The organism is Falsiroseomonas selenitidurans (assembly GCF_012103215.1).
Lineage (GTDB): Bacteria > Pseudomonadota > Alphaproteobacteria > Acetobacterales > Acetobacteraceae > Falsiroseomonas > Falsiroseomonas selenitidurans.
Map to the genome: position 1 here is coordinate 55,845 of NZ_JAAVNE010000008.1, position 55,053 is coordinate 110,897.

The window sequence follows — 55,053 nt, forward strand, 5'->3', positions numbered from 1 at the left end:
TGGCGCTGAATTCGGACTACCTGTTCCGGCTGGAGCTGGATGTGGCGGCGCCACAGGTGATCGGCGCCGGGCCCATCGGCGACCGCCGCATCGGGGTCATCACCGGCGGGCGCTTCCTCGGCCCGGGCCTGGCCGGCAAGGTGCTGCCGGGCGGCGCGGACTGGCTGCTGACGGCCTCCGATGGCGGCACGCGGCTGGATGTGCGGCTGGTGCTGCAGGCGGCGGATGGGCAGGTGATCGGCCTGACCTACCAGGGCATCCGCCACGCCCCGCCCGAGATCGCCGCCCGCATCGCGGCGGGGGAGGAGGTGGAGCCGGGCAGCTACTACATGCGCGTCGCCATGCGCTTCGAAACCGGCCCCGGCCCGCATGAATGGCTGAACCGGGTGCTGGCGGTCGCCGTCGGCCATCGCTTCCCGAAGGGGCCGGTCTACGACGTCTACGCGGTGCTGTAGGCGGTCAGAGACCGTTCGAGACCAGCAGCGGGTCGGTTCGGCGGCGCTCAGACGGTCTCTCAATCCTCGAAGAAGGGCGTCTCCCGCGCCGGATCGCCGCGCAGCAGCAGGTCCAGGGCGAAGCGCGGCGCGCCATCCGGGCCGGCGCCGTCCTCGGCGGCGACCAGCAGCGGGCGCAGCGCGGCGGGCAGGGCGGCGAGCACCGGATCGACGGCATGGGCCTCGGCGAAGCCGGGCAGGAACACCGTGGTCGCGAGCCGCCCCATGATGCCGCTGCCGATGATCGCGAGGTTGATGTGCGGCGCGCGCGGCCCGGCGGCGTCGCGATAGCCACCGGGGATCACGGTGCGGAAGGCGAAGCGGCCCTCCGCATCGGTCCAGGCCCGACCCCAGAAATGGAAGCCGGGGTCGGCCAGCCGCCAATCCGGGTCGCGCGGATGGCGGAAGCGGCCGGCGGCATCGGCCTGCCAGGCCTCCAGCACCGCATTCACGCAGGGCCCGCCGCCTTCCTGCAGCACCCGGCCGGTGAGCCACATCGGCGCGCCCTGCGCCGTCGGCGGCGCGTCCGGCGTCAGGCGCGTCAGGTCGTTGTCGCCGTCCCGGAAGAAGGTCTGCGGGAAGAAGGGGCCGATGGTCGCCCAGGCGGTGGGCAGCAGCGGGGCGTTCGGGCGGGGCGTCATGGCGCCACCGTCACAGCGGCGGGGTGGCGTGGCGGCCACGCAGCACCAAGTCGTGGGTGAAGCCCTGCCAGTCGCCCTCCACCGCCTCTGGTGACACGAAGCCGGCGATGCAGCGGGCGCGGGCGGCGGCATCGGGCACCGAATTCAGGATGCGGTCGATCGCGTTCAGCGGGTCGCCCGGGAAATACATCTGCGTCACCAGCCGCATCAGCGATCCCGGCCCGAGCACGGAGATATGGATGTGCGGCGGCCGCCACCAGCGCCCGCTGTTCGGCACGGGATAGGCGCCGGGCTTGATGGTGAAGAAGGCGAACCGCCCCGCCGAGTCACTCCGGGTGCGGCCATTGCCGATGAAATCGGGGTCGAGCGGTGCGTCGCGGGTGTCGATCGGGTGGAAGTAGCGGCCGCCGGCATTGGCCTGCCACAGCTCCACGATCGCGCCCGCCACCGGCCGCCCATCCTCGTCCAGCACCCGGCCGCCGACATGGATGAGCTGCCCCTGCGCCATCCGCCCCGGCGCCAGCACCGCGAGGTTGTCATCCCCCGGCCGCAGCTTGCCGGACAGGTCCAGCGGACCTGTCAGCTCCGTCCGGGTCAGCACGCGGCGGAAGGGCGGGCGGGACGGGTTTCGGGTGACGGTGTTGGGGTAGCCCGGGATCGGCACCACCGGCTGGGTGGCCGGGTCCACCGGGTCGAAGCGGTCGGGGATCATCATGCCGTCCTCCGCGGGCCGATGGCGGCCGCCAATTGGCCGACCAGCGCATGCGGATCGGCTTCCAGCGCCGTCACGCCCACCGCGGCGAGGTCGGCGGCGGCCTGCGCCATGGAATAGCCGGCCAGCGCCGCATGGCCCGCCGCCAGGCCGACGAACAGCGGCTTCGGGCAGGGCTTTGCGCGCAGTTGCGCCGCCAGCGCTTCCACCCGGCCCCTCAGGGGGCGGGAGGCGAGGGTGGTGTAGAACAGCACCGCCTCGATCCCCGGCCGCTCCGCCATCTCGAAGGCCAGGGCGAAGCGCTGCGGCGCGGTTTCCGCCGGGCCGCCCAGGGCATTGTCCATGAAGCAGGCGGCGGGGCAGCCGGCATCGCCCAGCAGGTCCAGCATCATCATGCCGAGCCCGGCGCCGGCGGTGACCATGGCGACGCGGCCGCCCGGGATCTCCACCATCTGGTAGCCTTCCGCCCGCGCCCGGCGTTCCAGCGGCGTCATCCCCGCTTCCTCCAGCGCCGCGGACAGCGCCGTGGCCGCGGGGTCGTGGCGGAAGCCGGCCGCGTCGTCCCGCACCGCCTTGCAGTCGCAGGCGACAAGCCCGCCATCGGCCAGCAGGGCGAGGGGGTTGATCTCCAGGCTTTCGAGATCCTCCGCCACCATCACCCGGGCCAGGCGCAGCACCAGCCGGGCCAGTCGCGCGGCGAGGTCCGGGGCGAAGCGGCCGCGCAGGGCGCGCAGGCTGTCGGGCAGGGCGGCGGGGCTTTCGGGCAGGATGTGCCAGCGCAGCGGCGGCGCGCCGGCCTCCACCTCCACCCCGCCTGCCGCGGCGCACAGCACTTCCAGCGCCTGGGCGGTGCCATCCACGCGCAGCGCCAGGAAGATCTCCTGCACGATGGCCACCGGCCGTTCCAGCAGCAGCGGCGCCGCCGCGTCGCCCAGCTGCGCGCGGATCGCCGGGATGGCGGCGGCGCCGCGCTGCACCAGGCCCCGCTTGCCGCGGCCGCCTTCCAGGATCTGCGCCTTCACCACCGCATCCGCCCAGCCCGGCGGCGGCGCGGCATCCCGCAGCAGCACGCCATCCGGCAGGGCGATGCCATGGCGCCGCAGCGCCGTCTTGCCGTCCCACTCCGCCAGCCGCATCGTGCCCCCCTGTTCCTTTTTCTGCCGCGTCCAGGACGAAGTCGAAGCACCATGAACCCGCTGCACCGGGCGCCGCAACGTGTCGTCGTCGTCAATCCCACCGGCCGCTACGCCCGCGCCCAGGTCGCCGCCATGCGGGCGGCCGGCACCGCGCTGGTGGCCGGCATCGCGCCGGGCCGCGGCGGCACGCAGATGGACGGCCTGCCGCTGTTCGACGACTTCGCCGACCTCGATTCGCCCGCCGATGCCGCGGTGCTCTACACGCCGCCGGAAGGCGTGCTGGATGCGGTGAGGGGGGCCATCGCCGCGCGCATCGGGCTGATCGTCGCGGCGGCCGAATACGTGCCGGTGCATGACAGCCTGAAGGCGGCGGCGGCGGCGCGGGCCGCGGGCGCCTGGCTGGTCGGGCCGAACACGCTGGGCCTGTGCCTGCCGGGCCGCGCCCTGCTGGGTTCCATCGCGCCGGAATTCTGCCGCCCCGGCCGCGTCGCGCTGCTGTGCCGCAGCGGCACGCTGACCCTGGCCCTGGCGCGGCTGCTGACCGAGGCCGGCATCGGCCAGAGCGCCGTCATCCACATGGGCGGCGATTTGGTGATCGGGCGCAACCCGCCGGAATACCTCGCCCTGCTGGCCGAGGACCCGGGCACCGCGGCGGTGCTGTATTGCGGCGAGCTGGGCGGCGACAAGGAATACGCGCTGGCCGATGCGCTGCCCGGCTTCGGCAAGAGGCTGGTCGCGCTGGTGATGGGCCGCCACGCGCCGGACGGCACGCGGATGGGCCATGCCGGCGCCCTGGCGGGGGCGGAGCGGGAGACGGCGCGGGCCAAGCTGGCGGCGCTGGACGCGGCCGGCGCCGTGGCGGTGGAACGGCCGGAACAGGCGGTCGCGGCGCTGCGGGGCTTCTGAGGACAGCAAGGCCCGCCGCCGGCGCGGGGTCCGGACCCCGCCAGCCACGCGCGGGCTTGCATCGCGCCGCAGCACGGCGCGATCCTGCCGCCACGACGAAGCGGCGCGGAAGCCGCTCGCCTGGGGAAGGAAACACGAGCATGCTTCGCAGGACCCTGATGGGCGCCTCAATCGGCGCCTCCCTGGCCGCGCCGGCCCTGCTGGGCCGGGCGGCCCAGGCGCAGACGCGGCTGCGCTGGGCGCATGTCTATGAGACCAACGAGGCCTACCACACCGAGGCCCTGTGGGCGGCGCAGCAGATCGCCGCGCGCACCTCCAACCGCTGGGCGATCGAGGTCTTCCCGGCCAGCGCGCTCGGCAACGAGCCGACCATCAACCAGGGCCTGGCGCTCGGCACGGTGGACATGATCTACACCGGCGTCGCCTTCGCCGGCGCCACCTACAAGCCCATCGCGATCGGCAACGCGCCCTATGTGTTCCGCGACTACGGGCACTTCATGGCCTACCGCAACAGCGACCTGCTGCGGGAGATGATGGACGGCTACAACCGCCAGTCCCGCCACAACGCCCTGGCGCTGACCTATTACGGCCAACGCCATGTCACCGCCAACCGCTCCGTCATGCGGCCGGAGGACATGCGCGGCATGAAGCTGCGCGTGCCGCAGGCGCCCCTGTTCCTGATGTTCACGCGCAGCGTCGGCGCCAACGCCACGCCGATCGCCTTCGCCGAGGTCTACCTGGCGCTGCAGCAGGGCACGGTGGACGGGCAGGAGAATCCGCTGCCGACGATCCAGGCGAAGAAGTTCTACGAGGTGCAGAGCCACATCTCGCTGACCGGCCACATCACCGAAAGCCTGCTGACCATCGTCTCCGGCAACACCTGGCGGCGGCTGAGCGATGCCGACAAGGCGGTGTTCACGGAGGTGCTGAAGGAGGCTTCCAGCCGCGCCACCCAGGCGATCCGCACGGCGGAACTGTCGCTGCCGCCCTGGTTCGCGCAGCAGGGCAAGACGGTGCAGGAGCCGGATCGCGCCGCCTTCCGTGCCGCTGCCGTGCCGCTGCACAATGATGCCGGCGCCGGGGCTGGCTGGACCAGGGACCAGTACGACCGGCTGCAGGCCATCGCCAGCCTGGCCGGCTGACCGGGGATGGCGCGCCCGGAAGCGCCCGGGCGCGCGCCCTCAGGCCACCACCAGCGGGGTGAAGGCCTGGCGCCGGGCAATGGCCGCCAGGTCCCAGGCGATGCCGTTGCCCGGCTCCTCCGGCGGCGTCGCATGGCCGTCCCGCACCACCACGCGGCTTTCGGCGATGTCGTCCAGCTGCGGGATGTGTTCCAGCCAGCCGCCATTGGCCACGGCGCAGACCAGCGGCAGATGGAGTTCCATCAGGAAATGCGGGCAGACCGGCACGTTGAAGGCCTCCGCCATGTGGGCGACCTTCAGCCAGGGCGTGATGCCGCCGATGCGCGCCACATCCACCTGCACCACGGAACACGCGCCGCGCGCCAGGTAGTCCCGGAACTGCGCCGGGTGGTACAGGCTTTCGCCGACCGCGATGGGGATGCGCGTGGCGGCGGCCAGCCGCACATGGCCTTCCACATCCTCGGCCGGCAGCGGTTCCTCGTACCAGGCGAGATCGAGGCCGGCGGCCTCGAAGGCGCCGGCCCGGCGGATCGCCTCGGCGACGGAAAAGCCCTGGTTGGCGTCGGTCATGATCTGGAAGGCGTCGCCGACCGCCTGGCGCACCGCGGACAGCCTTCGCAGATCCTCCGCCAGCAGCGGCCGACCGACCTTGATCTTGCAGCCGGCGAAGCCCTGGCCGCGGGCGGCTTCCGCATCCGCCACCAGCGCCTCCGGCGCCAGGTGCAGCCAGCCGCCTTCGGTGGTGTAGACCGGGATGCGCGGACGGGCGCCGCCAGCCAGGCGATGCAGCGGCAGCCCCGTCCGCCTGCCGCGCAGATCCCACAGCGCGGTGTCGATGGCAGCGAGGGACAGCGCCACCAGCGGGCCCACCGACAGCGCATGCGTCAGCATGAACAAATCCTGCCAGATCCGCGCGATCTCCTCCGCCTCCCGCCCGATCAGGCGCGGCACCAGGTGGTCGCGCAGCAGGGCGACGATGGAACTGCCGCCATGGCCGATGGTGTAGGTGTAGCCGGTGCCGGTCGCGCCATCCGCGTCCGTGATGCGCAGCATCGGCGTTTCCTGCGCCAGGAAGGACTGGATCGCGTCGCTGCGCGGCACCTTCGGCACCAGGTCGACCTGCAGGATCTCCACCCGCCGGATCACCGCCATTGTCTTCATCCTCCCCCGAAGCGGGCGGATGCTACGCGCTTGCCCAGGGAGATGCAGCTTGTCCAGGACCGATGACGACATCTTCGCCACGCTGGTGCAGGAGGAAGCCGGCGGCCCGGAGCCGCCGCCCGACCTGGCGCCGGAGGACTTGCTTTCCGTGCTGCTGTTCTGGGGTCTGGCCGGCATCGTCTTCCTGCAGTTCTTCAGCCGCTACGTGCTGAACGACAGCATCGCCTGGACCGAGGAGATCGCGCGCTACCTGCTGATGGCGCTGGCCTTCAGCGGCAGCGCCATGGCGGCGCGGCGCGGGTCGCACATCGCGGTGGAATTCCTGCCGAACATGCTGCCCGCCGCGGCGCGGCGCTGGATGTTCCTGCTGGCCGGGCTGCTGGCGGTGGCCTTCTATGCCATCGCCGTCCTGCTCTGCTGGCAGGTGGCGGAGATCATGGAGACGCAGCCGATGGTGGTGATCGACTGGCCGCTGTCATGGGTCTACTGGGCGATCCTGGCGGGGCTGGTGATGACCACGCTCCGTGCCGTCCAGGCCACCTGGCGCCGCTTCCGCATCGGCGAGCCCGACCGCGCGGCCGATCCCTCCCTCGGCACGCTGAAGCTCTAGGGCCGCGCCATGACCTCCATCCTGTTCCTGGCCTTCCTGGGCCTGCTGGCGCTCGGCGTGCCGGTGGCCGTCGCGCTCGGCGCCGGGTCGCTGATCTATGTCTGGTTCGACCAGTCCGTCCCGCCGCTGGTGGTGCTGCACCGCATGGCGTCGGGCATCGACAGCTTCCCGCTGCTGGCCGTGCCCTTCTTCGTCATGTCCGGCAGCCTGATGAATTCGGCCGGCATCACGGAACGCATCTTCAGCTTCGCCACCGCGCTGGTCGGCTGGCTGCGCGGCGGGCTGGGCCATGTGAACGTGGTGGGCAGCGTGATCTTCGCCGGCATGTCCGGCACCGCCGTGGCGGATGCCGGCGGGCTCGGCAGCATCGAGATCAAGGCGATGCGCGACCACGGCTATCCGCTGCCGTTTGCCGTTGGCATCACCGGCGCGTCCTCCACCATCGGGCCGATCATCCCGCCCTCCCTGCCCATGGTGATCTATGGCGTGATGGCCAATGCCTCGATCGGGCAGCTCTTCGCCGCCGGGCTGATCCCCGGCCTGCTGATGGCGGTGACGCTGATGGGCACCGTCACGGTCATGGCCTATCGCCGCGGCTGGGATGCGGATGCGCAGTTCCGCTGGGCGCGGCTGGGCCACACCGGCAAGCGAGCCTTCCTCCCGCTGATGACGCCGGTGCTGCTGGTGGGCGGCATGACCACCGGCGCCTTCACGCCGACCGAGGCCGCCATCGCCGCCACCTTCTACGCCCTGTTCCTGGGCTTCGTGGTGTACCGCTCCCTGACGCTGCGTTCGCTGCTGCGGGTGACGCAGGAGACGATCGAGACCACGGCGGTGGTGATGCTGATCGTCGCCGGCGCTTCGATCTTCGGCTGGCTGGTGACGACGACCCGGGTGACGGAGGAAGTGGCGGCGCTGGTGCTGTCCATCACGCAGGAGCCCTGGCTGGTGCTGCTGCTGGTGAACATCCTGCTGCTGGTGGTGGGCTGCTTCCTGGAGACCATTGCCGCCATCACCATCCTGGTGCCGGTGCTGCTGCCGCTGATGCTCAAGATCGGCGTGGATCCGGTGCATTTCGGCGTGCTGATGGTGCTGAACCTGATGATCGGCCTGCTGACGCCGCCGGTCGGGATGGTGCTGTACATCCTGGCACGGGTCTCCGGGTTGAGCTTCGAGCAGACCATGAAGGCCTGCGCGCCCTTCCTCATCCCGCTGTTCCTGTGCCTCGGCCTCGTCACCTGGTGGCCTGAGATGGTGCTGTGGCTGCCGACGCTGATCTACCGCTAGCCGCCGGGTGGGGCAGGGGGCGCGACCCCTGCCCATCGCGCCTCAGCCGGCGCGGATCCCGGCGCGGGAGACCAGTTCCTTCCACTGCGGCACCTCCGCCGCCAGCCGCGTGCGCAGCCGGTCCGGACCGTCCAGCAGCAGGGTCGCGCCGCTTTCCTCCATCCGGGTGGCCAGCGCATTGCCGCGCGCCAGCGGCGCCACCGCCGCGGCCAGGCGCTGTACCACCTCGGGCGGCGTGCTGGCCGGGCCGAACATGGCGTACCAGATGGTCATGGCGTAGCCCGGCACCGCCTCCCCGATCGCGGGGGTGTCGGGCATCACCGGCGTGCGCGCCGCCCCGGTCACCGCGATGGCCTTCAGCCTTCCCTCCCGCACATGGCGCAGCGCCTCGATCGTGCCGGTCACCAGCAAATCCGTATCTCCGGCGTAGAGCGCGGTGACCGCCTGGCCGGCGCCGCGATAGGGCACGTGCAGCAGCTCGATCCCCGCCCGCACGCCCAGCAGCGCGCCGCCCAGATGGGTGGTGGAGCCGACGCCGGAGGTGCCGTAGGTGATCGCCCCCGGCCGCGCCTTGGCGCGCGCGATCAGGTCCGCGAGGTCCTTGATGGGATTGTCCGGCTTGGCCAGCAGCACCATCGGCGCCTCGCTGACCATCGTGATCGGCACCAGGTCGCGGAACGGGTCGTAGCCCGGATTCGCCATCAGCGCCGGCAGGATGGCGACCGAGGAGGTGGTGACCAGCAGCGTGTGCGGGTCGTTCGCCTGCACCACCGCCTGCACGCCCAGCGAACCGCCGGCGCCGGGCTTGGGCTCCACCACCACCGGATGGCCGAGCTTCGGCCCCAGCGCATCGGCGATGAAGCGGGCCGGCACCTCCACCGGGCCGCCGGCCGCGAAGGGCACGATGAAGCGCACGGGCCGGTTCGGCCAGGCGGCCTGTGCACGCGCGGCGACCGGCAGCAGGCCGAGCGCCCCGGCGCCGGCCATGAGGCCACGGCGGGTGATGTTCATGATTTTCGTCTCCATCCCTTACCGTTGACAGCATCAACCAACCTCCCCCACACACGCAAGCACCGATGGGGAGGAGGGGTTTCGCATGCGGTTTCGCGGTCGCCATCCGGCGCTGCCTGGGCCCGGCGCATGAAGCCGCTGGAAGGCCTGCGCATCCTCGACCTGTCGCGCGTGCTGGCCTGCCCCTTCGCCACCATGCTGCTGGCCGAGCTGGGCGCCGAGGTGGTGAAGGTGGAACAGCCCGGCGCCGGCGACGAAACGCGCGGCTTCGAGCCCTTCTTCGATTTCGGCACCAGCGGCTATTTCCTGGCCTGCAACCGCGGCAAGCGGTCCATCACCGTGGACATGCGCAAGCCCGGCGGCCGCCAGGTGATCCGCGACCTGGCGGCGCAGGCCGATGCGCTGGTGGAGAATTTCCCGACCGGCGCCCTGGCGCGCCGCCAGCTGGATTTCGCTTCCCTGCGCGCGGTCAACCCGCGCCTCGTCTACCTGTCCTGCACCGGCTTCGGCCAGACCGGCCCCTATGCGAGGCGCAAGGGCTACGACACGGTGTTCCAGGCCATGGGCGGGCTGATGGGCCTGACCGGCGAACGCGGCGGCGGGCCGGTGAAGCCGGGCCTGCCGGTGGCGGATCTCTCCTCCGGCCTGTGGGTGGCGATCGCCCTGCTGGCCGCGCTGCGCGGGCGGGATTCGACGGGGCAGGGGGCACATGTCGATTTCTCCATGCTGGATGGGCAGGTGGCGCTGCTGACCATCGCCGCCGCGCGGTTGTTCGCGCTCGGCGAGGTGCCGCCGCGGCTTGGCACGGAACATCCCGGGCGGGTGCCGACCGCCAGCTTCCGCTGCGCGGATGGCCGCTTCCTGCACATCACCGCCAGCGACCAGCATTGGGCGCCGCTGTGCCGGGCGCTGGACCTGGGTGACCTCGCCGCGCTCGACAGCAACGCAGCGCGGCTGGAACAGCGCGGGCGGATCATGGAAGCGATGGCGGCCGCCCTCGGCGCGATGACGCGGGCGCAGGCGGTGGCGGCGCTGGATGCGGCGGATGTGCCGAACGGCCCGGTGCTGGCGTTAGACGAGGTGGTGGCGGACCCGCATGTGCAGGCGCGCGGCAGCGTGGTGCCGGTGGCGCATGGCGCGGCCACCCACCCGGCGCTGCGCCTGCCCTTCCGCTTCGACGGCTTCGCCGACCCCGCGCCGCTGCCGGCCCCGGCGCTGGGCGCCGACACTGACGCGGTGCTGGCCGGGCTCGGCTACGACGCGGCGCGCATCGCCGCGCTCAGGGAGGAAGGCGCGATATGACGGAGCCGCTGCTGTACACGCAGGATGATGGCCTGGTGACGCTGACGCTGGACCGGCCGCAGGCGCGCAACGCGCTGAACCTGGCGCTGGCCGAGGCGCTGGCCGCCGCCTGCCGCCGCGCCACCGAGGCGCAGGCCCGATGCGTGCTGATCCGCGCCAACGGCCCGGTCTTCTGCGCCGGCGCCGATCTCAAGGAACGCCAGGGCATGGACGACAATGCGGTGCGCGCGCGCCGCGTGAAGGGATTCTGGGCGTATGAATCCATCGAGCGCCTGCCGATGCCGTCCATCGCGGTGGTCGAGGGACCCGCGGTGGGCTCGGGGGTGGAGATCGCCGCGGCCTGCGACCTGGTCCTCGCCACGCCCGGGGCCAGCTTCAAGACGCCGGAGGCGCTGTGGGGCACCGTCGGCGCGACGCAGCGCCTGCCCCGCATTCTCGGCAAGCGGCTGGCCAAGGACATGATGTTCACCGGCCGCGTGCTGACGGCGGCGGAGGCGCTGGCCGCCGGCCTCGTGGCGCGGCTGGTGGCGCCCGATGCGCTGCAGGCCACGCTGGCGGCGATGGTCGCGCCCATCCTGAAGGCGCCGCCCTCCGCGCTGGCGCTCGCCAAGCGCTGCATCGACGAGGGGCTGGAGCGCGACCCACGCGGTGCCCTGGCAACGGAGCTGATGGCGATCGAGGATAGCCTGGCCGCCGCGGAATGGCGCCAGGCCATGGCGGGCTTCGGCCGATGAACTGGACCACGCGCCTCGGCGACCTGCTCGACGCCAATGCCGCGACCCGCGGCGCTGAGGAGGCGCTGGTGGCGGAGGGCGTGCGGCACAGCCATGCGGCGCTGCGCGCGGCTGCCCGCGGGGTGGCGCGTGGCCTGCTGGCGCTCGGCGTGCGGCGCGGCGATTTCGTCGGGCTGCTCATGGGCAATGACGCGAACTGGGTGGCCGGCTTCTACGGCGCGGCGCTGATCGGCGCGGTGACGGTGCCGGTGAACACCCGCTTCAAGCCGCCCGAGATCGCCTTCGCGCTGGGCCGCGCCCGCTGCCAGGTGGTGCTGCTGGCCGGCCGCTTCCTGAACATCGACTTCGCCGCCGCGGTGGACTCCGTGCGCGGCGACCTGCCGGACCTGCGGCATGTGGTGGTGGCCGGCACGCCGGGCTGGGACGCGTTCCTCGCCCAGGGGGTGGAGGAGGCCGCGCTGGATGCGGCGATGGCCGCGGTGGCGTCGGAGGATGTGCTGCTGGTGCAATACACCTCCGGCACCACGGCACACCCGAAGGGCGTGCTGCTGACGCACCACAACATGCTGCGCAACGCCACGGCCTGCGCCGCGAAGCTGGGCGTGCGGCCGGATGACCGCTACCTGAACTGCCGGCCCTTCTTCCATGTCGCGGGCTCCACGCTCTCGCTGCTGGTCTGCCTGGCCACCGGCGCGGTGATGGTGACGCCCCAGACCTTCGAGGCCGGCGCGGCGCTGGACCTGCTGGAGCGGGAGCGCTGCACCCTGACCTCCGGCAACGACGCCATCTTCCAGTTGCTGATGTCCCACCCGCGCTTCGACCGCGCCCGGCTGCACCTGCGCGGCGGCTGGGCCGCGGCGGGGCCGGAGACGATGCGCCGGATCGTGGAGGAGATGGGCGTGCCCGATTTGTGCTGGGCCTATGGGCTGAGCGAGGCCTCGCCGAATGTCGCGCTGTCGGACCACCGCGAAGCCGTGGCCGACCGCATCGCCGGCGGCGCGGTACCGCATGAGGGACTAGCGGTGCGCATCGCCGACCCCGCCACCAACGCCGCGCTGCCGCCCGGCATGGCGGGCGAGATCCAGGTGCAGGGCTGGTCCATCATGCGCGGCTACCTGCACGATCCGGAAAACTCGGCAAAGGCCTTCACGCCGGATGGCTTCCTGCGCACCGGCGATCTCGGCACGCAGGATGCCGATGGCCGGCTGCGGATGGTCGGCCGAATCAAGGACGTGATCCGCGTCGGTGGCGAGAATGTCGCGCCGGCCGAGGTGGAGGAGGTGCTGTCCGCCCACCCCGCCGTCGCGCTGGCCCAGGTGGTGGGCGTGCCGGATGCGCGGCTGGTGGAGGTGGTGGCCGCCTTCGTGCAGCTGCGCGACGGCGCGCGGGTGACGGAGGCAGAGCTGCTGGCCTGGCTGAAGCCGCAGCTCGCCAATTTCCGCCTGCCGCGGCACCTGCGAATCGTGCCGGGCTTCGATTCCATCGGGATGACCGCCAGCGGCAAGGTGCAGAAGGTGAAGCTGCGGGCGCATGCGCTGGAAGTACTGGGCCTCGGTTCATGACATCCGCATGAAAAGAGGATTCGTCCAGGCGGTCTCCGTGGTTTGATTAATTTGCCCTTCACATGGCCGCCTCGATTCTCCATCTACGGCGTTACGCTCATGTCGATGGATATCCCGTCGCCGCGCGGGGGGATTTGGGGATGTTGTCGGATGGCGCAGCACTGCGGTCGGTCCGCCGGCCGGAGGACGCGCCGCGGCAATGCGCTGCCCTGCCGCTGACCGGCAGCGGTGACGGCCTGCGCGTGGTGATGGTGACCAGCCGCGCGACGCGGCGCTGGGTCATCCCCAAGGGATGGATCGAGCCGGGCGAGGCGCCGCACCGCTCCGCCGCGCGGGAGGCCTTCGAGGAGGCCGGCATCCTTGGCGAGACCGAGCCCGAGCCGATCGGCCGCTTTGTCTACAACAAGCGCAAGGCCCGAGGGGTGCTGCTGCTCTGCGAGGTGCTGGTGTTCCGCCTGCGCGTCGAAAGCGTGCTGCCGGACTGGCCGGAGCGGCGGGAACGCGACCGGCTGCTGGTGCCGCCCGAGGTCGCCGCCGCCATGGTGGCGGAACCCGAGCTTGCCGCGCTGCTGCGCGGCATCCGCCGGTAAGGCACGCGGCGTACCCGCCTCAGCGCCGATCCGCCGCCGTGTTGGCATAGGCGCGGCCATAGCGCGCTTCCAGCCGGCGCTGCACCAGGTCCCACAGCGTGGTCATAACCAGGTACCAGAAGGCGGCGGCCAGGAACAATTCGAGCACCAGGAAGCGTTCCTGGATCAGGATCTGCGTCCGCCGAAGCAATTCCTCCATGGAGATCACGCTGGCGACGGAGGTGGTCTTCAGCAGCCCGTTCACCGAATTGCCCAGCGGCGGGATGATGATGCGGAAGGCCTGCGGCCAGGTGATGGTGCGGAACACCTGCCGCCGCGACAGGCCCAGCGCCAGCCCGGCCTCCCGCTGCCCCGGCCCGACGGCGGAGATGCCGGAGCGCACGATCTCGCTGAGATAGGCGGCCTCGTTCAGCGCCAGGCCCAGCAGCGCCGCTTCGGTGACGCCGAGGCGGATGCCGAACAGCGGCAGGCCCGTGTAGATCAGCAGCAATTGCACCAGCAGCGGCGTGCCGCGGAAGATCCAGCAATAGAAGGCGGCAAGGCCCGCCAGCCCGCGATGGCCGGACAGCCGCATCAGTGCCACCAGCACGCCGAGCACCAGCCCGCAGACCAGGGAAGCCGCCGTCAGCCACAGCGTCGTCAGGGCGCCTTCCAGCAGGAAGGGATTGAACAGGTAGTCGAAGAACCCCTGCCAGGACCAGATATGCATGTGCTCAGTTTCCGAAGTCGGGGGGCGGCAGGTCGAAGGCCGCCAGGGCGTCGCAGCGCGCGGCGACGCCACGCAGCAGTGGATAGGGATCGAGGTCGCAGCCCAGCCGGGCGGAGGCACGAAGCTGCGGCACCAGGTGAATCTCCGCCCAGCCCGGCACGGTGCCGTAGCAGAAGGGAAGCGGCACCGCGCGCCGCGCCAGCATCGCTTCCAGGGCGGCCAGCGCCTCGGCGGTCCAATGCGCCACCCAACCGGCCTGCGACGCCTCCGGCAGCTGCCGGCGGATGCGCTGCACGGTCACGGGGTGAAGGTCGCTGGCGATGTGCTGGGCGAAGCTGCGGGCCTGGGCGCGGGCGATGGGATCCGGCGGCAGCAGCGGCGGTGCCGGCACCAGCTCCTCGATCAGCTCCAGGATCGCGGTGGCCTGTGCCACCACGCGCCCATCCGCCAGGACCAGGGCCGGCATCAATCCCTGCGGGTTGATGCCGCGCCACGTGGCCCGCGGCAGGGCCGGCGCATCGACGCAGCGCAGCGCCAGCCCCTTCAGCCGCAGCGCGATGCGCACCCGCTCGCCGGCCGAGTTGCGGCCATGCGTGAACAGCCGCGCCCCATGCAGCGCGGCGCTCACGCAGCCCTCGTCATTGCGGGCCGACGACCTCGAAGCCCGCCGTGTACTTGCTGACGCCGTAGCGGTCGAACAGCGCGTCGTAGCTGCCATCCGCCTTCATCTCGGTCAGCACCTTGGCGACTTCCTGCGCCAGCACGCGGGACCGCATGGCGAGGCTGGCAGGGGTCGGGAACAGGCCGTGCAGCACGCGGGGGAAGTCGCCGCGCTGGTCGTATTCGGCCGCCACCGCATCCACGCTCGTCACCGCCTGCACCTGGCCGGCGCGCAGCGCCTGGAAGGCGATGGCGAAATTGTCGAAAGTGCGGATGGTGATCGCCGCCTTGCCGCGCGCGACGAGGTCGGCGGACAGCGCGCGGGTGCGGCCTTCCTCGAAGCCGCCGAGCTCCACGCCCACCGTCTTGCCGGCCAGGTCATCGACGCTGCGGATGTTCAGCGGATTGCCGCGCGCGGCGGAAAGCGCCACCGCCGCGTTCTCGTAGCGCAGCATCTGCATCATCTGCGCCCGCTGCGGCGTGAAGAAGGTGCCGGTGTTGATCATGTCCCAGCGCCGCGCCGCCAGGCCCGGGATCATCGCGCTGAACTCGATGCGCACCCATTCCGGCGTCAGGCACAGGCGCTTCGCGATCTCCATGCCGAGATCGTAGCGCAGCCCCTGCAACTGGCCCTGCGCATTGACGAATTGCAGCGGCGGCAGCGTCGGGTTGATCGACATCACCAGCGTGCCGGGCTTGATGAGCTCGGCATTGGCGACGCGTGGCGTGCAGCCGGCCGGGGCCTGGGCGGAGGCCGCGGGGGCGAAGACGGGCGAGGCGGCGGCGGCGAGAACCGCGGCCAGCAGAAGACGACGCATTTCGTGAAACTCCCTGTTGTTGTCGTGAAGGATGTCAGGCGGCCTGGCGCGCGCCCTCGGCCAGCAGGCCCATGTGCTGCAGCACGGCGCCGAGCGTCGCCATGTCCGCGCCCGGCAGTGGCAGCCGCGGCGGCCGCGGGTCGCCCATCGGCATGCCCATCAGCCGAAAGCCCGCCTTGGTGCCGGAGACGTAGCGCGGTCCGCCGACGAAGGGCAGCAGCGGCATCAGTTGCCGGTACAGCGGCAGCGCCTTGTCCATGTCGCGGTCGAAGGCCGCGGCGTGGAACATGTCCGTGCTCAGCTTCGGCGCCAGGTTGGAACACACCGCGACCCAGCCGATCGCACCGAGCCAGGCGCTCTCGTAGCCGAGCACACCCGCGAAAACCTCCATGCGGTCGCCGCAGAGGTCGACGATGTCGCGCACGCGCGTCACCTCCAGCGTGCTTTCCTTCACGTAGAGGCAGCTTTCGATGGTCGCCAGCCGCGCCAGGATCTTCGGCGTCAGGTCCACATTCGCCGTCGCCGGGTTGTTGTAGACCATGATGGGGATGCCGATGGCATCCGCGACCGTCTTGTAGTGGAGGTACAGCTCGTCCTCGGTCGGCACCGAATAGAAGGGCGGGATGATCATCACGCCATCCGCGCCCAGCGCCTCCGCCTCACGCGACGTGCGCACCACCTCGCGCGTGTCCTCCGCGCCGGTGCCGATCAGCACGGGCACGCGGCCGGCGGCGGTCTTCACCACCGTCTCGACGATCGCCGTGCGTTCCTCGGGCGAGACCGACAGGAATTCGCCGGTGGAGCCGAGCGGGATCAGGCCGCGTATACCTTCGCGGATCTGGAATTCGACCAGCCGCTCCAGCGCCTTCAGATCCACCGCCGCGCCGCCTTCCGTGAAGGGCGTGATCAGGACCGTGTAGCAGCCGCGAAACTTTTTCCCATGCGCCATCGGCTTGCCCCCATCGCCCGAACCGCCATCATCCATGCGCCTTTCCGCGAAAGCATCAAGCCCATCCCATGCGCCTGACCCATGCCGCGATCCGTCCTTCTGCCGAAGCGGTGGGCATCACCTTCGAAGGCCGCCCGATTCCCGCGCTGCCGGGCGAAACCCTGGCGGCGGCGCTGACGGCAGCGGGGGAGTTCGTCTTCCGGTATACGCAGTCCGGCGCCCCGCGCGGCCTGCATTGCGGCATGGGCGCCTGCTACGACTGCCTGGTGACCATCGATGGTCGCGCCAACCAGCGCGCCTGCCTGGCCAAGGTGACGCCGGGGATGGTGGTGCAGCGTGCCGCGCCGGCCGAGCCCGCGCCGCTGGCCGCCGCCCCGGAAGGCCAGGCGGCGCGCCTGACCTGCGACGTGCTGGTGCTGGGCGCCGGCCCCGCCGGGCTTTCCGCCGCCATCGCCGCCGCCGAGGCCGGCTGCCAGGTCATCGCCCTGGACGAACGCGATGCGCCCGGCGGCCAGTACCTGAAGCCGCTCGCCCCGAGCCACGCCCATGCGGCACCGGACCGCCAGTTCCGCCAGGGCGCCGCGCTGCGCGCGCGGGCGCTGGCCGCCGGCGTCACCTTCCATTTCGGCGCGACGGTCTGGGGCGGCTTCGCGCCGGAGGATATCGGCGCGCTGGTCGGCGGCCGCGCCCTGCGCTTCCAGCCGCGCCGCCTGGTGATCGCCCTCGGCGCGCATGAACGCCCGGTGCCGATCCCGGGCTGGACCCTGCCGGGCGTGATGACCACCGGCTGCCTGCAGACCCTGGCGCGCGCCAACCGCGTCTCCCCCGGCCGGGTCGTCATCGCCGGCAACGGCCCGCTGAACCTGCAACTGGCCTGCGAGCTGGTGGAGGGCGGCGTGCAGGTGGCCGCGGTGCTGGAAGCCGCGCCCAACCCCGGCTTCGCCGGCCTGCGCCAGGCCCTGCGGCTGGCCGCCGCCGCGCCCGACCTCGCCTGGGACGGCGCGCGCTACCTGGCCGTGCTGCGGCGCGCCGGCGTGCCGGTGATCTGGGGCGCGCGCCCACTGGCCGCCGAAGGCCCGGGCCGCTTCGCCGCGCTGCGCGCCGCCACCCCCCGCGGCGAGATCCGGCTGGAGGCGGAGGCGCTGGCGCTGAACCTCGGCTTCCAGCCCGAAACCGGCCTGGCCCGCGCGCTGGGCTGCGCCCACCAGTTCCGGGACTTCGGCCTGGGCCGGCTGGAGACGGTGACGGACGCGGAGGGCCGCACCAGCCTGCCCGGCGTCTTCGCCATCGGCGATGGCGCGCAGGTGGGCGGGGCGCGCATCGCGCTCGCCCGCGGCCGCCTGGCCGGGCTGGCCGCGGCGCGGGACCTGCGGCCGGGCGTGGCGGAGGATGCCGCGACACGCCGCGCCCTGCACCGCGCCATCGGTTTCCAGGACGCGCTGTGGCGCTTCTTCGCCGTGCCGGAATTCGACGCCGCCACCCTGGCCGACACCACCCTGGTCTGCCGCTGCGAGGAGGTGACGGCCGGCACCCTGCGCGCCGCGCAGGCGGCAGGCGCCGGGTCCCTCGGCGCGGTGAAGAAGGCGACGCGCGCCGGCATGGGCCGCTGCCAGGGCCGCATGTGCGGCGCGACGGTGGCGCGCCTCGTCGGCGCCGCCGAGGAAGCCGGCTGGGCCGCCCCCCGCGCCCCGCTGAAGCCGGTGCCGGCCATCGCGCTGGCCATGGAGAAGCCGGAATGGCTGGAGGGCCCCGCGGTGCAGCCCGCCCCCATCCTGCCCACGCACCACACCCCCGCCACCGGCCCGGCCGAGGCCTGCGACGTGCTGGTGGTCGGCGGCGGCGCGCTCGGCCTGTCCACCGCGCTGTATTCTGCGCGAGAGGGGCTTTCCGTGATCCTCGCCGAGCGCGGCGAGCCGGGGCAGGGCGCCACCACGGGCAATGCCGGCAGCCTGCATATCCAGCTCCACGCCTATGACAGCGCGGGGGCGGAGGCGGGGCCGGAGAGTGCGGCGGCGCAGGTGCTGTCCATCGGCCCGCAATCCGTCGCCCTGTGGCGGGAGATTGCGACGGAGGCGGGCGAGACCCTCGGCATCCGCACCGAGGGCGGGATCATGCTGGCGGAGACGCCGGCGCTGCTGGAACGGCTGGTGGCCAAGGTGGCGATGGAGCGCGCCTTCGGCGTGGACAGCCGGGTGCTGGGCGCGAATGAGCTGATGTCCGTCGCCCCCTACCTCGCCCCGGGCTTCGCCGGCGCGGCCTTCTGCGCGCCGGAGGGCCAGATGGACCCGCTGCGCGGCCTGTCCGCGCTGTATGCGCTGGTGCGGCGCGCGGGGGTTTCGGTGCGGAGCGGCACGACCATCGCGGCGGTGGCGAAGGAGGGTGCCGGCTTCCGGGCGGAGACGGCGGCGGGCGGGGTGATCCGCGCCGGGCAGGTGGTGAATGCCTGCGGCCCCTGGGCGGGCGAGTTCGCCGCGATGCTCGGCGCGCCGATTCCGGTGCGGGCGGCGGTGCAGCAGGTGATGGTGACGGAGGCGGCGGGCGGCGAGGTGATGCGCCACCTGGTGCTGCATGGCAGCCGGCACCTTTCGGCCAAGCAGGGCGATGCCGGCCACCTGGTGCTCGGCGGCGCCTGGCCCGGCGTGCTGGATGCGGCGGGGCGGCCGCGCAACCTGCGGGAATCGATCGAGGGCAATCTGTTCGTCGCGGGCACGGTGCTGCCGGCGCTGGCGGGGCTGCAGGTGATACGGGCCTGGACCGGGCTGAATGTGCAGGTGCCGGGGCCGATCCTGGGGGCGGACCCTCGGGTGCAGGGGCTGCACCATGCGGTGACGTTCAACGGGTGGACGCTGGGGCCGGTCTGCGGGCGGCTGGTGGCGGAGGGGGTGCGTGGGGGGAAGGGGCCGGGAAAGCCCTTCTCATCAGCCCGGTTTCGTTTAAGTTAGGTTTAATGCTTAAAGTATCTTTTGAGCGCGCACTAAACATAGCTGAGAAGGCGGGTGTGATGGGCGAGGTCAGCGAACGTCTGAGAGAAAAGCTCGAAAATCATTCTGCTGCACCATTTCTTTTTGTTGGATCGGGGTTTTCCCGGCGTTATCTGGGGCTGGAAGATTGGGTTGGATTACTAAAGCGGTTTTGCGCCCCAATCAAAGATTTTGGTTACTATTTTTCTCGGGCTAATGGAAATCTTGCGCTTACAGCAACTTATATGGCTGACGATTACAATGAGTGGTGGTGGAATGCTCCTGAGACTGCAGAGAGTCGGGCAAGATCATCATCTTTAGTAAAAAATAGCTCGGACGCGTTGAAGATCGAAATATCGTCTTATCTGAGCAGCTTTTCTTTGGAAACTGCAAGGCAGTCCAGACACTCAGAGGAAGTAGCTTCGCTTGCTCAGACTTCAATCGATGGCATCATTACCACCAATTGGGATTTCTTGCTGGAAGAATTTTTTCCTGACTATCGGGTTTTTGTCGGCCAGGAAGAGCTCTTATTTTCAAATCCGCAGGCTATCGGTGAAATTTATAAAATTCATGGCTCTGCTCAGAACCCATCCAGTCTCGTTTTGACGGCGGAAGACTACCAGGCCTTTGCCGCCAAAAATCCATATCTTGCTGCAAAATTGGTAACGATTTTCGTCGAGCATCCTATCATCTTCTTGGGGTACTCGATTACCGATCCGCATATTAGGTCGATTATCAGTTCCATTGCGCGTTGTCTCTCGCAGGAAAAGATTGCATCTTTTCAGGATAATCTGATTTTTGTTCAGTGGGTTGAGGGTGGCGTGCCAGCGATAGAAAGAGCCACGCTGCACTCTGAGGATTTTAGCGTGACTTTGACGACCGTCAAATTATCGGACTACAGAGAACTTTATCAGGCATTGTCAGCTCCCAAGAGAAAAGTGCCAGCACGTATTCTCCGCTTTTTCAAGGAGCAACTTTATGAGCTTGTTCGGAGTCCCGGCTCTAATGAGAGAAAAATTGCAGTGGTGGATCTAGAGGAAATTGGCGCAGTGGAAACTGTTGAGTTTGTTGTGGGTGTGGGTGTTGCCACGCGACAGCAAGAGGCCAGCCGGAAGGTTGAACAGGTGGTCGAGGATGCTCTCGCAAAGAAGGGCTATTCGGGCATTACGGCTGACGAAGTGTTTGCGGATTGTATTCAAATCGACTCTAAATTTGACGCGAGAAGTCTTCTAGCGAATGCCTTTCCTGGATTCGCGCGCGTCAGTCGGACTTTTATACCTATTTATCGTTACCTGCGCGGCGCCGGCATAACATCGGCGGCTGATCTATCAGAGTCGGGATTTGAGGGTGCCAAGAAGATTGTCACGAAACTACAAAGGGCTGATTTTACTTCTCCGTCCTATCAGAACCGATATCGGTCTTCTTTTGCAAATCTTTCGACCGCTGATATCATAGCAAAAGCCTCGTCTCCGCAGGAAGCTATTTTGATGCTTCCTTTTCAGCCAGAAGCTCAGGTGGAGCTGGACACGCTTGCGAGTTTTCTGAGCGACCAACTCACTCTCAATCAATCGGAGCCGTATAAAACGGGCGTAAGGAAGCTGATCTGCCGGTACGACAAGATACGCTTCGGGTTTTGATGGCAAATCGCGTGGATGAACTGCGACAAGTCAGTGGGAGCCGCGGCGAGCGTCAATGCAGCCTAGGCGCCTTCAAAAACTTGCTCCGGTCCCCGCTCACCACCGGCAGCACCAGCCTCCGCCCGTCCCGCTCCGCCGCCACATTCACCGAAACCCCTGCGGCGCCGCGTGACCACAGGCTGCGCCACAGCCCCGCCAGGTCCGGTGCCTCGCTGTCGTCCAGCCCCAGGATCCGGTCGCCCGGCTTGATGCCCGCCTTCTCCGCCGGCCCGCGCGCGGCGACGGAGGCCACCACCACGCCTTCCTCCTGGTCCGCGCAATACAGCCCCAGCCAGGGCCGCGGCGGCTTGTTCACGCGGCCATAAGCCAGAAGGTCGTCCAGAATCGGGTGCAGCAGGCCGATCGGCACCACCAGGTTCAAATCCAGCCGCCGCCCCTTGCTGTCCCGGTGCTGCAGCACGAGCGACCCGATGCCCAGCAGCGACCCATCCGGCCCGATCAGCCCCGCCCCGCCCCAGGAAGGGTGCGCGGGCGCGGTGAACAGCGCCTCCTCCAGCAGGTATTCCCAGTAGCCGGCAAAGGGCTCCTTCGCGACGACGGAGCACGCCAGCGCCCCGCCGCCGGAGGCGTTGCGGCCGGGTTGCGGCGCCGCGGCCAGGATGGTCTGTACCCCGGCATCCGGCAGCGCCGTGGGGCCGAGCTTCATGGCCGGTGCCTCCAGCCGCCCCAGCGCCTGCACCAGGCCGAAGCCGGTCTCGAAATCATAGGCCAGCGCATGGCCGGGCACGACGCGGCCGGCGGCGGTCTTGATCCAGATGCTGTCGGATTCGCCGATCAGGTAGCCGATGGTCAGCACCAGACCATCCTCGCGGATCACCACGCCGCTGCCCTCGCGCTCCGTCCCCAAGGTCCGGGCGGAGAAGGCATCCGCCGGCACCCGTGTCCGCAGGCTGACGATGGAGGCCAGCGCCTGGGCCACATCGAAACTGTAGTCGGCCGGGTCGGGCCGCAATTCCTCGGGAATGTTCCAGTCCTCGTCCGCCATCAAGCCACCCTTGCGCCAGGGAGGAAGTCTAGAAGGTCTCCGTCCCCGCGGGAAACCCACCACGCCCCCGTGCGGTTGCCGCCGGCGCGTCCAGCGGCGGCAGCGCGGGCAGGGGCGCGGGCTCCGCCACCAGGCTGGGCAGGGCGGGCTGCGGGTCCGGCCGCGGGCAGGTGAAGGCGATGGTGTAGTCCCGCCCACCGATCTGGCTGCGCGTCACCGCGAAGGCGCGGTCCTTCGCGCCGCAGAAGCGCCGGGCACGTTCCACCCCCAGCCGCGCCGCCTCGGCCGGCGTATTGGCATGGGCGGTCAGCCCATAGACCTCGGGCGAGAGTTCCGCGACCTCGCTGGCCGAGGAACAGGCGGCCAGCAGGGTCAGCAGCAGCAGGGCACGGGTCAGGGTCGCAGCCTCCCGGGTTCGTGTGCGCAGGCTACAGCAGATTTGCGCGGGATGGAATCATCGCCCTTCCGGTCTTGCTGTAGAATCAAGCGCTTCCCGAGGCGGCACTGCCGCCCGCGGTTCAGCCCGCCGCCTTGGCCTCGCGGCGCCGGCGGTGCAGCACGAATTCGGTGTAGCCGTTGGGCTGGGCCGCGCCCTCGAACACCAGGTCGCAGGCGGCCTTGAAGGCGGGGCCGTCGAAGCCGGGTGCCATCGGCGCATAGGCCGGGTCGCCCGCGTTCTGGCCGTCCACCACGCCGGCCATGCGGCGCAACGTCTCCTCCACCTGCGCGCGGGAAACGATGCCGTGGCGCAGCCAGTTGGCGATGTGCTGGGCGGAGATGCGCAGCGTTGCGCGGTCTTCCATCAGCCCGACATCGTTGATGTCCGGCACCTTGGAACAGCCCACCCCCTGGTCCACCCAGCGCACCACATAGCCGAGGATGCCCTGGGCGTTGTTGTCCAGCTCCGCCTGCACGTCCTTCGGCTCCCAGTTCGTGTCCTGGGCCAGCGGGATGGTCAGGATGTCGTCCAGCCGGCCGCGGCGGCCGCCGGCAGCGATCTCCGCCTGGCGGGCGGCGACGTCCACCTGGTGGTAGTGCAGCGCGTGCAGCGTGGCCGCGGTGGGGGAGGGCACCCAGGCGGTGTTGGCGCCGGCGCGGGGGTGGCCCACCTTCTGCTCCAGCATCGCCGCCATCATGTCCGGCATGGCCCACATGCCCTTGCCGATCTGCGCCCGGCCGCGCAGGCCGCAGATCAGGCCGGTGTCGACGTTCCAGGCCTCATAGGCGGCAATCCAGGGCAGCGCCTTCATGTCGTTCTTGCGCACCACGGCGCCGGCTTCCATGGCGGTGTGGATCTCGTCGCCCGTGCGGTCCAGGAAGCCGGTGTTGATGAACACCACCCGGTCGCGGGCCGCCTTGATGCAGGCCTTGAGGTTCACCGTGGTGCGGCGTTCCTCGTCCATGATGCCCATCTTCAGCGTGGCGCGCGGCAGGCCGAGCACATCCTCCACCCGGGCGAACAGCGCGTCGGCGGCCGCCACCTCCTCCGGCCCATGCATCTTGGGCTTGACGATGTAGACGCTGCCGGTGCGGGAATTCAGGCGCTTGCCGCGGATGTCGTGCAGCGCGATGGCGCTGGTCACCAGCGCGTCCAGCACCGTCTCCGGCACCTCGGCGCCGTCCAGCGTCACCACATCGGTCATCATGTGGTGGCCGACATTGCGCACCAGCATGACGGAGCGGCCATGCAGCGTCACCGCGCTGCCGGCGGGGGTCTTCCAGACGCGGTCCGGGTTCAGCCGGCGGGTGATGGTGCGGCCGCCCTTTTCCAGATCCGCCGTCAGGTCGCCCTTCATCAGGCCGAGCCAGTTGCGATAGACGTCGATCTTGTCCGCCGCATCCACGGCCGCGACGCTGTCCTCGCAATCCATGATGGTGGTCAGCGCGGCTTCCATCACCAGGTCGGACAGGCCCGCCGGGTCGGTGCGGCCGATGGCGCTGGTGCGGTCCACATGCAGTTCCAGGTGCAGGCCGTTATTGACCAGCAGGATGGCGGTGGGCGCCCAGGGTTCCCCCTGGAAGCCGACGCATTGCCCGGGGCGGGCCAGGCCCACCTGGCGGTCATCGGCCAGCGTCACCACCAGGGCGCCGGCTTCCACCGCATAGCCCTTGGCATCGGCGTGGCGGGCGCCACCGGCCAGCGGCGCGGCCTGGTCCAGCACGGCGCGGGCGAAGGCGATCACCTTCTCGCCGCGCTTCGGGTTGTAGCCGCGGCCCTTTTCCGCCCCATCCGTCTCCGGGATCGCATCGGTGCCGTACAGCGCGTCATACAGGCTGCCCCAGCGGGCATTGGCGGCGTTCAGCGCGTAGCGGGCGTTGGAGACGGGGACCACCAGCTGCGGGCCGGCCATCTGGCCGATCTCGGCATCCACATCGGTGGTGCCGACGCTGAAATCCTCGGGCTCCGGCAGCAGGTAGCCGATCTCGGCCAGGAAGCCCTTGTAGGCGGGCAGGTCCACCGGGCGGGCCGGGTTGGCGCGGTGCCAGGCGTCGATCTGCGCCTGGAGGTCGTCGCGCTTCGCCAGCAGGGCGGCGTTGCGCGGCGCCCAGTCGCGCAGCAGGGCTTCCAGGCCGGACCAGAAACGGTCCGGGGCGACGCCGGTGCCGGGCAGGGCCTCGGCCTCGATGAAGGCGCGGAAGGCCGCATCCACGCCGAGTCCGCCGATTTGCGTCATCCCTGCCACCCTTCCTCTCCCCGACCGCGGGGCAACCCGCTGGCGCGTCCTTAGCCCGGGTGCGGCGGCCCGTCCAAGGGGGAGGCGCGGCTTCTGTTACAGGCGCTGATTCATCCTGCTTTGTTAAGCGGCGAAATGACCTTACAATATTCTCTGACCGTCCGAGGCCGCACCCGTGACCGCCAGCCCTGCCGAGCTCCCCGAGACGCCGTCCGCCGAGGATCCAGCCGGCGAGGGGCCGCGCCTCGCGCCGGTGCATCCGCGCACCATGGTGGAACAGGCGGCGGAGGCGGTTGTGGCGGCGGCGGCGCGGGGGGTGTTCCTGCCCGGCGACCGGCTGGTGGAAGCCGAAATCGCCCGCGAACTCGGCATCAGCCGGGTGCCGGTTCGGGAAGCGCTGCGGCTGCTGGAAAGCCAGGGCATCGTCGTCAGCACGCCCTACAAGGGCATGCGGCTGATGCAGATCACCAACCGGGCCGTGGCCGAATTGATGCGGGTGCGCACGGCGCTGGAGGCGCTGGCGCTGCGCGAGATCCTGGCCGCGGGCCCTGCCACCCGCGCCCGGCTGGCGCCCGCCCGCCGCGCCGCGGACCGCTACCTGGCGGTGGCGGAGGGGCCGGACACGGCGGCGATCGTCGCCGCGGATGAATCCTTCCATGGCGAGATCTGCCGCCTCTCCGGCAATGCCGTGTTGCATGGCATCTGGCTGAGCGTGGCGCGCCAGCTTTCCGTCGTCTGGGGGCTCGGCCACGATGTCCGCCCCAAGCCGCGCATCGCCAGCGAACATGCCGAGATCCTGGAGCGGCTGGAGCGTGGCGAGTTGGAGGGCGCCCAGGCGGCGCTGGACCGGCATCTGAGCTGGCACGAGGATCTGGATTTCGAGCGGGCGGTGGAACGCCGCCGCCAGGCCAAGGCGCGCGGCTGAGGCACGACAGCCCGGCCCCGGGCTTGCCGGCCGGGGCCGCCGGGTCGATCCTCCGCCCGACGGAGGAGCCCGACCGCATGTACCAGCCGCCCGCCTTCACCACCCAGCATTGGCAGGTCACCAAGCCTGCCGCCCATGGCCGCCGCGGCATGGTGGCCAGCCAGTCCCGCGCCGCGGCGGAAGCCGGCCTCGCCATCCTGGAGGCCGGCGGCAATGCGGCGGATGCGGCGGTCGGCATGGCCTTCGCCCTGGCGGCGATGGAACCCTGGAACAGCGGCCTCGGCGGCATCGGCTACGCCCAGGTGGCAGCCCCGGGTGGCCCGGCGGAGACCTTCGACTTCGGCCCCGTTTCCCCCGCCGGGCTGGACGCGAAGGACTTCCCCACCACCGGCCGCATGAAGCAGGACCTGTTCGCCTGGCCGGAGGTGCAGGGCGACCGCAACATCCATGGCCCGATGAGCTTCTGCATCCCCTCCGCCGTGGCGGGCTATGCGCTGCTGCATGAACGGCGCGGCCGGCTGCCGGTGGCGGAGGTGCTGGCGCCCGCCGTGGCGCTGGCCCGGCGCGGCCTGGCGCAGGACTGGTTCACCACCCTCAAGATCGCGAATGCGGCCTCCACGCTGAAGCTCTACCCTGAATCGGCGCGCATCTACCTGCCCGGCGGCCTGCCGCCCGTCGCGCCCTACCAGGGCACGCCCGGGTTCCTTCAGCAGGGCAACCTGCCGGCGACGCTGGAGCGCCTGCAGCGCGCCGGCTTCCGCGATTTCTACGAGGGCGAGGTGGCGGCGGCCATCGCGGCGGATGTGCAGGAGGCCGGGGGCATCCTTTCCGCCGCCGATCTCGCCGGCTGCCAGGCGCGGGTGCTGCCGGCGGTCTCCGTGCCCTGGCGCGGCCGCACCCTGCACCTGTCCAACGGCCTCACCGCCTCGCCCACCTTCCGCCGCGTGATGGCGCTGATGGAGGCGGCGGACTGGTCCGGGGATGCGCCCGGCACCGCCTGGCACCTGGCCTTCGCCAAGGCGATGCAGGACGCCTATGCGGAACGCTTGGCCGGGCTGGGGGATGCCGAGCCCAAGGGGGCGGATACCTGCACCACGCATCTCAATGTCTGCGACGCGGACGGGATGATGGTGGCGATGACCACCACGCTGCTGTCTTCCATGGGTTCGCGGGTCGTGCTGCCGCGGTCCGGCGTGCTGATGAACAACGGCGTCATGTGGTTCGACCCGCGGCCGGGCAGCGCCAACGCCATCGGGCCGAACAAGCGGCCCTTGACCAACATGTCGCCGATCCTGGTCGCCGGGCCGGATGGCGCGCCGGAAATGGCGCTCGGCGCCTCCGGCGGGCGGCGCATCCTGGCCGCGGTCTTCCAGATGCTGTCGCTGGTCACCGGCTTCGGCATGGCGCCGGAGGCGGCGGCGCATTTCCCGCGCCTCGATGTCAGCGGGCCGGAAGGCGCCACGGCGGATCGCCGCCTGCCTGAGGCGACGCTGGCGGGCCTGGCCGCCGCCGGGCCGCTGGAGGTGGTGGAGCACGCCGTGCTGCCGGTGAACTTCGCCTGCCCGAACCTGATCCTGATCCAGCCGGGCGGGGAGCGCGTGGGCATCACCGATGTGATGTCGCCCTGGTCCGCGGCACTCGCCCAGCCGTGACCGAGGCGGGCCTCACCCTGGCCGAGGAGATCGTCCTCCTCGCCCTGGATGACGAGACCGGCCGGCCGGTGGGCCGCGCCGGCATGGCGCCGGACCGGGCGCTGGCCGGCGCCCTGCTGATGCAGTTGGCGCTGGCCGGGCGCATCGACACGGACGGGTCGCGGCTGATCCTGCTGGAGGCCGCGCCGACCGGCGACGCGGCGCTGGATGCGGCGCTGGCCCTTCTGGCGGCGCCGGGCGCGCCCGGCGATGCGCGCGGCGCCATCCCGCTGCTGGCCCGCGATGCCCCAGCCGCCCGCGCCGTGATCCTGGACCGCCTGGTGGCGCGCGGCCTGCTGCGCCGGGTGGAGGACCGGGTGCTGTGGATCCTGCCGGACCGCCGCCACCCCAAGGTGCCCGGCCGGCCGGAAGCGGCGGAAGCCCGCGCCCGGCTGCGCGGGATGCTGCTGCGGGAGGAGATTCCGGAGCCGCAGGACGCCCTGCTGCTCGGCCTGGCGCGCGCCGCCGGCCTGCTGCCGCTGCTGTTCACGGCGGCGGAGCTGGACCAGGTGCAGCCCTGGCTGGCGGTGGTGACGCGGATCGAAAGCCTGAACCGCGCCGTGGCGGAGGCGGTGGCGGATGTGCGCGGCGTCGGGCTGGGGACGACGCGGCGGGAGGGCTGAGGGGGAACTCCGGCACGGGCCTTGCATTTCCGTTGCGCTGCTGGGGGTTTCGCGATGCAGCATCGGGCGGATGCCTGAAAGCTGGGCGAGGACCGCCCGGTCCTTCGGCTCGGAGCGCAACCATGTTGCATCGTCGTCATCTTCTGGCCACCTCGGCCGCCGCCCTCTGCGCACCCAACCTCGCTTTGGCCCAAGGCACGCCCTGGCCCCGCCGCGGCAGCATCCGCCTGGTCGCCCAGTTCCCCCCGGGCGGGCTGGTGGACACGATCAGCCGCCTGATGGCGCCCTTCATCTCCCAGGCGCTGGGCCAGACCGTGGTGGTGGAGAACCGGGCCGGCTTCGGCGGTGTCATCGGCACGGACTTCGTCGCCAAGCAGCCGGCCGATGGCTACACCTTCCTGGTCAGCCATGCTTCGGTGCAGGTCTTCTCCACCGCCACCATGCCGACGCTGCCCTTCGACCCGGTGGCCGACTTCACCCATATCGGCATGCTGGTGGAAGCCGCCAACGTGCTGATGGTGAAGGCGGATTCGCCCTTCCGCACGCTGGATGACTACATCGCGGCGGCGAAGGTGCGGCCGGTGCGCTACGGCTCCTCCGGCATCGGCTCCGCGCCGCACCTGCTCGGCGCCATGATGTCGAGCGAGGCCAAGGTGCCGAACCTGGAGCACGTGCCCTATCGCGGCAGCGCGCCCGCCATGCAGGATCTGATGGCCAACACCATCGAGAGCATGTTCGACCCGATCACCACCAATGTCGGGCCGATGCGGGACGGCACGCTGCGCTGCCTCGGCGTCTCCTCGCCGCAGCGGCTGGCGGCCTTCCCCAACGTGCCGACCTTCGCCGAGCAGGGCTTCCCGAAGCTCACCAGCGCGCAATGGCTGGGGCTTTCTGGGCCGAAGAACCTGCCGGCGCCGATCGTGGAGCGGATGACGGCGCTGATCCCGCCGCTGCTGCAACGGCCGGAACTGGTGGCGCGGTTCGAGGATCTGGTGACGCTGCCGCGCAACCCGCCGCCGCTGGGGGCCGATTTCGTGCGGCTGATGCAGGCGGACATCGCCGCCTGGACCGCGGTGGCACGCCAGTTCAACATCGTGGTGGCCTGACGCCGCGGCGCGGCCATCGGCGGCCGGTCGCGATGCAACCGTTCGGGCGTACAAGGGCGTCGGGATCAGGCCGCCGGAGGGCGCGTCGAGGCGCGTGAGGACGCTGTCATGAGGCGCTGCCATGGATGGCCCCGCACCGGGCTTCCATGGCAGGCTGCCCGCAAAGACGGGGGCCGCGATGTCGCTGACCATGCCGGAGGAGATCCTGCTTCTCCTCCTCGATGACGAGACGGGCAAGCCGGTGGGCCTTCCCGGCCCGGCCGGGGATCTGGCGCTGGCCGGCGCCATCCTGATGGAACTGGCGCTGGCCGGGCGCATCGACACCGATCTGGACCATCTTGTGGTGGTGCAGCAGCGGCCGACCGGCGATGGGCTGCTGGATGGCGTGCTGGCGCGGCTGGCCGCCAGCCCGGCGCCGCGCACCAGCCGCGCCTGGATCCAGGACCTCGCCAAGACCGGCCCGCAGATGCGCGCCGCGGTGCTGGAACGCCTGGTGGCGGGCGGCGTGCTGCGGCGGATCGAGGATCGCTTCCTCTGGGTCTTCCCGGAGCGCCGCTACCCCAAGGCCACCGGCCGGGCCGAAACCGCGGAGGTGCGCCGCCGCCTGCGCGCCGTCCTGCTGGAGGATGAGATCCCCGACCCCCGCGATGCCCTGCTGATCGGCCTGGCGCGCGCCACCGGCCTGGTGCCGCTGGTGCTGGACGAGGCCGAGGCGGCGCAGGCGGCGCCGCGGGTGGAGCAGGTGGCGGGGCTGGAGGAGCTCTCCCGCTCCCTCTCCGCCGCCACCCGCGATGTCTACGCGACTTTGCTGCGCCAGGGCGCCGTGCACTAGAAAGCCCTCTCCAGGAGGCGTGGGGGAGGGGGCATCCCGGCATCGGCGCCCCCCCCCGCAACACCGCCTCAGCCCGCGCCGCGCAGCACCTCGGCCACCCGCCGGGCCACCGGGTCCAGCGCCTCCGCCCAGTCCCGCGGCAGGTGCAGCGTGCCTTCCCGCGCCCGGCCGTCCGCCACCATCCGGGCGGCGCGCACCAGGCCCGCCGACAGGCCCTCCACCGTGGCTTCCGTCGCCACGATGTTGGGCGAGAGCCCTTCCAGCACCGGCACCGTCTTGACCGAGAAGGCGTTGGTCACCGCCACCCCGCCGCAGGCCGCCATCTCCAGCGCCGGGTAGCCGGTGTGCGGCGAGAGCATCGGTGCCAGCAGCACATCCGCCTCCCTCAACTGGTCGGCATAGGCCAGGTAGCCGCGCCAGGGGGAAGCGCGCAGGACGTGGCCATGGCCCAGGTCGAGCTCCGGCACGCCGCCGCGGCCGCCGATCGCCAGCATCCGCCAGCCGGCCAGCGCCGGGTCCGCCGCGGCGCGGCGCAGCGCCTCCAGCCCCAGCCCGAACAGGTTCCGGTGGTTGGAGGGCCGGGCATAGAACAGCAGCGTGCGCGGGCCCGGCGGGGCGGGGCCTTCCGGCGGGTGGAAGACGCGGCTTTCGATCGCCGGCTCGAAGGCCATGCTGCGTTCGCGGAAGGCCGGGTCGGCGAAGCGGCCATGGCCGGTACGGAAGAAATACTCGGCCAGCAGGGTCTCGTTGGTGATCGGCCAGAAATCCATGCCGTAGGTTTCCAGCGCCAGCGCGTGGTTGCTGGACCAGGCGTAGAAGCCGGCCTCGAACTCCTGCAGCATGTAGAGGAATTGCGGCCGGCGCATCCGCGGCAGCACCGGCTTCAACTGCTGCGCCGTGGTCCAATGCGTCGCCATGAAGACCTCGCCGGGGCCGACCGCCAGCGGCGCCTCGGCCAGGGCGGCGGTCTCCACCGCGATCTCCGGGATCGCGCCGCCCACCAGCGCCGCCAGGTGCTGGCGGAGCCACGGCGCCGAGACGCCGCCCGGGCGCACCGTGGTCACCAGCCGCACCGGGATGCCCTGGCGGGCGATGCGTACCGCCAGGTTCAGGATGGTGTTCGGCCCGCCCGTCATGCCGTCCTCGGTCAGCGCCGGGTTCAGCACGTTCAGCCGCATCGCCTCGCCCAGCGCCGGGTCCACTCGGACATGCATCGGCACGGGGTTCATGATGTCCACCAGCCTTTCCCGGAACAGGTCGGGGTGGGTCACCTGCATCACATTGCCGGCGAAGGCCTGCGGGTCGCGCCGCAGCAGCGCGGCATGGGCGCGCAGCCGGCCGCCCAGCCGGGCGGCCTGGGCCAGGATGCGCTTCACCATGGCAGGCGGTGTTCCCCTCGGGCTGTGTCCATGCGAGCGGTCCTACACCCGGCGCGGCGCGGCACCATCCCCGTCCGGCCGGGGTCTTCCCGGCGGCACCGGGCGGAATCGTTCCGTGCCAGGCACTTGCCCGCCAGGCGCGGCGCCGGCTTGGCGAAGTGTTGAAGCGACGGCGCCGGCTCAGCCCAGCCGCGGCGGCCGCCAGGCGAAGGCGACGGCCGCCAGGCGGGTGACCACTGCGCCCAGCACCGCGGCGACCACCACCACCACCACCTCGTCGATCTCGATTTCCGCCCCGCGCAGCGACAGCCAGGCGGACAGCGCCAGGCTCCAGATCAGCGCCACCTCCCCGTAGAAGCCGGTCTTGAGGTTCGGGATGTTGCCGCCGCCGCGCAGCACGTCGCGCAGGATGCCGCCGCCGGCGCCGGTGATGGTGCCCAGCATCGGCCCCCACAGCCAGAAGGGCTCCGCCCGCATGCCGAAGGCCACGGCCACGCCCAGCACCGTGCTGGCGCCGAGGCCCAGCGCATCGGCCGCATCGAACAGCCAGCGGTCGATCCGCCGCCGCCGCATGCCCACCGCCAGCTGTGCCACCCAGAAGGCGAGCATGGCCCGGCCGCGCAGCAGCGACCAGAGATGCGTCACCATCCAGAAGCCGGCCACCGTGCCGAAGATCAGCATCAGGAAAAGCGGGTCCCGGGCGATGCCGATGGGGAAGCGTCCCACCAGAAGGTCGCGCATGACGCCGCCCGAAGCGGCGGTCACCCCGGCCAGCACGAAGGCGCCGAACAGGCTCCACTGGCTCTGCCGCGCGGCCAGCGCGCCGGCCAGCGCGGAAGCCACGGCGCCGACGACCCGCAGCGCGCGGAACCAGTCGCTGTCGATGGTCTGGGACAGCAGCAGTGGGAAGCGGAAGCGCGCGCCGATCGACTCCAGCGTGCCGTCGGCCTGCAGCGCCAGGATGGCCGCATTGAAGGCGGCCAGGGTCTCGGCGGGGGTGCCGGCGCGGCTGAAGGCCAGGTGCAGCGGCACCATCAGCCGCATCGCCTGTTCCTCCACCGCGGGTCCGGCACCCAGCGCGGTGATGGCCAGTGCCACGGAAAGACGCTCCGCCAGGAAGCCGTCGATCTCGCCGGCCAGCAACCGGCGGATGTTGGTGGGGTCATCCTCCGCCGCGCGGACCAGCCCGGCATTGCCCGGGTCGCCGATCCAGGCATCCAGCGCCGGATGGAAATAGGAATAGCCGCGGCGCACGCCCAGGCGGAAGCGCTGCCCGCTCCCCAGATAGGCGGCCAGCCCCGTGGCATCCCGGAAGCGCAGCGCCGCAGCCTCCCCCCGCCGCATGATGAGCACGTTGGTGTCCTGCCGGTAGGGCAGGGAAAGCGCATAGCGCGCCGCGCGCTGCTCGGTGCGGGCAATGCCGGTGGCCAGCGCCATCCGGCCTTCCGCCACCGCCTCCAGCAGCGGGAGATAGCCCATCGGGGTGAAGGAGACCGGCTGGCCGGCATGCGCGGCGATGGCGCGCACCATCTCGATGTCGAGACCCGTCAGCTCCCCCTGCCGCAGATATTGCTGCGGCTCCGTCGCATACCAGCCGGCGCGCAGCGCGGCCTGGTCCGCGAAGGCGGGCCAGGCGAGCAGGGCCAGGACCAGGGCCAGGACGCGGCGCAAGGCGTCAGGGCGCAGCATGGTCCTTGCACCACTGGGCCACCTGGGCATGGGTGGCGAACCACACGCCCTCGAACTTCTTGATCCGCGTCACCAGCCGGTCCAGCAGCGCGATGCGGCTGCGGTGGCCGATGACATGCGGGTGCATGGTCAGCAGGAACATCCCGCCTTCCTCGTAGGCGCCATCGAACTCCGCCGCGAAGATCTCCTCCACGGCCGAAGGCGGCGTGTAGGGGCGGAGGCCCGAAAAGCGCAGCATGTTGAAATACACGGCATCGTCGCGGATCCACTCCGGCGGCAGCTCGACGATCCCGGTCGGCTCGCCCTGGTCCAGCAGCTCATAGGCATCGTCATCGGCCATCAGGGAACTGTCGTAGAGCAGCCCCATCTCCTTGATGATGGACAGCGTGTCGACGGAGAAATCCCAGGAGGCGGTGCGCATGCCGACCGGGCGCTGGCCGCTGACCTTCTCCAGCGTGTCGCGCGCCCGCAGGGTCAGGTCGCGCTCGACGCCGGGCGGCAGCTTGGTGTTGGCCTCGTGGATCCAGGAGTGGACGCCGATCTCGTGGCCTTCCTGCGCCACGGCGCGGACTTCCTCCGGGTGCAGCAGGGCGGAGACGGCGGGATAGAAGAAGGTGGCCGGAATGCCGTGCTTCGCCAGCAGGGCACGAATCCGGGGGATGCCCTGACGGTTGCCGTATTGCCCCTGGCTGATGCGCATCGGGCTTTCATCGGCGTCGCGCAGCGGAATCGTCTCGTGGTCCGCGTCGAAGCTCAGCGTCACGCAGCAGCGGGCGCCATCCGGCCAATGGGTCGGCCGCAGGCTGCGCCCGGCGCGGGCGCGGCCGACGATCTGGCGCCACTCGGTCTCGGTCCATTCCCAAGGGTTCGGGCTGGTCATGCTGCGGGGTTTCCCTGGCCTGATGGAGCGGCCATGCTGCGCCCCGATGCCCTGTTCCGGAAGCCCCGCATGACCACGCCGACCGATCCCGCGCAGATGACGGCGGAACAGTTGCTGGCCCTCTATGCCCGCCGCGCCCTGTCGCCGGTGGAGGCGCTGAAGGCGGTGATGGAGCGGGTGGCGCGCTACAACCCCTGGGTGAACGCCTTCGCCGCCATGAACCCCCAGGCGCTGCGCCAGGCCGGCGAATCGGAGGCACGCTGGGCCGCCGGAAGGCCGATGGGGCTGCTGGATGGCGTGCCCTGCACGGTGAAGGATCTGCTCAACATCGCCGGCTTCCCGACGCGCCGCGGCAGCCTGACCACGGATGCGACCCCGGCGACCGAGAATGCCCCGGCCGTGGTCGGCCTGCTGGCGGAAGGCGCGGTGCTCCTGGGCAAGACCACCACCACGGAATTCGGCTGGAAGACGCCGAGCGACTGCCCGCTGCATGGCGTCACGCGCAACCCGTGGAACCCGCAGCGTTCCGCCGGCGGCAGTTCCTCCGGCGCCGGGGCGGCCGGCGCCGCCTGCTTCGGGCCGCTGCATATCGGCACCGATGCCGGCGGCTCCATCCGCATCCCTGCCGCCTATTGCGGGCTGGTCGGCGTGAAGCCGAGCTATGGCCGGATCCCGCAATGGCCGCATGGCGCCTTTTCCGGCGTGGCCTGTGCCGGGCCAATGACGCGCAGCGTGCGCGATGCGGCGTTGATGATGTCTGCCATGGCGCGCCACGACCTGCGCGACCCGGTCAGCCTGCCAGATGATCGGCGGGACTGGCGCGACGGCATGGACCAGGGCGTTGCCGGGCTGCGGGTGGCGGTGGTGCGCCGGCTGGGCTTCGACCCGCCGCTGGATGCGGAAGGGGAGGCCGCGCTGCAGGTGGCCGCCCGCCTGCTGGCCGAACAGGGCGCCATCGTCGAGGATTCAGACCCCGACCTGCCGGACACGCGGGCCATCTTCTCCCGCGTCTGGGGCGTGGCGATCGCCCGCCTCTGGAGCGGCACGCCGGAGGGAAAGCGCGGCGCGCTGGATGACGGGATCGAGGAAGTGGCGCGCCGGATGGGCGACATGAGTGCGGCGGATTTCCTCGGGGCCGACATGCTGCGGGTGGAATGCGCCCATGCCATGGCCCGCTTCCACCAGCGATACGACCTGATCCTGACCGCGGCCACGCCGACCGCCGCCTTCGACGCGGATGCGCCCACCATCAAGCCGGTGGAGGCGCTGTGGCGCGACTGGGCGCCCTGGACCTTCGCCTTCAACCTGACCCGCCAGCCCGCCATCGCCGTGCCGATCGGCCTGGACGAGGAAGGCATGCCGCGCGGCGTGCAGGTGGCGGCGGCGCTGTACCGCGACGACCTGGCCTTCCGCGCCGCCCGCGCGCTGGAACGCGCCGCCAGCCTGCCCCTGGCCAATCCGGAAGAAACCGGGCAGATGCGGGCCAAGCTGAACTAGCGGTCCGAAAGGCTCTGTCGGCCCGCTTTGCTGGAACGAGGGGAATTCGACGATGCGGCTGGTGACATTCACGCGCCCGGGCAAGCTGCAGCAGGAAGTCGGCGCGCTGGGCGCCGGCGATGCGGTGCTGGACCTGGCGGCGGCGGAGCCCCTGCTGCGCGGCCAGTCCATGCTGGACCTGGCCGCCGCGCCGGCCCTGCTGGACAAGGCCCGCGTCGCCCTCGGCAAGGCCCCCGCCGTCGCCGGCGCCAAGCTCTGCGCGCCGATCCCGCGCACGCCGAAGAACGTGTTCTGCGTGGGCAAGAACTACCACGAGCACGCGAAGGAATTCGCCGGCTCCGGCTTCGATGGCGGTGCCAAGGACGTGGTGCCGCCCTTTCCCGTGGTGTTCTCCAAGCCGCACACCAGCATCATCGCCCAGGGCGAGAAGATCCTCGGCCACCTCGATCCGACCGGCGGCCTTGATTATGAGGGCGAGCTCGGCGTCGTCATCGGCCAGGGCGGGCGGGGCATCGCCAAGGCGGACGCGCTGCGCCATGTCTTCGGCTACACCATCATCAACGACGTCACCGCGCGCCATCTGCAGAAGCGCCACAGCCAGTGGATCCTGGGCAAGGGCCTGGACAGCTTCTGCCCCATGGGGCCCGCGATCCTGACCGCGGATGAGGTGCCGGACCCGACGCAGCTCGTGGTCACCACCTGGGTGAATGGCGAACGCCGCCAGCACGCCCCGGTGGCCGACCTCATCTTCGACATCCCGACCCTGATCGAGGCGATCAGCGCCGCCGTGACGCTGGAGCCGGGCGATGTCATCGCCACCGGCACGCCGGCCGGCGTCGGCATCGGCTTCAACCCGCCCGTCTTCCTGCAATCCGGCGACGTGGTGCGGATCGAGATCACGGGCATCGGCGTGCTGGAGAACCCGGTCGCCTGACGCCAAGCCTGCTTCACAAGGGAGGAAAACAACCAATGAACCGTCGTACCCTGCTGGGCGCCACCGCCGCGCTGCCCTTTGCCGGCCAGGCCCTGGCGCAGGCGGATTTCCCCAGCCGCAGCATGACCATGGTGGTCGCCTTCCCGCCCGGCGGCCAGGCGGACCTCGCCGCGCGGCCGATCGCCGCCGCGATGGAGAAGGTGCTCGGCCAGTCCGTGGTGGTGCAGAACCGCGGCGGCGCCGCCGGGGCCATCGGCAACGCCCATGTCGCGCGCAGCGCGGCGGATGGCTACACGATGCTGATGGCGCTGTCCTCGCTGGCCGTGATCCCGGAGGCGGAGAAGCTGTTCGGCCGCACCCCGCCCTATACGGTGGAGCAGTTCGCGCCGATCGCGCTGGTCAATGCGGACCCGACCATGCTGGCGGTGCCGGCCAGCGCGCCCTGGCGGACGATGGAGGAGTTCATCGCCGCGGCGAAGGCGAACCCGGGCAGCATCCCCTACGGCTCCTCCGGCACCTATGGCACGCTGCACGTGGCGATGGAGATGCTGGCCGCGGCTGCCGGCTTCAAGGCGCTGCACGTGCCCTTCGGCGGCGCCGGCCCGGCCATCACCGCGCTGCTCGGCGGCCAGGTCCAGGCGCTGGCCTCGGCGCCCGGCACGCTGACGCAGCATGTGCGCTCCGGCCGCGTGCGGGTGCTGGGCTGCTGGGGCAGGGAACGCGTCGCCGCCTTCCCGGATGTGCCCACCTTCATGGAGAAGGGCTTCTCCGAGGTGGAATTCTACATCTGGGCCGGGCTGTTCGTGCCGGCGGCCACCCCCGCCCCGGTGCAGGCCAGGCTGCGCGAGGCGGTGCGCCGCGCGGCGCAGGATCCGGTGACGGTGAACGCCTTCAACGCCGCCGGCGCGCCGGTGGCCTATCTCGACGCGCCGGCGTTCAAGACCTTCTTCGAGCAGGACAGCGCGCGGCTGCTGCGCGCAGTGGCGCGCATCGGCAAGGTGGAATAGGGCAGGGCGCGCCCCCGGCCCGGGGGCGCGCCCGCCGGGCTCAGGCGCCCCAGTTGCGGGCGGAGAAATCCATCACGAAGGACTTGGCCGGCTGCCAGGGCAGGTCCTTGCGCTTGCCGGTGAAGTTCGCGGTCTGGAACAGCACCGTATAGGCGGGGTCCTCGCGCTCGGTCAGCGTGAGCAGGCGGCGGAAGGTGGCGCGGCGCTTCGCCAGGTCGCCTTCCGTCTGCAGCGCCTCCATCAGCTTCGGCGATTCCGGGTTCTGCCACTGGCCGCTGGCCCAGGTCTGGCCGCCCGGCGCATAGACGGACATCGGCGCCACCGGGTCGTTGAACACGGCGGTGTTGGAATTGTCGCACAGGCCGCGGCCTGCGAAGCGGCCGAGCACCTGGCCCCAATTCTCCTTCATCTCGATCTGCACGTTCAGCCCGGCCTGGCGCCAGCCCTCGACCAGGATCTGGGAGGAGGCGACCTGCAGCGTGTAGTAGTTGTTCAGCAGCTGGTAGGGGATCGGCTGGCCCTGGTAGTTCGCCTGCCGCAGCAGGCGGCGGGCCTCGGCCAGGTCGAAGCGCGGCGCCTCCCAGTCGGCGAGGTACATGTCGCCATAGACTTCCCATTGCAGGCCGCGCGGCACCGCGGTGCGGCCGCCCCACAGGCTGTCGACGATCGATTGCCGGTCGATGCTGTGCGACATGGCGCGGCGCACCAGCGGGTTGGCCAGCACCGGATGCGTCTTGTCCCAGACGATCAGGCGGTTGTTGTTGATCGGCCCGCCGACCACCTCATGCCGCGGGCTGCGCTCGATGCCCTGGATCTGGTCCGGCGGCAGGTCGCAGATGAAGTCCCAGTCGCCCGCCTGCAGCCCGGCGACGCGCGCGGCGACATCCGGCACCTCGACGAAGCGGATGCGCTTCAGCGGCGGGCGGCCGCCCCAGTATTCGTCATGCGCTTCCAGCACCAGATCCTGGCCCGGGCGGAAGGACGCCACGCGGTAGGGCCCGGTGCCGACCGGCTTGCGCGCCCAGTCGAGCCAGGTGGCGGCCTGCGCGAAGGCGGCGCGGGAGAAGATGGCGCCCGTCGTGCGCGTCAGGCGGCCTTCCAGCGTCACATCCGGCACGGCGTTGACGAAGCGCACGGTGCGGCGGTCGACCACCTCCATGCGCTCGAAATTCGGGAAATGCGCGCGGCTGATCGCGGCGGCCTCGGGCGGCGGCGTCTTGCCGGCACCGCCGGCGGTGGTGGAGACGAACAGGCCGCGATTGTCAGCCGGCAGGCCGGTCCACATGCGCTGGTTGGAGAAGGTGAAGGCGACGTCCTCCGCCTCCATCACGCGGCCATCATGCATCCGCACGTCGTCGCGCAGCGTGAGTTCCAGCGTCTTCGCATCGATGCGGCGCCAGGAGGTCGCCAGCACCGCCTCGGCCCGCTGCGTGCGCACCCAGTCGATGCCGATCAGCGGTTCGGAAAAGCTCGGCATGATGCGGAAGCCGACATTCGACTGTTCGCGCATCGGCTCCAGCGTGCCGGAGATGCTGACGATCTGCACGGCGACGGTGATGGAAGGCCGCGTGTCCGGCCCGGCATTCTGCGCGATGGCGAAGCGCGGCAGCAGCGATGCGCCGGCCGCGGCGCCGAGGATGTGTCTGCGCTGGATCATGTGGGGGGCTCCCGTCCCGAAGGCCGCGGACGCTAGGCGCGGGGGGTGACCGGGCGATGACGCGGGCATGAAGGCTGCGCGATGGCGGCCCTTCCCACGCCCTGTCGCGGATGCGACGCTGCCGGTGTTGCAGCAGGGAGTGGATGACCATGTCAGCGGGGGCCAACATCATCACCTGGCTGTCTACACAACGCGCCTCGATGATCGAGGTGCTGCGCGAGATGGTCGACACCGATGGCGGGAGCTATGACAAGGAAGGCGTCGACAGGGTCGGCGCGCAGGTGGTGCGCTTCATGGCGCAGCATGGCATCCCCGTCGAAATCCTGCCGCAGCAGAAGCACGGCGACTGCATCCGCGCCATGCTGCCCGACGAGACCGGCCCCGGCGCCGGCACGGGCGGTGGCAATGCCCGGCAGAACATCCTGCTGATGGGCCATCGCGACACCGTCTTCCCGAAGGGCGAGCCGACGCGCCGCCCCTTCACCATCGAGGGTGACCGCGCCTTCGGCCCCGGCGTCGCCGACATGAAGGCGGGCCTGGTGATGAACATGTTCGTCCTGGCCGCCTTCCATAAATTCGGCGGCGCGCCCGGCCCGCTGGTGGCGCTGTTCACCGGCGACGAGGAGATCGGCTCCCCCGAAGGTCGCCCGGTGATCGAGGCGGAGGCGAAGGCCGCGCGGGTGGTCTTCAATTCGGAGCCTGGCCGGCCGACGGGCGGCATCGTCACCGGCCGCAAGGGCGGCGTGTTTTCCGTCTTCGACATCGAGGGCAAGGCGGCCCATTCCGGCGGCAATTTCGAAGCCGGCATCAGCGCCATCGGCGAGCTGGCGGCGAAGGTCACCGCGATCCACGCGCTGACCGACCTGCAGCGCGGCATCACGCTGAATGTCGGCCTGGTGACCGGCGGGCAGAGCGTCAACACGGTGGCCCCGCACGCCCAGGGCCAGATCGACCTGCGCTACGTGGAACCCGCGGACCGCGAGGAGGTGATGGCGAAGATCCACGCCATCATCGACCGCTCCTTCATCCCCGGCACCCGCGCGAAGCTGACCATCAAGGGCGAGTTCCTGCCGCTGACGCAAAACCCGGAATCGGCGGCACTGTTCGCCACCTACCGCGAGGCCGCCCGCGAATCCGGCTTCGACCCCAGCGGCGAATTCTCCGGCGGCTGCGCCGACAGCGGCTTCACCGCGGCCATGGGCGCGCCCACGCTCTGCGCCGTCGGCCCGGTCGGCGGCCGCGCCCATACGCCGGAGGAATACCTGGAACTCGACAGCCTGGTGCCGCGCGCGCAGACGGTGGCGCGCGCCATCCTGAAGCTCGGCCCGGCCTGACACCCCGCGGTTGCCGGCGGAACGATCCGCCGGCATGATCCCCGCCCCGAAGTCCGGGGAGGGACCGCCCGATGCGCCTGCCGCTTGCCGCCCTGCTGCTGGGCGGCCCCATCCTGCTGGCCGGCTGCGCCGAAAAGGCGCCGCCGCAATCGGCGCAGGCCGCCGCCGTGCAGGCCCTGCCGCCCGGGCGGCTGACCCGCCCGGCCTCGCTGGAGCAGCGCCGGCGGATGGTGGTGGATATCTATGCCAGCCACCCCACCGATGCGCTCTCGGCCGAGGAGATGGCGCTGTACCGCCTGCTGATGGCGCATCGCGCCGCGCATGGCCTGCCGCCGGTGCCGCTCTCCCGCGCCCTCAGCATCACCGCGGCGCGCCACGCAGTGGACACGGTGGAGAATCTGGGCGGCTTCCATGTGGGGGAGCCGGGCGAAAGCCGCGCCCATGCCTGGTCCTACATGCCCTACGATGGCCGCAACCCCGCCACCTGGCCCGGCATGTGGGAAGCCCCTGGCCGCCTCGGCACCGGCTACCTGCCCGCCGCCTATGAGATCTCCACCGGCATCACCGGCCCCGGCAACCCGCCGATGACCCCGGCCATCGCCATGCAGTCCTGGCGCGCCAGCCCGGCGCATGAGGATGTCATCCTCAACCGCGGCCAGTGGTCGCCCGCCCGGCTGCACTGGCGCGCCGTGGGCATCGGCCTGTATCGCGGCGTGGCGCATGTCTGGTGGGGGGCGGAGCCCGACCCCTCCGGCCAGGATGCCAGCCGCCCGACCATGGCCGGGCTCTGATCGCCGCGCTGACGCGCGAGGCTAGAGCCGTTGCACCGCCAGCGAAGATGGTGAAACGGCTCCAGCTCATTGTTACGACGCATTTTCCGAGTCGCCTTGCGAAGCCGCAAGGCTTGGAAATTCTTTAGGATTCGATCGGCTGCCAGCCTTCCAGCAGCCGCCATTGGCCGCGGGTGAAGACGAAGCGGTTGCCGCCGCCCTCGCCGGGCTGGTCCTCCGCCCGGCTGATCGGCACGGCCTTCAGGTGGCACAGCAGCAGCGCGCCGACGCCGCCATGCGCCACCACCGCGACCTCCCCCGGCGGGGCTGCCGCCTCCACCGCGCGCAGCGCCGCGACGATGCGCGCCTGCGCATCCACCGCACGCTCCCACCCCCGCACCGAGTCCGTGGGGCGGGCGAAGAAGGCATCCGCCGTCGCCTCGAACTCCGTCTTCGGCAGGTAGCCCGTCGCGCTGCGGTCATTCTCCCCCAGCGCCGGATGCTCCGCGACCGCCAGCCCCCGATGCCCGGCCAGCAGCGCCGCCAGGTCCAGCGCCTTGCGCTCCGCACTGCTGAACACGCTGGCCACCCCCGCCACCCAGGGGTGCGCCAGCATCGCCCGTCCCCGCGCCAGGCCGCGCGGCGACAAGCCCCACTGCCCGATCGGCACCGAGGGGTCGATCACCACCTCCGGATGGGTGATGAAATGGATCCGTGCCATGACGCCCCAACCCCCGCTACGCCAGCTTTCCGACCCAACCCTACGCTACCACGAGCCAGCAAGGAGCCCCGCGTGACCCGCACCCCACCCCCCGACGCGCCGAAACTGCGCACCATCGCCATGCCGGCGGACGCCAACCCCTCCGGCGACATCTTCGGCGGCTGGCTGATGGGGTTGATGGACCTGGCCGCCGGCAACGCGGCCGGGCGGCGCGGCCGCGGCCGCGTCGCCACCATCGCCGTGGAAGGCATGAAATTCCACCGCCCCGTCCTGGTCGGCGACGAGGTCAGCATCTACGCCGACGTCATCGCCGTCGGCCGCACCTCCATGCGCATCGAGGTGGAAGCCTGGCGCCGCGAACGGTCGGAGGAGGAGATGTGCCTGGTGACCGAGGCCGTCTTCACCTTCGTCGCCATCGACGAGAACCGCAAACCCCGCGCGGTGCCCCCGGCATGAACCGCACCCACCGCATCCGCTGGTCCGAATGCGACCCCTATGGCCACATGAACCACGCGGCCTACCTGACCCTTTTCGAGGACCTGCGCGTCGCCCACTGGGCGCACCTCACCGGCCAGCCCATCGCCGCCACCCGCCCCGGCCCCGTCATCGCCCAACTTGAAATCCGCTACCTGCGCCCCGTCACCTTCGACGACACGGTGGACCTCACCTGCCAGGTCTCCAGCTTCCGGAACACCTCCTACGTCCAGGACTACACCCTGTCGAAGGACGGCACCCCCTGCTGCACCGCCCGCGCCATCTGCGTCGTCACCCGCCAGGACACCGGCGCCAAGGTGCCACTGACCGACGCCTGGCGGCAGGCCCTGGTGGCGGAAGGCGCCGTGGCGGGGTGACAGGGAGGGTGTGCTGGTTGTCTGCAGGGAGGGCTCCGCCCTCCCCGCACCCTTCCCGCCAAAGGGCGGCGGCCCTTTGGAAACCCATGAGACTTGAGCAGGCGAGGAGAGGGGGCCGGAGCGACCGCCTGATCGGCGGAACCGCTGGCCCCCTCTCCTCGCCGGCTCAAAGGTCCTCGCGGTCCAGGGGGCCGCGCCCCCTGGTGGGGGGTGCAGGGGGGCAAAGCCCGCCCTGCGAATCACCCAGCGCCGCCGCCCCCGGTCACCGCCGCCAGGGCCGCCTCTGCCACAGGCCCTGCAGCGTGGCGTGGTCGGCGCGCATCATGTTGCGGTAGTCCTGGCCGATGAGGGGGCGCAGCGGCAGGCCGGTGCGTTCGGCATCGGCGATCAGGGCGGGGTCGGCGAGGGCGTCGCGGAAGGCGGCTTCCAGGCGCAGGCGGATTTCCTCCGGCAGGCCGGGTGGCGCGCCGATGCCGCGGGCGGAGCCGCCGAGGACGTCGTAGCCCTGTTCCTTGAAGGTGGGCACCTGGCTGGTGGGGGCCCAGCGTGCCGGGCCGCCCTGGGCCAGGCAGCGGATGCGGCCTTCGCGCAGCAGCGGCAGGCCTTCGCTCATGTTGAAGCTGCCGACGGGCAGGCTGCCGCCGAGCACGTCGCGCTGCACCGGGGCGGTGCCGGCATAGGGCACGTGCAGCAGGCGCACGCCGGCCACTTCCTCGAAGTTAAGCTGCAGCATGTGGTCGTCGGAGCCGATGCCGGCGGTGCCGACGCCGATGCCCTCCGGGTCGCGCTTCGCGGCTTCCTTCAGGTCGTCCAGCGTGCGCCAGGGGCTGTCGGCGCGCACCCAGAAGCCGCCCGGGTCGTCCACCACATTGGCGATGTAGGTGAAGTCTTCCGGCCGGTAGCGCGGGCGGCGTTCCACGGCCACGGCGTGCATGGCGGTGTTGGTGAGGGCGCCCAGCGTGTAGCCATCGGGCGCGGCGTTGAACAGGGCCTCGAACCCCAGCTGGCCGGCGGCCCCGGGGCGGTTGACGATGGCGAAGCGGGCGCCCGGCAGGCGCGGCGTGACGAAGTGGACCACCGGGCGAACCATGTTGTCCACGCCGCCGCCGGGCGGGAAGGGGACGATGACCTCGATGGCGCGGTCAGCCGGCCAGGCGGCCTGGGCGATGCGGGGGGCGGCCAGCGCGGCGACGGTGGCGGCGCCCAGCAGGGCGCGGCGGGTGGTCATCTCGGGTCCTCCCATGGACGTTGGGGGGAGCATGGACTCGGCGCATCGACGACACAAGTCCTTGAACCGGCTGCACAAATCGTTCTGCGGTGCGGAACGGCGCGGCACAGGCAAAGCCAATGGGCTTCATCGGCAGCGCGTCTTGGCGGCATGGTGCGGCGGCGCGCCAGGATGCGGGCAAGGCAGGAGAAACTGACATGACCCGTCGCACCGCGTTCCTGGCCATCCTGGTTGCCCTGGCGGCCGGCCCCGCCCTGGCGCAGACGCCCTTCCCCTGCCGGCTCGGCCAGGCGGGCAAGGACAGCTTCCTGGTGGCGGAGGCGTTCGCCCTGGTGATCCTGGAGGAGCCGCCGGAGGCGGCGCGCAGCGAGTACCGGGTGCTGGTGCGCAACCCGCACCCCTGGCCGGCCGCCGTGCTGGCCGGCATCGACCTGCCGGGGCTGGTGGAGGCGCCGGCGGAGCCGATGGTGATCCCGGCGCGGGAGGCGGCGGAGGTCAGCATCGGCTGGTTCCCGCACGACATGTCCCGCGGCCGCATGGCGCCGCCGCGGCTGGAGGCGGTGCGGGCACGGATGACGTTTCCGCTCTGCCAGGTGTTCCAGCCGGCGGTCGGGGCGGTGCCGTCAGCCCGCCGCGCGGTCCCGGCGCGTGGCTTCCAGGTCGTCCGCGATGAAGCCGCGGATGATCTCCGCCAGGGATTCTGAGCGGACGAAGCCCAGCCCCGGGGCACGGGTGGCGGCGAAGGCGGCGGGCCAGCCATCGACGATCGCCGCGACCTCCGCATCCGGCACGGGGCGGGCCAGGGCGCGGGTTTCCGCCCCGGCCACCTCCTCCAGCGCCGCCAGCATCTCCCCGATGCTGGCGGAAAGGCCCGGCGGGTTGATGCCGCGGTCGCGGCCCAGCGCCGCGCTGTCCATCGCCGCCGCATGGGCCAGCCAGTCCACGGCGCGGCGGGGGGAGCAGATCCACAGGCGAAAACCCTCCGCCACCGGATAGGTGCCGGGCAGGCCCAGCAGCGGTTCTCGGATGATGGCGGAGACGAAGGAGGAGGCGGCGCGGTTCGGCCGCCCGGGGCGCACCATCACCGTCGGCAGGCGGATGGAGACGGCGTCGAGGAAGCCGCGCCGGCTGGCATCGGCCAGCAGCAACTCGCCGATCGCCTTCTGCGCGCCGTAGGAATTGGTGGGCAGCTGCCGCGCATCGTCCGGCACCATCGCCTGCTGGCCACCGTCGAAGGAGGCGACGGAGGAGGTGAAGACCACGCGCGGCGGGGCGGGCAGGGTGCGGCAGGTGTCGATCAGCGCCTGGGTGCCGGCGATGTTCACCCGGATGCCGAGGTCGTAATCGGCTTCCGCCGCGGCGCTGACCACCGCGGCCAGGTGCACGACAAGGCCGGTGCCCGCCGGAATCGCCCCGGCCAGTGCGGCGCGGTCCGCCACGTCGCCGCCCAGGCAGCGCAGCGGGAAGGGGGTGTCGAGCGGCGCCGGGGCGTGCAGGTCGAACAGGGTCATGCCGGTGATGGGCGTGCCGCCCACGGCGCCGTCCCGCGCCAGGCGCGCTGCCAGCCGCCGCCCGAGGAACCCGCCGCCGCCCAGGATCGTGACCTGCATCTTCCGCCCCCCGATTCGCCACCCCACCATGCCGCCGGGACGGGGCGGCGCCAAGGCGGCAGGGCCGCCCGCGATTGCGGCGCGGCGCGGCGCGCGCCACTCTCCGCCGCATGATCCCCGACCGCCCCTATCGCCTGCTGCTCAATCGCCGCCACGGCACGCCCGGCGTGGTGGTGCTGCCGGATTCCGGCTTCCGCCGCACCCGCGCCGAGATCGAGGGCTGGCCCGGCTATGCGCCGACGCCGCTGCACGACCTGCCCGAGGTGGCGGCCGCGGCGCGGCTGGCGGAGGTGGCGTACAAGGACGAGGCCGGCCGCTTCGGCCTGGGCAGCTTCAAGGCGCTGGGTGGCGCCTATGCGGTGGCGCGGCTGCTGGTGGGCGAACTCGCCCGGCGCGGCGTGGCCAATGCGGCGACGACGACGGAGCTGGAGGAAGGTGCGCACCGGGATGCCCTGCGCGCCATCACCGTGACCTGCGCCACGGATGGCAACCATGGTCGTTCCGTCGCCTGGGGCGCGCAGCGCTTCGGCGCGCGCTGCGTCATCTTCGTGCATGAGACGGTCAGCCAGGGCCGGCGGGACGCCATCGCCCGCTACGGCGCGGAAATCCGCGTGGTGCCCGGCAATTACGACGATGCGGTGCGGGAAGCGGCGCGGCTGGCCGCGGCGGAAGGCTGGTTCGTCGTCTCCGACACCTCCTATGAGGGCTACACCGAGGTGCCGCGGGACGTGATGCAGGGCTACCGCCTGATGGCGGAGGAAGCGGCGGCGCAGATGGCCGGGCGGGTGCCGACCCATGCCTTCATCCAGGCCGGCGTCGGCGGCGTGGCGGCGGCGGTCTCCATCCAGCTGCGCGCCCGCTTCGGCGCCGGCGTGAAGCTGGTGGTGGTGGAGCCGGAGCGCGCCGCCTGCCTGCTGGCCAGCGCCGAGGCCGGGGAAGCCGTGGCGGTGGAAGGCGAGCTCGACACGCTGATGGCGGGCCTGGCCTGCGGCGAGCCCAGCCTGCTGGCGTGGCAGGAGCTGGAGCGCGGCGCCTTCGCCTTCATGGCTGTCTCCGATGCCAGCGCGGTGGATGCGATGCGCCTGCTGGCGCGGCGGCAGCCGGGGCTTGTGGCCGGGGAAAGCGCGGTGGCAGGGCTGGCGGCGCTGCTGCTGGTGGCACGCGACCCGATGACCCGCGCCATGCTGGGGCTGGAGGCGGAAAGCCGCGTGCTGCTGTTCGGCACGGAGGGGGCCACCGATCCGGAACTCTACGAGAGGTTGATCGCCGGGGACGATTGACCGCGGGTTGCTGCAACGCAACAAGCCGGGAACCCGGGCTGGCCTGTGGCGCTGGCCTGGAAACCTTCCGGAGCCTTCGTCATGAATCGTCGCGATCTTCTCGCCACCGGTGCCGCCCTTCTCTCGGGGGGCCTCGCCGCCCCGGCCCTGGCCCAGGGCGGCTGGCCGAACCAGCCGATCCGGCTGGTGGTGCCCTTCTCGGCCGGCGGTCCGACCGACATCCCCGCCCGCCTGTTCGCGGAACAGATGGCGCCTTCCCTGCCGCAGCGGGTGATCGTGGAGAACCGGACCGGCGCCGGCGTGCTGGTGGGGACGGAGGTGGTCGCCAAGGCCAATGACGGCCACACCTTCCTCTATACCACCGTGGCCCATGCGGCGCTGCGCGCGCTGTTCCAGCGGCTGCCCTTCGACCCCATCGGCGACTTCATGCCGGTGGCGCTGGTCGGCGTGATCCCGCTGGTGGTGACGGTGGGCAAGGATTTCGCGGCGCGCGACCTGGCCGGGCTGCAGGCGGCGCTGAAGGCGGATCCGGGCGGGCTGTCCTATGCCTCCTCCGGCAATGGCGGGGCGCTGCACCTGGCGACCGAGTTGCTGCTGCGGGCGCTGGACGGGCGGGCGCTGCACGTGCCCTACCGCGGCACCGCGGCGGCGATGCCGGATGTGCTGAACGGCACCATCCCGCTGATCGTGGACGTCGCGACCAGCGCGCTGCCCTATGCGCAGCGGGGCGAGACCCGGGCGCTGGCGATCATGGGCAACCAGCGCCTGCCGCAGCTGCCGGCGGTGCCGACCACGGCGGAGGCAGGCTATCCGGGGCTGGAGGCCTATACCTGGCACATGGTGCTGGCGCCGAAGGGCACGCCGCAGCCGGTGATCCAGACGATGAACCAGGCGCTGATGCGCGCCGCCGCCCTGCCCGCGGTGCAGAGCCGGCTTTCCGACCTGGCGATGCGCCTGGTCACCGACAGCACCCCCGAATCCGCCACCGCCTGGCTGGCGGCGGAGACGCAGAAATGGACCGCGGTGATCCGCGAGGCCAACATCACCGTCAACTGAGCGGCGCGGCCCCCGCCCCGCCAAGGGGCGGGGGCCGTCCACCCCCCTGCGCGTAACCACCCGGCACCGGAACCTGTTGACGCCGGCGCCCGAACGCCCCCCAAACTGGACCCGTCCAGGAAAGCAACGGGCGGGACCCATCGCCCGTGGGGGAGAGCATCGCGATGACGAAGACATGGTCGATCGGCCGTCGGGGCCTGCTGGCCGCCGGCGGCGCTGGCCTGGCCGCGCCCGGCCTGCTGGTGCGCCCGGCCTCGGCCCAGGCCGCCTGGCCGGCGCAGCCGGTGCGGATGGTGGTGCCGTTCGCTGCCGGCGGCCCGACGGACGTGCCGGCCCGCCTGCTGGCGGAGGAGATGTCGAAGGTCCTGCCGAACCGCGTCGTGGTGGAAAACCGCACCGGGTCGGGCGTCGTCATCGGCACGGACGTGGTGGCGAAGGGGCCGCAGGATGGCTCGATGCTGCTGTATTCCACCGTCGCCCATGCGGTGACGCGGGCGATGTTCCCGACCCTGCCCTTCGACCCGATCGCCGATTTCACGCCCTGCGCGCTGGTCGGCCAGGTGCCGGTGATCCTGCTGGTGAACAACGACTTCCCGGCCCGCACCCTGGCCGAGTTCATCGCCGTGCTGCGGGCGAACCCCGGCAAGTACGACTATGCCTCCTCCGGCAATGGCGGCGCGGTGCACCTGGCGACGGAGCTGTTCCTGCACGCCGCCGGCGGGCTGAAGGTGAACCACATCCCCTATCGCGGCTCCTCCGCCGCGCTGCCGGACGTGCTGTCGGGCCGGGTGCCGATGATCTTCGATATCGCCGCCTCCGCGCTGCCCTATGCGCGGTCCGGCCAGCTGCGGGCGCTGGGCATCAGCACCAAGACGCGCTCGCCCCTGGCGCCCACCATCCCGACCATGATCGAGCAGGGGGTGGCGGGCTACGAGGCCTATACCTGGCACATGGTCTTCGCCCGCAGCGGCACGCCGGCACCGGTCATCCAGGCGGTGAACCGGGCGGTGAACGCGGCGGTGAACGTCCCCGCCGTGAAGGACCGCCTGCTGGGCTTCGCCATGCAGGTGGTCAGCGACAGCACGCCCGACTCCGCCGCCGCCTACCTCCGCAGCGAGATCGGGGTGTGGGAGCCGCTGGTGCGCGCCGCCGGCATCCGGGCGAGCTGAAGCGGGCTCAGGCGCCGGGGTCGGGCAACCACCCCTCCGGCGCCGCCTCATCCTCCGCCGCCAGCGGGTCGCGCGGCAGCACGCGGTGGCGCAGCACCAGGCGGGCCAGATGCAGCCGGCGCGGATCCTCCAGCCGCGCCGCCTCCCACGCCATCGCGGCGGCGGAGGCCAGGTGGTACAGGGCGGAGGCCGCCTGCCGCGCCAGGGCGGGCTCGTCCATCGCGCGCTCAGCCAGCGCCACCGCCCGCCCCAGCGCCGCCGGGGCTTCCGGCAGCGCGTCGCCATTGCCCAGCAATCCCTCCACATGCCGCCGCAGCACCGGCAGCGCGGCCTCGCGCTTCGCCGCCCGCAGCACGTCGAGCGCCACGATGTTGCTGGTTCCCTCCCAGATGCTCCCCAGATGCGCGTCGCGCAGCAGGCGGGCATCGGACCATTCCTCGATGTAGCCGCAGCCGCCGCGCACCTCCATCGCATCGCCCGTGACGCGCCGCGCATCGCGGCAGGCGCGGAACTTGATCAGCGGCGTCAGGATCCGCAGCAGCGGGTAGGCGCCTTCCTCGCCCAGATCGGCGCGGCGCAGCGCCTCCGCGGTCTGGAACATCAGGCTGCGCGCCTGCTCCATCGGCAGCAGCATTTTTGCCAATTGCCGGCGCATCAGCGGCATCTCCACCAGCCTGCGGCCGAAGGCGCTGCGGCGATGCGCCACATACAGCGCCTCCGTCACCGCGCGGCGCATCAGGCCGGCGGCACGCACGCCGTTGGACAGGCGGGAGTTGTTCACCATGTCCGCCATCTGCCGGAAGCCGGCGGCCGGATCGCCCACCAGGAAGGCCGTGGCGCCCTCCAGCCGGATCTCGCCACTGGCCATGGACCGGGTGCCGAGCTTCGGCTTCAGCCGCAGGATGCGGTAGGCGTTCGGCGTGCCATCCGGCAGCACCCGCGGCAGCAGGAACAGCGAGACGCCGGCCAGCCCCGGCCCGGCCCCCTCCCGCCGCGCCAGCACCATGGCGAGGCCGGCATCGGGGTTGGAGCAGAACCATTTGTCGCCCGCCAGCGCCCAGCTTCCATCCGGCCGCGGCGAGGCCACCACGGCCGTGGCGGCGACATCGCTGCCGGCGCCCTGTTCGGTCATGAACATCGCGCCCTGGAGCAGCGCGTCCATGTCCTGACTGGTCAGCGCCGGCAAATAGCGCGCGACCAGCGCCGGGTCGCCGAAGCGGCGCAGCGTGCGGGCCAGGCTGTCGGTCATGGAGACCGGGCAGCACAGGCCGAATTCCGCCTGCACCAGCAGGTAGGTCAGCAGGTATTTCGCCGCCGGCGGCATTGGCGCCGGCCAGCCCAGCACGCCACCGCGATGCGACAGCGCCGCCAGCCCATGCGCGCCGAAGGCGATGCGCTCCATCTCGCGGTAGGCCGGGTGGACCTCGATGTGCTGGCGGTCGTCGCCGCGGCGGTCGCGGCTGTGCAGCACCGGCGGGTTGCGGTCGGCGGTCGCCGCCAGCTCATCCAGCCGGCCGCCCGCCAGGGCGCCCAGACGGTCCAGATGCGGCGTCAAATGCGCCAGCAGATCCGCCGGGAGGTAGAGCCCCGCCAGCCGCGCGAGGTCCGGGTCGGCGCGCCACAGGTTCAGCCCGCGGCTGTCCGGCACCGCATCGGCGCCCATGGTCTGTGGCATCGTGTTCCGCCAACCCCGTTCCGTCCCGCCGCGACCCTGGCAAGCGGCGCGGCGGGGATCAAGGCGCGCCGTTCGCCGTCCAGCCGCCATCCACCGCCAGCACCGCGCCATTGACGCTGGCGGCGGCGGGGGAGGCGAGGAAGCAGGCCATGGCGGCCACCTCCGCCGGCTGCACCAGGCGGCGCTGCGGGCTGCGGCGCATCAGCGCCTCCCCATCCAGGCGGCCGCGGGCGATCAGGTCGTTGATCAGCCAGGTTTCCACATAGCCGGGCGCGATGGCGTTCACCCGCACCCCGGCCGGGCCGAATTCGCAGGCCAGCGCGCGGGCCAGGTTGGCGACGCCGCCCTTGGTGGCGGCATAGGCGGCACGGTCCGCCCCGCCCACGGCGTGGAACAGGCTGGCGGTGAACAGGATCAGCCCATGGCCCTGCGGCAGCATCCGCCGCGCCGCCGCCTGGGCGGTCAGGAAGGCCCCGGTCAGGTTCACCTCCACCGTCTGGCGCCATTCCGCCTCGGTCAGTTCGGTGGTCGGCTTGTTCATGGAAAAGCCGGCATTGGCGTGCGCCACGTCCACCCCGCCCCAGGCCGCATCCATGGCGGCGAAGGCGGCCTCCACATCGGCGGCCACGGCGACGCTGCCCTGGCGGCAGAGCCAGCCCTCCGGCGCCTCCGGCACCGCGTCCCGGTCCAGCACGCAGATCCGTGCGCCGTTCGCGGCGAAGGCGTCCGCCACGGCGCGGCCGATGCCGCGGGCGGCGCCGGTGACCAGCACGCGGGTGCCGGGGGGCGGGGTGGGGCTCAGCATCTCGGACAAGCCTTCAGGGTCCCAAGCGCGGAATGGGCGGGGCCACGGCGGCCTCTGCCGGGGCGATCACCACCTGGCGCAGCCCGCCGCCGGTCGGCGCCGGCTGCCACTGGCACAGCATCGGCCGGGCCCGCATGTTCTGCCCGCGCTCATCGAAGCGCGCGCCCCAGCCGCAGGCCGTGCTGCCCTCGGCGATGTCGGTTGCCAGCACGGCGGCACGGATGCGGTCCCGATCCGTGCCGCCGGCGCGACCCAGCGCATCGAGGAAGATCCGCGCGCCGCAGAAATGCGCCAGGCTGAGGCCCGAGCGCGGCTCCGCCCCATAGCGGCGCAGATAGGCCTCGGCGAAGGCGCGGGCGCCAGGGGCGACGCGCTCATTCACCGCGAAGGGGGTCCAGTCCGCGCTCATCGTCCCGGTCAGGTCCAGCCCGATGCTGCGCGCGGTTTCCGCCAGCCCGTAGCCGGCAGCGGTGCCGATCACCATGCGCGGCCACCAGCCGCCGTCACGCATGGCACGGAACAGCAGGATCTCGTCACCCGGGGTGCCGACGTGCAGCACCACCTCCGCCTCCAGCCCGCGCAGGCGTTGCACCAGCCCGGCCAGGTCGGTGGGGCGGGGGGCATAGGTGGCGCGCTGTGCCAGCGTCAGCCCCAGCGCCTGGATCGCCGCTTCCAGCGCCCCGCCCACGGCCTGCGGCCCGACTGAATCCTCCTGCGCCACGGCCAGGCGCAGCGCCGCCGGCGGCCGGTCCCGCGCCACCGCCAGCACCGCCACCCCCTGCAGCGCGGTGGCGGCGAATTCGGCGGCGCGTGGGGCGGAGCGGAAGACCCAGCGGAAACCGCGCTCCATCACCGCATCGCCGATGGCGCCGAGCTCGAAATACGGCACGCCCGCCAGCTCCGCCACCTGGGTGGCGGGCAGGGCCAGGGCGGTGCTGAAACTGCCGAAGATCGCCGCGACACGCTCCGCCCCCTGGGTCAGGCGCCGGGCCTCCGCGGCGGCGGCGGCCTCGTCCGGCGCATCGGCGCGCACCAGGCGGAGCGGGCGGCCGAAGACGCCGCCGGCGGCGTTCACCTGCTCCACCGCCAGTTCCACGCCGCGGAACCCCTCGTCGCCGAACAGTGCCACCGGCCCGGTCAGCGGGAACAGCGCGCCAAGGCGCAATTCCGGCCCCTGCGGCGGGGCGGCGGGGGCCTCCGCCGGTGCCTGGGCGCGGGCGGGCGCCGGCAGCGTGGCGGCCGCAAGGCCCATGCCTGCCAGCCCGCCCAATGCCCGGCGGCGGATCCCCTGCATGCCGATGATGCCCTCCGCGCGTTCCGTCGGGGGTTTTTCCCATGCCGGGCGCGGGGCGCCAAGCCCGCGGCCTGCCCGCCGGCCGGCTTGATACGCCTCGCCCTTGACGTGCCGCGTCGGGGCATGGTCCCTCGGCGCGCTGTCCCGAGGAGCCCGCCATGACCGACCTGCCCGCCGAGATGACGCTGATCGACCATGGCCAGGGCGGCGGGCCGGAGGTTCTGGTGCCTGCCCGCGGCCCGGTGCCGACCCCCCGCGCGGATGAGGTGCTGATCCGCACCGCCGCGATCGGCGTGAACCGCCCCGATGTGGCGCAGCGCAGCGGCAGCTACCCGCCGCCGCCCGGCGCCAGCCCCGTGCTCGGCCTGGAATGCGCCGGGGAGGTGGTGGCGGTGGGCGAGGCGGTGACCCGCTGGCGCCTCGGCGATCAGGTCTGCGCCCTGGCCAATGGCGGCGCCTACGCCGAGTTCTGCGCCGCGCCGGAAGCGCAGACGCTGCCCTGGCCGAAGGGCTATGACGCGCTGCGCGCCGCGGCACTGCCGGAGACCTATTTCACCGTCTGGGCCAATGTCTTCGGCCATGGAAGGCTGGCCGCCGGCGAGTCCATCCTGGTCCATGGCGGCACCTCCGGCATCGGCGTCACCGCCATCCAGCTCGCCAAGGCGTTCGGCGCCACGGTCTACGCCACGGCCGGCAGCGCTGCGAAGGTGGCGGCCTGCCTGGAGCTCGGCGCCGATGCGGCGATCGACTACCGGGCGGAGGATTTCCAGGCGCGCATCAAGGCGCTCACCGGCGGCAAGGGGGTGGATGTGGTGCTCGACATGGTCGGCGCGCCCTATTTCACGCAGAACATCCGCAGCCTGAAGCTGGATGGCCGCCTGGTGATGATCGCCTTCCTGGCGGGGCACGAGGCCGAGAAGGTGGACCTGCGCCCCATCATGGTGAAGCGCCTGACTGTCACCGGCAGCACCATGCGGCCGCGGAGCACGGCGCAGAAGGGGGAGATCGCCCGGGCCCTGGAAGCGAAGGTGTGGCCGATGCTGGAAGCCGGCCAGGCCGGGCCGCGCATCTTCCGCAGCTTTCCGCTGGCCGAGGCGGCGGCGGCGCACCGGCTGATGGAAAGCAGCGCGCATATCGGCAAGATCATGCTGGTGGTGTGAACCCCGTGCTGTGGCTGTTCTTCGCCGCGGCCTTCGGGCTGCTGGCGCTGACCGGCTTCCTGCGTGACCGTCGCTGGCGGCGCGCCGGGCAGGGATTGGCGGTGCTGCTGGCGATGGCCGGCACCCTGCTGCTGGCCCGCCGCCCGGGTACTGCCCTGCCACTGCCCGGATTCCGCCCGCGTCCCTGGTACGCGCCGTGATCGCCTGGCGGCGACCGCCCGAATTCCCGGAAACCGCAGGAAAAATGAAATGATTTCAGCGACGATTCGGCCCCAGACTGGGGGCCTTCGCAGGCTCTGAGGACCGACCGATGAACCTCCATCGCCTGCTGCTGCAGCGCCAGGCCAGGGGCTGGCCGGTGCGGGTCGCCGTGATCGGCGCCGGCAAGTTCGGCTCCATGTTCCTGCACCAGGCGCCGCGAACGCCGGGGCTGCATGTGCTGGGCATCGCCGACCTGTCCCTGCCGCGCGCCCGCGCCGCGCTGGCGCGCATCCATTGGGCGCCGGAAGCCGGCGCGGCGCCGGATGCCGCGACCGCCGCGCGCACCGGCGCCACCTGGCTGACCGAGGACAGCCTGGCGCTGATCGAGGACCCGCATGTGGAGGTGGTGGTGGAAGCCACCGGCGACGCCGCCGCCGGCCTGCGGCACGCCCACCACGCCATCCGCCACGGCAAGCATGTGGTGATGGTGAATGTCGAGGCCGATGTGCTGGCCGGCCCCGTGCTGGCGCGGGAGGCCGCGGCGGCCGGCGTGGTCTATTCCATGGCCTATGGCGACCAGCCGGCCCTGGTGGCGGAGCTGGTGGACACCATCCGCGCCGCCGGCTTTGCCGTCGTCGCCGCGGGCAAGGGCACCAAATACCTTCCCGCCTACCACGCCAGCACGCCGGAGACGGTGTGGGACTTCTACGGGCTGACGGCGGACCAGGCAGCGGCGGGCGGCATGAACCCGCGCATGTTCAATTCCTTCCTCGATGGCACCAAATCCGGCATCGAGATGGCGGCGATCGCCAATGCCACCGGCCTGGCGCCGCCGGAGGACGGCCTGGCCTTCCCGCCCGCCGGCACCGGCGACCTGCCCGAGCTGCTGCGGCCGCAGGATGAGGGCGGCATCCTGCCACGCAAGGGCATGGTGGAAG

Annotated in this window: 52 protein-coding genes (2 of these 52 running past the window's edge); 30 read left to right on the forward strand and 22 right to left on the reverse strand. The window is 71.7% G+C overall.

Annotation, left to right across the window (positions count from 1 at the left end):
• A protein-coding gene (locus tag HEQ75_RS07070) for a DUF3237 domain-containing protein (protein WP_209318392.1) crosses the window boundary here: on the forward strand, positions 1–455 show its 3' portion. The gene continues 16 nt to the left of window position 1, outside the view; only the last 455 of its 471 coding nucleotides appear in the window; its start codon lies beyond the left edge, outside the window; the stop codon is at positions 453–455.
• Between the two features lie 59 nt (positions 456–514).
• On the opposite strand, the gene HEQ75_RS07075 is transcribed toward HEQ75_RS07070, so the two are convergent.
• Genes HEQ75_RS07075 through HEQ75_RS07085 form a run of 3 tightly spaced genes read right to left on the reverse strand, consistent with a single transcriptional unit; the run spans position 515 to position 2,983 of the window.
• Entirely contained in the window at positions 515–1,135 is a 621-nt protein-coding gene (locus tag HEQ75_RS07075; protein ID WP_168028677.1) for a dioxygenase family protein, read from the reverse strand.
• 10 nt (positions 1,136–1,145) lie between these two features.
• Positions 1,146–1,850 (reverse strand): dioxygenase family protein, encoded by a 705-nt coding sequence (locus HEQ75_RS07080; RefSeq protein WP_168028679.1) that lies wholly within the window; start codon positions 1,848–1,850, stop codon positions 1,146–1,148.
• A complete protein-coding gene (locus HEQ75_RS07085) occupies positions 1,847–2,983 on the reverse strand; it encodes an ATP-grasp domain-containing protein (RefSeq protein WP_168028681.1) in 1,137 nt (378 codons plus the stop codon). The genes HEQ75_RS07080 and HEQ75_RS07085 overlap by 4 nt, the downstream gene beginning before the upstream one ends.
• 51 nt (positions 2,984–3,034) lie before the next feature.
• On the opposite strand from HEQ75_RS07085, the gene HEQ75_RS07090 reads away from it, so the two are divergent.
• Complete coding sequence (locus HEQ75_RS07090) at positions 3,035–3,889, forward strand: CoA-binding protein (protein WP_168028683.1); 855 nt, start codon at positions 3,035–3,037, stop codon at positions 3,887–3,889.
• A 140-nt stretch (positions 3,890–4,029) separates the two neighbouring features.
• Positions 4,030–5,031, forward strand: a complete 1,002-nt coding sequence (locus HEQ75_RS07095) for a sialic acid TRAP transporter substrate-binding protein SiaP (protein WP_235961365.1) — start codon at positions 4,030–4,032, stop codon at positions 5,029–5,031.
• Between the two features lie 39 nt (positions 5,032–5,070).
• On the opposite strand, the gene HEQ75_RS07100 is transcribed toward HEQ75_RS07095, so the two are convergent.
• The gene (locus tag HEQ75_RS07100; protein ID WP_168028685.1) at positions 5,071–6,183 is read right to left on the reverse strand and encodes a mandelate racemase/muconate lactonizing enzyme family protein; all 1,113 of its coding nucleotides are present in this window, start codon (positions 6,181–6,183) and stop codon (positions 5,071–5,073) included.
• A 58-nt stretch (positions 6,184–6,241) separates the two neighbouring features.
• Between HEQ75_RS07100 and HEQ75_RS07105 the strand changes: the two genes are divergently transcribed.
• Positions 6,242–6,802 carry a TRAP transporter small permease gene (locus HEQ75_RS07105; RefSeq protein WP_168028687.1) on the forward strand — a complete coding sequence of 187 codons (561 nt, stop codon included), beginning with the start codon at positions 6,242–6,244 and terminating at the stop codon, positions 6,800–6,802.
• A gap of 9 nt (positions 6,803–6,811) precedes the next feature.
• On the forward strand, positions 6,812–8,089 hold the full coding sequence (locus HEQ75_RS07110; RefSeq protein ID WP_168028689.1) for a TRAP transporter large permease: 1,278 nt from the start codon (positions 6,812–6,814) through the stop codon (positions 8,087–8,089).
• 42 nt (positions 8,090–8,131) lie between these two features.
• On the opposite strand, the gene HEQ75_RS07115 is transcribed toward HEQ75_RS07110, so the two are convergent.
• A complete protein-coding gene (locus HEQ75_RS07115; protein ID WP_168028691.1) occupies positions 8,132–9,100 on the reverse strand; it encodes a Bug family tripartite tricarboxylate transporter substrate binding protein in 969 nt (322 codons plus the stop codon).
• A gap of 129 nt (positions 9,101–9,229) precedes the next feature.
• On the opposite strand from HEQ75_RS07115, the gene HEQ75_RS07120 reads away from it, so the two are divergent.
• The 4 genes from HEQ75_RS07120 (at position 9,230) to HEQ75_RS07135 (ending at position 13,288) form a co-directional block, all read left to right on the forward strand.
• Positions 9,230–10,402 (forward strand): CaiB/BaiF CoA transferase family protein, encoded by a 1,173-nt coding sequence (locus HEQ75_RS07120; RefSeq protein WP_168028693.1) that lies wholly within the window; start codon positions 9,230–9,232, stop codon positions 10,400–10,402.
• Positions 10,399–11,136 (forward strand): enoyl-CoA hydratase/isomerase family protein, encoded by a 738-nt coding sequence (locus tag HEQ75_RS07125; protein WP_168028695.1) that lies wholly within the window; start codon positions 10,399–10,401, stop codon positions 11,134–11,136. The genes HEQ75_RS07120 and HEQ75_RS07125 overlap by 4 nt, the downstream gene beginning before the upstream one ends.
• Entirely contained in the window at positions 11,133–12,698 is a 1,566-nt protein-coding gene (locus tag HEQ75_RS07130; protein ID WP_168028697.1) for a class I adenylate-forming enzyme family protein, read from the forward strand. Before HEQ75_RS07125 ends, HEQ75_RS07130 begins: the two co-directional genes overlap by 4 nt.
• 140 nt (positions 12,699–12,838) lie before the next feature.
• Positions 12,839–13,288: an NUDIX hydrolase gene (locus HEQ75_RS07135; protein WP_168028699.1), complete on the forward strand. Its 450-nt coding sequence runs from the start codon at positions 12,839–12,841 to the stop codon at positions 13,286–13,288.
• A gap of 19 nt (positions 13,289–13,307) precedes the next feature.
• Here the strand turns inward: HEQ75_RS07135 and HEQ75_RS07140 are convergent, their stop codons facing one another.
• From HEQ75_RS07140 to HEQ75_RS07155, 4 genes are read right to left on the reverse strand one after another with little or no spacing between them, the layout of a single operon-like run.
• A complete protein-coding gene (locus HEQ75_RS07140) occupies positions 13,308–13,997 on the reverse strand; it encodes an amino acid ABC transporter permease (RefSeq protein WP_168028701.1) in 690 nt (229 codons plus the stop codon).
• Between the two features lie 4 nt (positions 13,998–14,001).
• Complete coding sequence (locus HEQ75_RS07145) at positions 14,002–14,625, reverse strand: glutathione S-transferase N-terminal domain-containing protein (RefSeq protein ID WP_209318393.1); 624 nt, start codon at positions 14,623–14,625, stop codon at positions 14,002–14,004.
• 10 nt (positions 14,626–14,635) lie between these two features.
• A complete protein-coding gene (locus HEQ75_RS07150) occupies positions 14,636–15,475 on the reverse strand; it encodes an ABC transporter substrate-binding protein (protein ID WP_168028705.1) in 840 nt (279 codons plus the stop codon).
• A gap of 34 nt (positions 15,476–15,509) precedes the next feature.
• Positions 15,510–16,460 (reverse strand): dihydrodipicolinate synthase family protein, encoded by a 951-nt coding sequence (locus HEQ75_RS07155; protein WP_235961367.1) that lies wholly within the window; start codon positions 16,458–16,460, stop codon positions 15,510–15,512.
• Positions 16,461–16,492: 32 nt separating this feature from the next.
• Between HEQ75_RS07155 and HEQ75_RS07160 the strand changes: the two genes are divergently transcribed.
• Both HEQ75_RS07160 and HEQ75_RS07165 read left to right on the forward strand, forming a co-directional pair.
• On the forward strand, positions 16,493–19,366 hold the full coding sequence (locus tag HEQ75_RS07160) for an FAD-dependent oxidoreductase (protein ID WP_168028706.1): 2,874 nt from the start codon (positions 16,493–16,495) through the stop codon (positions 19,364–19,366).
• Positions 19,367–19,425: 59 nt separating this feature from the next.
• A complete protein-coding gene (locus HEQ75_RS07165) occupies positions 19,426–21,021 on the forward strand; it encodes an SIR2 family protein (RefSeq protein WP_168028707.1) in 1,596 nt (531 codons plus the stop codon).
• Positions 21,022–21,073: 52 nt separating this feature from the next.
• On the opposite strand, the gene HEQ75_RS07170 is transcribed toward HEQ75_RS07165, so the two are convergent.
• From HEQ75_RS07170 to HEQ75_RS07180, 3 genes are all read right to left on the reverse strand, one after another.
• Complete coding sequence (locus HEQ75_RS07170) at positions 21,074–22,066, reverse strand: S1C family serine protease (protein ID WP_235961369.1); 993 nt, start codon at positions 22,064–22,066, stop codon at positions 21,074–21,076.
• Positions 22,067–22,094: 28 nt separating this feature from the next.
• Positions 22,095–22,331, reverse strand: a complete 237-nt coding sequence (locus HEQ75_RS07175; RefSeq protein WP_168028711.1) for a hypothetical protein — start codon at positions 22,329–22,331, stop codon at positions 22,095–22,097.
• 253 nt (positions 22,332–22,584) lie between these two features.
• Positions 22,585–24,741, reverse strand: coding sequence for a malate synthase G (locus HEQ75_RS07180; protein ID WP_168028713.1), 2,157 nt, complete (start codon positions 24,739–24,741; stop codon positions 22,585–22,587).
• A 175-nt stretch (positions 24,742–24,916) separates the two neighbouring features.
• On the opposite strand from HEQ75_RS07180, the gene HEQ75_RS07185 reads away from it, so the two are divergent.
• From HEQ75_RS07185 to HEQ75_RS07205, 5 genes are all read left to right on the forward strand, one after another.
• Complete coding sequence (locus tag HEQ75_RS07185; protein ID WP_168028715.1) at positions 24,917–25,666, forward strand: GntR family transcriptional regulator; 750 nt, start codon at positions 24,917–24,919, stop codon at positions 25,664–25,666.
• A gap of 77 nt (positions 25,667–25,743) precedes the next feature.
• The gene (locus HEQ75_RS07190) at positions 25,744–27,318 is read left to right on the forward strand and encodes a gamma-glutamyltransferase (protein ID WP_168028717.1); all 1,575 of its coding nucleotides are present in this window, start codon (positions 25,744–25,746) and stop codon (positions 27,316–27,318) included.
• Positions 27,315–27,980: a GOLPH3/VPS74 family protein gene (locus tag HEQ75_RS07195; protein WP_168028719.1), complete on the forward strand. Its 666-nt coding sequence runs from the start codon at positions 27,315–27,317 to the stop codon at positions 27,978–27,980. The genes HEQ75_RS07190 and HEQ75_RS07195 overlap by 4 nt, the downstream gene beginning before the upstream one ends.
• A 122-nt stretch (positions 27,981–28,102) precedes the next feature.
• Entirely contained in the window at positions 28,103–29,086 is a 984-nt protein-coding gene (locus HEQ75_RS07200; protein ID WP_168028721.1) for a Bug family tripartite tricarboxylate transporter substrate binding protein, read from the forward strand.
• Between the two features lie 121 nt (positions 29,087–29,207).
• Positions 29,208–29,918: a GOLPH3/VPS74 family protein gene (locus HEQ75_RS07205; protein WP_209318394.1), complete on the forward strand. Its 711-nt coding sequence runs from the start codon at positions 29,208–29,210 to the stop codon at positions 29,916–29,918.
• Positions 29,919–29,986: 68 nt separating this feature from the next.
• Here the strand turns inward: HEQ75_RS07205 and HEQ75_RS07210 are convergent, their stop codons facing one another.
• From HEQ75_RS07210 to HEQ75_RS07220, 3 genes are all read right to left on the reverse strand, one after another.
• Positions 29,987–31,297, reverse strand: a complete 1,311-nt coding sequence (locus HEQ75_RS07210) for a glycosyltransferase family 4 protein (protein WP_168028725.1) — start codon at positions 31,295–31,297, stop codon at positions 29,987–29,989.
• Between the two features lie 180 nt (positions 31,298–31,477).
• Complete coding sequence (locus tag HEQ75_RS07215) at positions 31,478–32,986, reverse strand: TRIC cation channel family protein (protein WP_168028727.1); 1,509 nt, start codon at positions 32,984–32,986, stop codon at positions 31,478–31,480.
• Positions 32,973–33,866, reverse strand: coding sequence for a polysaccharide deacetylase family protein (locus tag HEQ75_RS07220; protein WP_168028729.1), 894 nt, complete (start codon positions 33,864–33,866; stop codon positions 32,973–32,975). The genes HEQ75_RS07215 and HEQ75_RS07220 overlap by 14 nt, the downstream gene beginning before the upstream one ends.
• A 69-nt stretch (positions 33,867–33,935) precedes the next feature.
• On the opposite strand from HEQ75_RS07220, the gene HEQ75_RS07225 reads away from it, so the two are divergent.
• The 3 genes from HEQ75_RS07225 to HEQ75_RS07235 are packed head-to-tail and all read left to right on the forward strand — an operon-like array spanning position 33,936 to position 37,304.
• On the forward strand, positions 33,936–35,363 hold the full coding sequence (locus tag HEQ75_RS07225) for an amidase (protein ID WP_168028731.1): 1,428 nt from the start codon (positions 33,936–33,938) through the stop codon (positions 35,361–35,363).
• Between the two features lie 52 nt (positions 35,364–35,415).
• Positions 35,416–36,297, forward strand: a complete 882-nt coding sequence (locus tag HEQ75_RS07230; protein WP_168028733.1) for a fumarylacetoacetate hydrolase family protein — start codon at positions 35,416–35,418, stop codon at positions 36,295–36,297.
• Between the two features lie 35 nt (positions 36,298–36,332).
• Positions 36,333–37,304, forward strand: coding sequence for a Bug family tripartite tricarboxylate transporter substrate binding protein (locus tag HEQ75_RS07235; RefSeq protein WP_168028735.1), 972 nt, complete (start codon positions 36,333–36,335; stop codon positions 37,302–37,304).
• Positions 37,305–37,344: 40 nt separating this feature from the next.
• Here HEQ75_RS07235 and HEQ75_RS07240 read toward each other — a convergent pair whose 3' ends face one another.
• Complete coding sequence (locus HEQ75_RS07240) at positions 37,345–38,961, reverse strand: ABC transporter substrate-binding protein (protein ID WP_168028737.1); 1,617 nt, start codon at positions 38,959–38,961, stop codon at positions 37,345–37,347.
• 149 nt (positions 38,962–39,110) lie between these two features.
• Here HEQ75_RS07240 and HEQ75_RS07245 point away from each other — a divergent pair, with 149 nt between their 5' ends.
• Positions 39,111–40,295, forward strand: coding sequence for a M20 family metallopeptidase (locus HEQ75_RS07245; protein WP_168028739.1), 1,185 nt, complete (start codon positions 39,111–39,113; stop codon positions 40,293–40,295).
• A 71-nt stretch (positions 40,296–40,366) separates the two neighbouring features.
• The gene (locus HEQ75_RS07250; protein WP_168028741.1) at positions 40,367–41,086 is read left to right on the forward strand and encodes a CAP domain-containing protein; all 720 of its coding nucleotides are present in this window, start codon (positions 40,367–40,369) and stop codon (positions 41,084–41,086) included.
• Positions 41,087–41,210: 124 nt separating this feature from the next.
• On the opposite strand, the gene HEQ75_RS07255 is transcribed toward HEQ75_RS07250, so the two are convergent.
• Positions 41,211–41,786 carry a histidine phosphatase family protein gene (locus HEQ75_RS07255; protein ID WP_168028743.1) on the reverse strand — a complete coding sequence of 192 codons (576 nt, stop codon included), beginning with the start codon at positions 41,784–41,786 and terminating at the stop codon, positions 41,211–41,213.
• Positions 41,787–41,906: 120 nt separating this feature from the next.
• On the opposite strand from HEQ75_RS07255, the gene HEQ75_RS07260 reads away from it, so the two are divergent.
• Both HEQ75_RS07260 and HEQ75_RS07265 read left to right on the forward strand, forming a co-directional pair.
• Positions 41,907–42,242, forward strand: a complete 336-nt coding sequence (locus tag HEQ75_RS07260; RefSeq protein WP_235961378.1) for an acyl-CoA thioesterase — start codon at positions 41,907–41,909, stop codon at positions 42,240–42,242.
• The gene (locus HEQ75_RS07265) at positions 42,239–42,637 is read left to right on the forward strand and encodes an acyl-CoA thioesterase (protein ID WP_168028747.1); all 399 of its coding nucleotides are present in this window, start codon (positions 42,239–42,241) and stop codon (positions 42,635–42,637) included. The genes HEQ75_RS07260 and HEQ75_RS07265 overlap by 4 nt, the downstream gene beginning before the upstream one ends.
• A 262-nt stretch (positions 42,638–42,899) precedes the next feature.
• Here the strand turns inward: HEQ75_RS07265 and HEQ75_RS07270 are convergent, their stop codons facing one another.
• Positions 42,900–43,865 carry a tripartite tricarboxylate transporter substrate binding protein gene (locus HEQ75_RS07270; RefSeq protein ID WP_168028749.1) on the reverse strand — a complete coding sequence of 322 codons (966 nt, stop codon included), beginning with the start codon at positions 43,863–43,865 and terminating at the stop codon, positions 42,900–42,902.
• A 197-nt stretch (positions 43,866–44,062) separates the two neighbouring features.
• On the opposite strand from HEQ75_RS07270, the gene HEQ75_RS07275 reads away from it, so the two are divergent.
• A complete protein-coding gene (locus tag HEQ75_RS07275) occupies positions 44,063–44,569 on the forward strand; it encodes a hypothetical protein (RefSeq protein WP_168028751.1) in 507 nt (168 codons plus the stop codon).
• Here HEQ75_RS07275 and denD read toward each other — a convergent pair.
• Entirely contained in the window at positions 44,489–45,475 is a 987-nt protein-coding gene (gene denD, locus HEQ75_RS07280) for a D-erythronate dehydrogenase (protein WP_168028753.1), read from the reverse strand. The genes HEQ75_RS07275 and denD overlap by 81 nt on opposite strands.
• A 110-nt stretch (positions 45,476–45,585) precedes the next feature.
• On the opposite strand from denD, the gene HEQ75_RS07285 reads away from it, so the two are divergent.
• From HEQ75_RS07285 to HEQ75_RS07295, 3 genes are all read left to right on the forward strand, one after another.
• Positions 45,586–46,755, forward strand: a complete 1,170-nt coding sequence (locus HEQ75_RS07285; protein ID WP_168028755.1) for a diaminopropionate ammonia-lyase — start codon at positions 45,586–45,588, stop codon at positions 46,753–46,755.
• 81 nt (positions 46,756–46,836) lie between these two features.
• Positions 46,837–47,811: a Bug family tripartite tricarboxylate transporter substrate binding protein gene (locus HEQ75_RS07290; RefSeq protein ID WP_168028757.1), complete on the forward strand. Its 975-nt coding sequence runs from the start codon at positions 46,837–46,839 to the stop codon at positions 47,809–47,811.
• A gap of 164 nt (positions 47,812–47,975) precedes the next feature.
• Positions 47,976–48,980: a Bug family tripartite tricarboxylate transporter substrate binding protein gene (locus tag HEQ75_RS07295; protein WP_168028759.1), complete on the forward strand. Its 1,005-nt coding sequence runs from the start codon at positions 47,976–47,978 to the stop codon at positions 48,978–48,980.
• 7 nt (positions 48,981–48,987) lie between these two features.
• On the opposite strand, the gene HEQ75_RS07300 is transcribed toward HEQ75_RS07295, so the two are convergent.
• From HEQ75_RS07300 to HEQ75_RS07310, 3 genes are read right to left on the reverse strand one after another with little or no spacing between them, the layout of a single operon-like run.
• Positions 48,988–50,655, reverse strand: coding sequence for an acyl-CoA dehydrogenase family protein (locus HEQ75_RS07300; RefSeq protein WP_168028761.1), 1,668 nt, complete (start codon positions 50,653–50,655; stop codon positions 48,988–48,990).
• Positions 50,656–50,713: 58 nt separating this feature from the next.
• The gene (locus tag HEQ75_RS07305; protein ID WP_168028768.1) at positions 50,714–51,460 is read right to left on the reverse strand and encodes an SDR family NAD(P)-dependent oxidoreductase; all 747 of its coding nucleotides are present in this window, start codon (positions 51,458–51,460) and stop codon (positions 50,714–50,716) included.
• A gap of 13 nt (positions 51,461–51,473) precedes the next feature.
• The gene (locus HEQ75_RS07310; RefSeq protein WP_168028770.1) at positions 51,474–52,754 is read right to left on the reverse strand and encodes an ABC transporter substrate-binding protein; all 1,281 of its coding nucleotides are present in this window, start codon (positions 52,752–52,754) and stop codon (positions 51,474–51,476) included.
• 158 nt (positions 52,755–52,912) lie between these two features.
• On the opposite strand from HEQ75_RS07310, the gene HEQ75_RS07315 reads away from it, so the two are divergent.
• From HEQ75_RS07315 to HEQ75_RS07325, 3 genes are all read left to right on the forward strand, one after another.
• Positions 52,913–53,914, forward strand: a complete 1,002-nt coding sequence (locus HEQ75_RS07315; protein ID WP_168028772.1) for an NAD(P)H-quinone oxidoreductase — start codon at positions 52,913–52,915, stop codon at positions 53,912–53,914.
• The gene (locus HEQ75_RS07320) at positions 53,911–54,114 is read left to right on the forward strand and encodes a hypothetical protein (protein ID WP_168028774.1); all 204 of its coding nucleotides are present in this window, start codon (positions 53,911–53,913) and stop codon (positions 54,112–54,114) included. The genes HEQ75_RS07315 and HEQ75_RS07320 overlap by 4 nt, the downstream gene beginning before the upstream one ends.
• Positions 54,115–54,224: 110 nt before the next feature.
• Positions 54,225–55,053, forward strand: partial view of an NAD(P)H-dependent oxidoreductase gene (locus HEQ75_RS07325; protein WP_168028776.1) — the 5' portion only. 518 nt of this gene lie beyond the right edge of the window; 829 of the gene's 1,347 nt are visible here — the first part of the coding sequence; its start codon is at positions 54,225–54,227; its stop codon lies beyond the right edge, outside the window.

Excerpts from the sequence above, each read along its gene's own strand:
- HEQ75_RS07205 (WP_209318394.1), top strand. The coding sequence starts at position 29,208 with ATGGATGGCCCCGCACCGGGCTTCCATGGCAGGCTGCCCGCAAAGACG.
- HEQ75_RS07200 (WP_168028721.1), top strand. The coding sequence starts at position 28,103 with ATGTTGCATCGTCGTCATCTTCTGGCCACCTCGGCCGCCGCCCTCTGC.
- HEQ75_RS07285 (WP_168028755.1), top strand. The coding sequence starts at position 45,586 with ATGATCCCCGACCGCCCCTATCGCCTGCTGCTCAATCGCCGCCACGGC.
- HEQ75_RS07245 (WP_168028739.1), top strand. The coding sequence starts at position 39,111 with ATGTCAGCGGGGGCCAACATCATCACCTGGCTGTCTACACAACGCGCC.
- HEQ75_RS07260 (WP_235961378.1), top strand. The coding sequence starts at position 41,907 with ATGCCGGCGGACGCCAACCCCTCCGGCGACATCTTCGGCGGCTGGCTG.
- HEQ75_RS07240 (WP_168028737.1), bottom strand. The coding sequence starts at position 38,961 with ATGATCCAGCGCAGACACATCCTCGGCGCCGCGGCCGGCGCATCGCTG.
- HEQ75_RS07135 (WP_168028699.1), top strand. The coding sequence starts at position 12,839 with ATGTTGTCGGATGGCGCAGCACTGCGGTCGGTCCGCCGGCCGGAGGAC.
- HEQ75_RS07155 (WP_235961367.1), bottom strand. The coding sequence starts at position 16,460 with ATGGATGATGGCGGTTCGGGCGATGGGGGCAAGCCGATGGCGCATGGG.
- HEQ75_RS07290 (WP_168028757.1), top strand. The coding sequence starts at position 46,837 with ATGAATCGTCGCGATCTTCTCGCCACCGGTGCCGCCCTTCTCTCGGGG.
- HEQ75_RS07215 (WP_168028727.1), bottom strand. The coding sequence starts at position 32,986 with ATGCTGCGCCCTGACGCCTTGCGCCGCGTCCTGGCCCTGGTCCTGGCC.
- HEQ75_RS07120 (WP_168028693.1), top strand. The coding sequence starts at position 9,230 with ATGAAGCCGCTGGAAGGCCTGCGCATCCTCGACCTGTCGCGCGTGCTG.
- HEQ75_RS07110 (WP_168028689.1), top strand. The coding sequence starts at position 6,812 with ATGACCTCCATCCTGTTCCTGGCCTTCCTGGGCCTGCTGGCGCTCGGC.
- HEQ75_RS07315 (WP_168028772.1), top strand. The coding sequence starts at position 52,913 with ATGACCGACCTGCCCGCCGAGATGACGCTGATCGACCATGGCCAGGGC.
- HEQ75_RS07235 (WP_168028735.1), top strand. The coding sequence starts at position 36,333 with ATGAACCGTCGTACCCTGCTGGGCGCCACCGCCGCGCTGCCCTTTGCC.
- HEQ75_RS07250 (WP_168028741.1), top strand. The coding sequence starts at position 40,367 with ATGCGCCTGCCGCTTGCCGCCCTGCTGCTGGGCGGCCCCATCCTGCTG.
- HEQ75_RS07080 (WP_168028679.1), bottom strand. The coding sequence starts at position 1,850 with ATGATGATCCCCGACCGCTTCGACCCGGTGGACCCGGCCACCCAGCCG.
- HEQ75_RS07165 (WP_168028707.1), top strand. The coding sequence starts at position 19,426 with ATGGGCGAGGTCAGCGAACGTCTGAGAGAAAAGCTCGAAAATCATTCT.
- HEQ75_RS07220 (WP_168028729.1), bottom strand. The coding sequence starts at position 33,866 with ATGACCAGCCCGAACCCTTGGGAATGGACCGAGACCGAGTGGCGCCAG.
- HEQ75_RS07190 (WP_168028717.1), top strand. The coding sequence starts at position 25,744 with ATGTACCAGCCGCCCGCCTTCACCACCCAGCATTGGCAGGTCACCAAG.
- HEQ75_RS07150 (WP_168028705.1), bottom strand. The coding sequence starts at position 15,475 with ATGCGTCGTCTTCTGCTGGCCGCGGTTCTCGCCGCCGCCGCCTCGCCC.
- HEQ75_RS07100 (WP_168028685.1), bottom strand. The coding sequence starts at position 6,183 with ATGGCGGTGATCCGGCGGGTGGAGATCCTGCAGGTCGACCTGGTGCCG.
- HEQ75_RS07095 (WP_235961365.1), top strand. The coding sequence starts at position 4,030 with ATGCTTCGCAGGACCCTGATGGGCGCCTCAATCGGCGCCTCCCTGGCC.
- HEQ75_RS07090 (WP_168028683.1), top strand. The coding sequence starts at position 3,035 with ATGAACCCGCTGCACCGGGCGCCGCAACGTGTCGTCGTCGTCAATCCC.
- HEQ75_RS07125 (WP_168028695.1), top strand. The coding sequence starts at position 10,399 with ATGACGGAGCCGCTGCTGTACACGCAGGATGATGGCCTGGTGACGCTG.
- HEQ75_RS07230 (WP_168028733.1), top strand. The coding sequence starts at position 35,416 with ATGCGGCTGGTGACATTCACGCGCCCGGGCAAGCTGCAGCAGGAAGTC.
- HEQ75_RS07225 (WP_168028731.1), top strand. The coding sequence starts at position 33,936 with ATGACCACGCCGACCGATCCCGCGCAGATGACGGCGGAACAGTTGCTG.
- HEQ75_RS07115 (WP_168028691.1), bottom strand. The coding sequence starts at position 9,100 with ATGAACATCACCCGCCGTGGCCTCATGGCCGGCGCCGGGGCGCTCGGC.
- HEQ75_RS07310 (WP_168028770.1), bottom strand. The coding sequence starts at position 52,754 with ATGCAGGGGATCCGCCGCCGGGCATTGGGCGGGCTGGCAGGCATGGGC.
- HEQ75_RS07210 (WP_168028725.1), bottom strand. The coding sequence starts at position 31,297 with ATGGTGAAGCGCATCCTGGCCCAGGCCGCCCGGCTGGGCGGCCGGCTG.
- HEQ75_RS07140 (WP_168028701.1), bottom strand. The coding sequence starts at position 13,997 with ATGCATATCTGGTCCTGGCAGGGGTTCTTCGACTACCTGTTCAATCCC.
- HEQ75_RS07265 (WP_168028747.1), top strand. The coding sequence starts at position 42,239 with ATGAACCGCACCCACCGCATCCGCTGGTCCGAATGCGACCCCTATGGC.
- HEQ75_RS07295 (WP_168028759.1), top strand. The coding sequence starts at position 47,976 with ATGACGAAGACATGGTCGATCGGCCGTCGGGGCCTGCTGGCCGCCGGC.
- HEQ75_RS07180 (WP_168028713.1), bottom strand. The coding sequence starts at position 24,741 with ATGACGCAAATCGGCGGACTCGGCGTGGATGCGGCCTTCCGCGCCTTC.
- HEQ75_RS07075 (WP_168028677.1), bottom strand. The coding sequence starts at position 1,135 with ATGACGCCCCGCCCGAACGCCCCGCTGCTGCCCACCGCCTGGGCGACC.
- denD (WP_168028753.1), bottom strand. The coding sequence starts at position 45,475 with ATGCAGGTCACGATCCTGGGCGGCGGCGGGTTCCTCGGGCGGCGGCTG.
- HEQ75_RS07305 (WP_168028768.1), bottom strand. The coding sequence starts at position 51,460 with ATGCTGAGCCCCACCCCGCCCCCCGGCACCCGCGTGCTGGTCACCGGC.
- HEQ75_RS07170 (WP_235961369.1), bottom strand. The coding sequence starts at position 22,066 with ATGGCGGACGAGGACTGGAACATTCCCGAGGAATTGCGGCCCGACCCG.
- HEQ75_RS07270 (WP_168028749.1), bottom strand. The coding sequence starts at position 43,865 with ATGACCACCCGCCGCGCCCTGCTGGGCGCCGCCACCGTCGCCGCGCTG.
- HEQ75_RS07160 (WP_168028706.1), top strand. The coding sequence starts at position 16,493 with ATGCGCCTGACCCATGCCGCGATCCGTCCTTCTGCCGAAGCGGTGGGC.
- HEQ75_RS07255 (WP_168028743.1), bottom strand. The coding sequence starts at position 41,786 with ATGGCACGGATCCATTTCATCACCCATCCGGAGGTGGTGATCGACCCC.
- HEQ75_RS07085 (WP_168028681.1), bottom strand. The coding sequence starts at position 2,983 with ATGCGGCTGGCGGAGTGGGACGGCAAGACGGCGCTGCGGCGCCATGGC.
- HEQ75_RS07130 (WP_168028697.1), top strand. The coding sequence starts at position 11,133 with ATGAACTGGACCACGCGCCTCGGCGACCTGCTCGACGCCAATGCCGCG.
- HEQ75_RS07275 (WP_168028751.1), top strand. The coding sequence starts at position 44,063 with ATGACCCGTCGCACCGCGTTCCTGGCCATCCTGGTTGCCCTGGCGGCC.
- HEQ75_RS07300 (WP_168028761.1), bottom strand. The coding sequence starts at position 50,655 with ATGCCACAGACCATGGGCGCCGATGCGGTGCCGGACAGCCGCGGGCTG.